The 57,671-nt window shown below is 53.3% G+C and carries 45 protein-coding genes and 2 pseudogenes (1 of these 47 running past the window's edge); 23 read left to right on the top strand and 24 right to left on the bottom strand.

All coding sequences use genetic code 11. The features are described 5' to 3' along the window. Together ACW9JE_RS02125 and ACW9JE_RS02120 are read left to right on the top strand one after the other, a co-directional pair. On the top strand, positions 1-5 hold the final stretch of the coding sequence (locus ACW9JE_RS02125; RefSeq protein ID WP_457431727.1) for a TIGR04141 family sporadically distributed protein. It extends 1,546 nt beyond the left edge of the window; the window shows 5 of its 1,551 coding nt (coding positions 1,547-1,551); its start codon lies off the left edge, out of view; its stop codon occupies positions 3-5. 329 nt (positions 6-334) lie between these two features. Beyond that, positions 335-553 (top strand): hypothetical protein, encoded by a 219-nt coding sequence (locus ACW9JE_RS02120; RefSeq protein ID WP_457431726.1) that lies wholly within the window; start codon positions 335-337, stop codon positions 551-553. Between the two features lie 88 nt (positions 554-641). Here ACW9JE_RS02120 and ACW9JE_RS02115 read toward each other — a convergent pair whose 3' ends face one another. Further along, a complete protein-coding gene (locus tag ACW9JE_RS02115; RefSeq protein WP_457431725.1) occupies positions 642-896 on the bottom strand; it encodes a hypothetical protein in 255 nt (84 codons plus the stop codon). Positions 897-911: 15 nt separating this feature from the next. Continuing rightward, a complete protein-coding gene (locus ACW9JE_RS02110; protein ID WP_457431724.1) occupies positions 912-1,784 on the bottom strand; it encodes a WYL domain-containing protein in 873 nt (290 codons plus the stop codon). A gap of 116 nt (positions 1,785-1,900) precedes the next feature. Between ACW9JE_RS02110 and ACW9JE_RS02105 the strand changes: the two genes are divergently transcribed. Further along, positions 1,901-2,158, top strand: a complete 258-nt coding sequence (locus ACW9JE_RS02105) for a hypothetical protein (RefSeq protein WP_457431723.1) — start codon at positions 1,901-1,903, stop codon at positions 2,156-2,158. Between the two features lie 538 nt (positions 2,159-2,696). Further along, entirely contained in the window at positions 2,697-3,701 is a 1,005-nt protein-coding gene (locus ACW9JE_RS02100) for a hypothetical protein (protein ID WP_457431722.1), read from the top strand. 314 nt (positions 3,702-4,015) lie between these two features. On the opposite strand, the gene ACW9JE_RS02095 is transcribed toward ACW9JE_RS02100, so the two are convergent. Both ACW9JE_RS02095 and ACW9JE_RS02090 read right to left on the bottom strand, forming a co-directional pair. After that, positions 4,016-5,077, bottom strand: a complete 1,062-nt coding sequence (locus ACW9JE_RS02095) for a hypothetical protein (RefSeq protein ID WP_457431721.1) — start codon at positions 5,075-5,077, stop codon at positions 4,016-4,018. A 3-nt stretch (positions 5,078-5,080) separates the two neighbouring features. Then, positions 5,081-6,742, bottom strand: coding sequence for a hypothetical protein (locus ACW9JE_RS02090; RefSeq protein WP_457431720.1), 1,662 nt, complete (start codon positions 6,740-6,742; stop codon positions 5,081-5,083). Positions 6,743-7,124: 382 nt separating this feature from the next. On the opposite strand from ACW9JE_RS02090, the gene ACW9JE_RS02085 reads away from it, so the two are divergent. Then, positions 7,125-7,529, top strand: coding sequence for a helix-turn-helix domain-containing protein (locus ACW9JE_RS02085; protein WP_457431719.1), 405 nt, complete (start codon positions 7,125-7,127; stop codon positions 7,527-7,529). 315 nt (positions 7,530-7,844) lie between these two features. Here the strand turns inward: ACW9JE_RS02085 and ACW9JE_RS02080 are convergent, their stop codons facing one another. The 3 genes from ACW9JE_RS02080 to ACW9JE_RS02070 are packed head-to-tail and all read right to left on the bottom strand — an operon-like array spanning position 7,845 to position 13,772. Beyond that, on the bottom strand, positions 7,845-10,085 hold the full coding sequence (locus tag ACW9JE_RS02080) for a DEAD/DEAH box helicase (RefSeq protein WP_457431718.1): 2,241 nt from the start codon (positions 10,083-10,085) through the stop codon (positions 7,845-7,847). Continuing rightward, complete coding sequence (locus ACW9JE_RS02075) at positions 10,060-11,355, bottom strand: ATP-binding protein (RefSeq protein ID WP_457431717.1); 1,296 nt, start codon at positions 11,353-11,355, stop codon at positions 10,060-10,062. Before ACW9JE_RS02075 ends, ACW9JE_RS02080 begins: the two co-directional genes overlap by 26 nt. Beyond that, complete coding sequence (locus ACW9JE_RS02070; RefSeq protein ID WP_457431716.1) at positions 11,352-13,772, bottom strand: tellurite resistance TerB family protein; 2,421 nt, start codon at positions 13,770-13,772, stop codon at positions 11,352-11,354. The genes ACW9JE_RS02075 and ACW9JE_RS02070 overlap by 4 nt, the downstream gene beginning before the upstream one ends. A gap of 982 nt (positions 13,773-14,754) precedes the next feature. Here ACW9JE_RS02070 and ACW9JE_RS02065 point away from each other — a divergent pair. After that, the gene (locus ACW9JE_RS02065) at positions 14,755-15,102 is read left to right on the top strand and encodes a hypothetical protein (RefSeq protein ID WP_457431715.1); all 348 of its coding nucleotides are present in this window, start codon (positions 14,755-14,757) and stop codon (positions 15,100-15,102) included. Positions 15,103-15,436: 334 nt separating this feature from the next. Here ACW9JE_RS02065 and ACW9JE_RS02060 read toward each other — a convergent pair whose 3' ends face one another. The 4 genes from ACW9JE_RS02060 to ACW9JE_RS02045 are packed head-to-tail and all read right to left on the bottom strand — an operon-like array spanning position 15,437 to position 18,727. Continuing rightward, positions 15,437-16,264: a hypothetical protein gene (locus tag ACW9JE_RS02060; RefSeq protein WP_457431714.1), complete on the bottom strand. Its 828-nt coding sequence runs from the start codon at positions 16,262-16,264 to the stop codon at positions 15,437-15,439. Positions 16,265-16,317: 53 nt separating this feature from the next. Continuing rightward, positions 16,318-16,758, bottom strand: coding sequence for a TIR domain-containing protein (locus ACW9JE_RS02055; RefSeq protein ID WP_457431713.1), 441 nt, complete (start codon positions 16,756-16,758; stop codon positions 16,318-16,320). Positions 16,759-16,769: 11 nt separating this feature from the next. Further along, complete coding sequence (locus tag ACW9JE_RS02050; protein ID WP_457431712.1) at positions 16,770-18,203, bottom strand: SIR2 family protein; 1,434 nt, start codon at positions 18,201-18,203, stop codon at positions 16,770-16,772. Positions 18,204-18,229: 26 nt separating this feature from the next. Beyond that, positions 18,230-18,727 carry a toll/interleukin-1 receptor domain-containing protein gene (locus tag ACW9JE_RS02045; protein ID WP_457431711.1) on the bottom strand — a complete coding sequence of 166 codons (498 nt, stop codon included), beginning with the start codon at positions 18,725-18,727 and terminating at the stop codon, positions 18,230-18,232. Positions 18,728-18,967: 240 nt separating this feature from the next. Here ACW9JE_RS02045 and ACW9JE_RS02040 point away from each other — a divergent pair. Then, positions 18,968-19,158 (top strand): annotated as a pseudogene (locus ACW9JE_RS02040) (IS5/IS1182 family transposase); the annotation flags it as partial. Positions 19,159-19,336: 178 nt separating this feature from the next. Here ACW9JE_RS02040 and ACW9JE_RS02035 read toward each other — a convergent pair. From ACW9JE_RS02035 to ACW9JE_RS02025, 3 genes are read right to left on the bottom strand one after another with little or no spacing between them, the layout of a single operon-like run. Further along, entirely contained in the window at positions 19,337-19,516 is a 180-nt protein-coding gene (locus ACW9JE_RS02035) for a hypothetical protein (protein WP_457431710.1), read from the bottom strand. Between the two features lie 30 nt (positions 19,517-19,546). Next, on the bottom strand, positions 19,547-19,738 hold the full coding sequence (locus ACW9JE_RS02030) for an antitoxin Xre/MbcA/ParS toxin-binding domain-containing protein (RefSeq protein ID WP_457431709.1): 192 nt from the start codon (positions 19,736-19,738) through the stop codon (positions 19,547-19,549). 38 nt (positions 19,739-19,776) lie between these two features. Then, positions 19,777-20,295, bottom strand: a complete 519-nt coding sequence (locus ACW9JE_RS02025) for a hypothetical protein (protein WP_457431708.1) — start codon at positions 20,293-20,295, stop codon at positions 19,777-19,779. Between the two features lie 121 nt (positions 20,296-20,416). Between ACW9JE_RS02025 and ACW9JE_RS02020 the strand changes: the two genes are divergently transcribed. Continuing rightward, on the top strand, positions 20,417-20,725 hold the full coding sequence (locus tag ACW9JE_RS02020; protein ID WP_457431707.1) for a helix-turn-helix domain-containing protein: 309 nt from the start codon (positions 20,417-20,419) through the stop codon (positions 20,723-20,725). A gap of 229 nt (positions 20,726-20,954) precedes the next feature. On the opposite strand, the gene ACW9JE_RS02015 is transcribed toward ACW9JE_RS02020, so the two are convergent. Genes ACW9JE_RS02015 through ACW9JE_RS02005 form a run of 3 tightly spaced genes read right to left on the bottom strand, consistent with a single transcriptional unit; the run spans position 20,955 to position 27,437 of the window. After that, entirely contained in the window at positions 20,955-23,354 is a 2,400-nt protein-coding gene (locus ACW9JE_RS02015; RefSeq protein ID WP_457431706.1) for an RNaseH domain-containing protein, read from the bottom strand. Then, a complete protein-coding gene (locus tag ACW9JE_RS02010; protein WP_457431705.1) occupies positions 23,351-26,416 on the bottom strand; it encodes a hypothetical protein in 3,066 nt (1,021 codons plus the stop codon). Before ACW9JE_RS02010 ends, ACW9JE_RS02015 begins: the two co-directional genes overlap by 4 nt. Beyond that, on the bottom strand, positions 26,400-27,437 hold the full coding sequence (locus tag ACW9JE_RS02005) for a restriction endonuclease-related protein (RefSeq protein ID WP_457431704.1): 1,038 nt from the start codon (positions 27,435-27,437) through the stop codon (positions 26,400-26,402). Before ACW9JE_RS02005 ends, ACW9JE_RS02010 begins: the two co-directional genes overlap by 17 nt. A 671-nt stretch (positions 27,438-28,108) precedes the next feature. On the opposite strand from ACW9JE_RS02005, the gene ACW9JE_RS02000 reads away from it, so the two are divergent. The 3 genes from ACW9JE_RS02000 (at position 28,109) to ACW9JE_RS01990 (ending at position 34,209) form a co-directional block, all read left to right on the top strand. Continuing rightward, a complete protein-coding gene (locus ACW9JE_RS02000) occupies positions 28,109-29,422 on the top strand; it encodes a DUF4384 domain-containing protein (RefSeq protein WP_457431703.1) in 1,314 nt (437 codons plus the stop codon). After that, positions 29,419-32,391, top strand: coding sequence for a CHAT domain-containing protein (locus ACW9JE_RS01995; RefSeq protein WP_457431702.1), 2,973 nt, complete (start codon positions 29,419-29,421; stop codon positions 32,389-32,391). The genes ACW9JE_RS02000 and ACW9JE_RS01995 overlap by 4 nt, the downstream gene beginning before the upstream one ends. Before the next feature lie 279 nt (positions 32,392-32,670). Continuing rightward, positions 32,671-34,209 carry an RES family NAD+ phosphorylase gene (locus ACW9JE_RS01990; protein ID WP_457431701.1) on the top strand — a complete coding sequence of 513 codons (1,539 nt, stop codon included), beginning with the start codon at positions 32,671-32,673 and terminating at the stop codon, positions 34,207-34,209. 206 nt (positions 34,210-34,415) lie between these two features. On the opposite strand, the gene ACW9JE_RS01985 is transcribed toward ACW9JE_RS01990, so the two are convergent. Then, on the bottom strand, positions 34,416-34,775 hold the full coding sequence (locus ACW9JE_RS01985; RefSeq protein ID WP_457431700.1) for a helix-turn-helix domain-containing protein: 360 nt from the start codon (positions 34,773-34,775) through the stop codon (positions 34,416-34,418). A gap of 451 nt (positions 34,776-35,226) precedes the next feature. Here ACW9JE_RS01985 and ACW9JE_RS01980 point away from each other — a divergent pair, with 451 nt between their 5' ends. Together ACW9JE_RS01980 and ACW9JE_RS01975 are read left to right on the top strand one after the other, a co-directional pair. Beyond that, complete coding sequence (locus tag ACW9JE_RS01980; protein ID WP_457431699.1) at positions 35,227-36,285, top strand: AbiJ-NTD4 domain-containing protein; 1,059 nt, start codon at positions 35,227-35,229, stop codon at positions 36,283-36,285. Positions 36,286-37,196: 911 nt separating this feature from the next. Further along, positions 37,197-38,144 (top strand): GlxA family transcriptional regulator, encoded by a 948-nt coding sequence (locus ACW9JE_RS01975; RefSeq protein WP_457431698.1) that lies wholly within the window; start codon positions 37,197-37,199, stop codon positions 38,142-38,144. 812 nt (positions 38,145-38,956) lie between these two features. Here the strand turns inward: ACW9JE_RS01975 and ACW9JE_RS01970 are convergent. Continuing rightward, a complete protein-coding gene (locus ACW9JE_RS01970; RefSeq protein WP_457431697.1) occupies positions 38,957-39,343 on the bottom strand; it encodes a nuclear transport factor 2 family protein in 387 nt (128 codons plus the stop codon). A 775-nt stretch (positions 39,344-40,118) separates the two neighbouring features. Between ACW9JE_RS01970 and ACW9JE_RS01965 the strand changes: the two genes are divergently transcribed. From ACW9JE_RS01965 to ACW9JE_RS01950, 4 genes are read left to right on the top strand one after another with little or no spacing between them, the layout of a single operon-like run. After that, on the top strand, positions 40,119-41,555 hold the full coding sequence (locus ACW9JE_RS01965) for a hypothetical protein (RefSeq protein ID WP_457431696.1): 1,437 nt from the start codon (positions 40,119-40,121) through the stop codon (positions 41,553-41,555). 12 nt (positions 41,556-41,567) lie between these two features. After that, entirely contained in the window at positions 41,568-42,377 is an 810-nt protein-coding gene (locus tag ACW9JE_RS01960) for a hypothetical protein (RefSeq protein ID WP_457431695.1), read from the top strand. Beyond that, positions 42,378-43,925, top strand: a complete 1,548-nt coding sequence (locus ACW9JE_RS01955; RefSeq protein WP_457431694.1) for a hypothetical protein — start codon at positions 42,378-42,380, stop codon at positions 43,923-43,925. After that, positions 43,925-44,974 carry a hypothetical protein gene (locus ACW9JE_RS01950; RefSeq protein WP_457431693.1) on the top strand — a complete coding sequence of 350 codons (1,050 nt, stop codon included), beginning with the start codon at positions 43,925-43,927 and terminating at the stop codon, positions 44,972-44,974. Before ACW9JE_RS01955 ends, ACW9JE_RS01950 begins: the two co-directional genes overlap by 1 nt. A gap of 247 nt (positions 44,975-45,221) precedes the next feature. On the opposite strand, the gene ACW9JE_RS01945 is transcribed toward ACW9JE_RS01950, so the two are convergent. The 5 genes from ACW9JE_RS01945 to ACW9JE_RS01925 are packed head-to-tail and all read right to left on the bottom strand — an operon-like array spanning position 45,222 to position 52,869. Then, the gene (locus tag ACW9JE_RS01945) at positions 45,222-46,445 is read right to left on the bottom strand and encodes a hypothetical protein (RefSeq protein ID WP_457431692.1); all 1,224 of its coding nucleotides are present in this window, start codon (positions 46,443-46,445) and stop codon (positions 45,222-45,224) included. A 58-nt stretch (positions 46,446-46,503) separates the two neighbouring features. Beyond that, on the bottom strand, positions 46,504-47,484 hold the full coding sequence (locus ACW9JE_RS01940; protein WP_457431691.1) for a hypothetical protein: 981 nt from the start codon (positions 47,482-47,484) through the stop codon (positions 46,504-46,506). Next, positions 47,481-49,769: a tyrosine-type recombinase/integrase gene (locus ACW9JE_RS01935; protein ID WP_457431690.1), complete on the bottom strand. Its 2,289-nt coding sequence runs from the start codon at positions 49,767-49,769 to the stop codon at positions 47,481-47,483. Before ACW9JE_RS01935 ends, ACW9JE_RS01940 begins: the two co-directional genes overlap by 4 nt. Then, a complete protein-coding gene (locus ACW9JE_RS01930) occupies positions 49,766-51,970 on the bottom strand; it encodes a hypothetical protein (protein ID WP_457431689.1) in 2,205 nt (734 codons plus the stop codon). Before ACW9JE_RS01930 ends, ACW9JE_RS01935 begins: the two co-directional genes overlap by 4 nt. 8 nt (positions 51,971-51,978) lie before the next feature. After that, positions 51,979-52,869 carry a deoxynucleotide monophosphate kinase family protein gene (locus ACW9JE_RS01925; RefSeq protein ID WP_457431688.1) on the bottom strand — a complete coding sequence of 297 codons (891 nt, stop codon included), beginning with the start codon at positions 52,867-52,869 and terminating at the stop codon, positions 51,979-51,981. A 120-nt stretch (positions 52,870-52,989) separates the two neighbouring features. On the opposite strand from ACW9JE_RS01925, the pseudogene ACW9JE_RS01920 reads away from it, so the two are divergent. The 6 genes and pseudogenes from ACW9JE_RS01920 to ACW9JE_RS01895 form a co-directional block, all read left to right on the top strand. Next, positions 52,990-53,328: pseudogene (locus ACW9JE_RS01920) on the top strand (dTMP kinase); the annotation flags it as partial. After that, entirely contained in the window at positions 53,321-54,307 is a 987-nt protein-coding gene (locus ACW9JE_RS01915) for a DNA polymerase III subunit delta' (RefSeq protein ID WP_457431687.1), read from the top strand. The pseudogene ACW9JE_RS01920 and the gene ACW9JE_RS01915, both read left to right, overlap by 8 nt. 42 nt (positions 54,308-54,349) lie before the next feature. Beyond that, positions 54,350-54,706, top strand: coding sequence for a PilZ domain-containing protein (locus ACW9JE_RS01910; RefSeq protein WP_224539642.1), 357 nt, complete (start codon positions 54,350-54,352; stop codon positions 54,704-54,706). A 14-nt stretch (positions 54,707-54,720) separates the two neighbouring features. After that, entirely contained in the window at positions 54,721-55,506 is a 786-nt protein-coding gene (locus ACW9JE_RS01905; protein ID WP_457431686.1) for a TatD family hydrolase, read from the top strand. 342 nt (positions 55,507-55,848) lie between these two features. Then, the gene (locus ACW9JE_RS01900; RefSeq protein ID WP_175376089.1) at positions 55,849-56,487 is read left to right on the top strand and encodes a TetR/AcrR family transcriptional regulator; all 639 of its coding nucleotides are present in this window, start codon (positions 55,849-55,851) and stop codon (positions 56,485-56,487) included. Positions 56,488-56,625: 138 nt separating this feature from the next. Then, positions 56,626-57,594, top strand: coding sequence for a GTP 3',8-cyclase MoaA (locus ACW9JE_RS01895; RefSeq protein WP_457431685.1), 969 nt, complete (start codon positions 56,626-56,628; stop codon positions 57,592-57,594). Positions 57,595-57,671 lie beyond the last annotated feature (77 nt).

The following is a 57,671-nucleotide window of genomic DNA, read 5'->3' as shown; positions in this document are numbered from 1 at the left end:
ATTGACCCAACGGGCCACGGTCAATCAGACCGACCAGCACATCTCAATTGGTTAACAGTGATGCCCTGCGCCGAAAATTCAGATTCTCGACACACACTTAGGGTCTCAGCGCATGTGGCACACGGATCGATCAGTCATCCCTGGTAGTTCTCCACGGCTGCCAGAAGCGACCAATCCAAACGATGGAATCCCACAGGTGGCCGTCCACTGTCGCGACTGCTATGGGGGGCCAAGTCCCGGCGTTTTTCTAGTGGTTGACGGAGCAAGAGCCTTGGCTTCATATCGCAGGGAGTTCAGCTAGTCTTCCCGTATCAATTACTCAGGGACGATCCCCATGCCAGATAGCTCTGAAGCCAATATAACCACAGCGGACGCCCTCACACTGCTCCTGCACAACCAACATGCATTAGCTGCGGCCATTGAAGAAGTTACCAGATGGCTTTCCGAGAATGGAGTAAGGAGTGTCTCCGCTAATGCAGTAGCTGCCATGGACACGCTGGATAAAAACTCCAAATGCCTTACAGACGCCATCATGCAGCTACGTCAATTGTAGGCTTCCTCCATTCCACGAGGGAGGCATGACCTACGACTGCTTCAGCATTCAGCGTTACCAAGCCTAGGTCAATCTCAGCTAACTAGGCCTAGCGCGACAGGAAGCCCTGTATCGACGGCGCAAGCCACTGCCGGTTTGCCAGGAAGCATTCACTCGGTTTTTTTGCCTCCTCCCGCTGTTTTTTGGGGACATCTGTTTTGTCGATAAACGACAGCACTTCTTTCAAGACAAGTGGCAGATCCAGCAAGGTTTTGGTCACCAATCCGGATACCTGTCCATCCATGGATATTGATGTGGTTTGTAGCAGATGACCGTGCCTCTGTTCATGTGATGCGATGGCCACTCTCCATTCGTTTATCTACTCATAAAGCCAAGGCTTCAGCGCCTCCAGGTTCCTCACCACAATTTGTTGTGCCGACGCCTTGGGCTCAAGTTTCTTTGGATCGATCTGGTACCGCTGCAACACATAACCCACCAGCGCGCACCGCGTGGGTATGACCAGCTGACCGTCCTCCATCCCAAAGTCGACCTCAATGATTGCCTTCTGCTCCGGTTTCAAGCGCGAGTCTGGCTCGATGATCACATCGACAAGGGTGTTCCATTCCTCATCCTCGCTGATCAGGTTCTCGCTCATCCGCTCGAACTCCGGCTCTCCTCGGAACCTGCTCAACACAAAATCCCGATACTTGCGATTCTTCTCGCAATACGCCCGAACATGCCATCGCATGCCCGTGTAGATCAAAGTATGAGGTGATATCAGCCGTGTCTCCGGTACGGGGTTTGCCAGCGACACGTACTCGATGGCGATCACCTCGGCATTACGGCAAGCCTTAAGCAGTGGACGTAGTACTTGCGGACGAATCGTGCGGTCAGGTACTTCCAGTACTTTGGTATGCGCATAAGCCAGCGCCAGTCCTTCCACATGCGGCGCCCGCGAATGGGTTTGGTTCAGTAGCTGTAGATAGGCATTAGCACTGTCATCAATGAACAATGGCTTGAAGTGCTTGCTCGGTACATAACCCTTGAGTTGCTTGTCATATGTAAGGTTTTTAGGCGCATGCTCAGTGATGTAGGTGTTGATGTCCTTGGACGCTTGCTGGCGGCTAATGCCGAAGCTCTGCATCAGGTGGCCCGTGGTGAGGCGACCTTCCCACCAGGCCACGGTTTCGATCAAACGATAGCGAAGTGCCAAATCCCAACGGACTTGGTTGATCTCGTGTGCGCGTTTCATGGGTCGTCCATATGCGTGATTTGTTTACCTGTACAAGTCTACAATCTATACGTGTAAAGGATCACTACATATTCTTTGGCTGTCTTCGAAAAAATGACCTAGCGAAAGGATTAAACATGACCACGACGGATATGGTTTCGGCAGCAGCCTTGGTAATGATGATGGTGATTACCGTGCTGCTGTTGGCCCATTACTTGAAGTTGCAAAGGGTGTGGGACACGATCGCCAATTGCCGTACGACTTTGCGCTGGGCGCGTATTCATGAATCGGAGAACAAGGAGCTTCGTTCGGCACTGCGTGCTGAGAGAGCGCATGTGAACCAGTTGCAGAGGAAGGTAACTTTGTTGGAGGAGCTGCTGCCCGAAGACAAATGAATGCTACGAATCTTACACGCGATCACGGCACCCTAATCCGTCAGTCGAGCTGAGCAGAAGAGGCAAAGGGTGCAAACCGAGATACTGCGGAATCGATATGAATATGCTTCTGCTTTTGAGGGGGGAGTATCAGGTGTAGCTAAGGGCTATCGAGACCCAGTTGGCAAAATCACCTTGAGATCGTGATCAAAACTACGTCGAACCGGATTCAGTAGAGAACCCACGAATCACACTCTCTGAAGAAGCATAAGCTTTGATATTGGTGGAGCCATAACGTAGTCGAAGCGCGCTGCGTTGAATGGTGCCATAGGAGGCGAACGCTGCTCCGTAACCTTTGCGAGGCTGGTTGTGTCCACACTCAGGCCAACCCCGTATCGAACACATACACCTGTCAATGCTTATTGAGTCGTGCCCATCTTTGTTTTTGTCCCTGAACGACGCACACTTGCACAACCTCACGGCCAGCGAGCCATGGTACCTGTGACCCTCCTAGGTGACCGGGAAACAGGGATATGAATCCAAAAACAATAGGGACAACATGTTCAAGCGCTCGATAGGTCTTCTCAGTTTGCTTTTGCTGGCGGGATGTCAAACCGCACAGTACTCGCAATACGTTGCATCCTGCCCCCAAATGGATATCCCCCTTAGCTGCAGCATCAACTATCACAGCCGTGGGTGTGAAACGGCTGATCAAGCGGTTGAGAGTTGCGCCCGGTTTGTCGATCAAAACGTCAAGGCTGAAGAGATACGCCAGGCTCAAGCCAAGGGTTTCAACGTTATCCGATATGAGAATGAGGGGGCTCAAAAAATACTGCTGGGTTTCGACCGTGCGGGCAATTCGAGCCGAGCAGTGTATGTGGATGCCTCCAATCTAAATGCGTACGTGCGCTCTGTAGATGCGGCCAAGAGTCTTATGGCATCCAAAGTCAGCCAGTACCAGGCGGCAATGAGCGCGTACACGAGCAAGCGGGCAGCTGGCCAGAGTGCAGACGTTGAGTCGGTAAAAGAGGCGTACGAGCAGCTCCAAAAGATGGTCGGGCCACTGATGATGGCAAGCGAGCAAGGGGCTCCGATATCACGTTTCTATGAAACCATGCCGGCCTTCGACTATGAGCTTACTGCCATACACTTCACCTCCCAGTTTGGAAATCGAAACCAAGTCCTCACCCAGGGTTGGCGGCGTGCTAACAGACAACACAGAGCGACCCAAACCTTTCCAGCCGAGGTTTTAGCAGTAGTTTCAGTCGCACAGTTTCAAGGTATGGCTTCCGACATCAGCACACGTTGGGCTCGAACCTATGCCAACGACAGAGCCGGTGCAGATCGGGCCGCTGCAGAGCACCAACGGGTTAAAGCCAGAGCGACAGCTGCGCAAGAGCGGCAGCGAAAGTATCACCAGACCTATCAAGCCCCGAGCAAGCCCAGAAAGTCGACAGGCTATAGTGACGGCAGTTGCTCATGCCGTGGAGGCAATGTCTGCTACGGGCCTCGTGGCGGCCGTTACTGCATCACGTCTGGTGGTAATAAACGCTATGGGATTTAGCCGCATGGCGTTCAAGCCATATACAACGCCGAGTGTGAGTTGCGCTTAATGAAACATCGCTCCTGGTAATCTTTTCGAAGCCGCGATCTGGTTTGGGCGTGGAATTGCTGAAGTCTGCTTAAGCCCGATTCGGCTGAAAAGATGAGTTTTCAGCTCGCTGAGATTGGGCACGATCAACACCGGATAATGGCCACACCTCGTACTTGATGAACAAGGTGCGGCGGCAGGTCTTTCTTACGGTTGGAGGCCGGGACCAAATTGGAGTAGCTGGTCTGTTCACGATCCGACTCGAGCCGTGAATGAGAACACGCAGCTCAAGACGCTGGTGTTTGAGCTTGGTGGGTTTCGACCGGGGCCAAAACAGGCTTGGATGTGCTCCAGAAGACGAGCCCGGAGAGGGCGGCGGCGCACACCAAGACCAGGCCGCACAGCCCGGCCATGAGGCGACGTTGTGCGCGGCGAAGGCTATGCAGCTCGGCTTGATGCTCGGCCCGCTCCTGCTGCCGCTCGCTGCATTCGTTGCGCAACGCCTGGTCGTGTTCGGCCAACACTTCACGTAGCTCCGAGAGCTGGCGGTCCAGGTCTTGGTGCATCTCGCCCCGCTGCTGCGCTTGGAAGACCAAGTCGGCATTTATGCGTTCTGTTTGGCCGGCGGCTTCGCTGCGCTGCTCGTCGAGCGCTGCGACCAGGCTTTGTTTGACAGCCACGAGACGTTGTTCCTGAGTTGAATCGATTGCCTGCTGCAACTGTGTGAGGCGCCGCTCCAAGGTACTCGCCTGTTCGTCGAGGACTTCCCGGAGCAACTGCTGCTGTTCGTTCAGAGCACCCTGCACCTGCTGCATGCGATTGTCGAAGTCAGCCAGAAGGCGGTCGCGGGTTTCCATCACTTCCTTGGCGATGCTAATCAGCATTTCGCCGTGTTCGTCGGTCAGTCCTTGGACCTTCAACAGGTCGGTAACGTAGGTGCGAAGGTTGGTCGCCTGATGTTTGATCACTGCTTGGTGCTGCTCGATGCGGATGTTCTGCCGGTGCAATTCCTCGGCCTTGGCGTCCAGCATTCCCTGCTGCTCGCCGAGCTGCTTCTGCTGCTCGGTCAGTTGCTGCGCCTGTAACGAACTAATTACCATCAACTGGGCGAGGGTCTTGGAAAATTCCGCCTGGACTTCCTGAGCGTCGAGCTGAGCGTTTTTCAGTTCGCCGCGATTGAACAGCCGACCCAGAAAGCTGCGCTGTTCGTGCTCGTCGCGCACCCGTTTGAAGTCATCAAGGCGCTTGAAAGTGGTGTGGAATTTGGCGTAGACCTCAGCGATGTCGATCTGGGCGAGCAAGTCGTCGCTTGGGACGGTGCTGGCGAGTTGGGCAATGACATTTGACATCCCTTATGTTTCCTTCCTGAACTGCTGAAGCAATGAACTGAGGCGTTCGTTGAGTTGTTTCTTGCCATCGATGGCCTGGGATAGCGCCGCGATGGTCGCTGCCTGTTCTCCCGCGGTGCCCTGTGCGTGTTGCACCGACGCTTGCGCGGCCTCGGTGGCCTCATCGAATCGCGTAGCGATGCGATCGTTGAGTTGGGCCATCATCCGATAGCGGGCCGACAGGCGAAATTGCTGCTCCACCCGTTCGATCATGCGCTGGCCCAACTCAGCGGTTGCTTCCAGGTTTTCGATCTGCGCGTTGATGAAATCGGTACCCTTGTCCAGCATCCAGTCGATCAGCGAATCGATGGCGTACATCAACAGGGCGTTGGCCAGGCCGGTCATCAGGCCGGAGAGGACGGGCGCGATCATTCCGGCCAGTGGCGCGAGCACCGGTATGCCTACGATGAACGAGTTGATCGACTGCTCCCAAAGCATGCCGGCGCCTAGAGTGAACAAGCCGGCTACGCTTTTGCTGATCGCTCGCATGACCTCGACGCCAGACAGGTGCTCGGGTGGCCAGAGCAGTAGCTTCAGAGCCTTCAGCAGCTCCTGCATGCCTTCGCGGATGATGGTCACCACTTTGGCCGAGGTGGTGATGAGGTTGTTGATGAGAAAGGTCAGCAGGTTGCTGACAAGGCCCTGCAGGCCACCGGCAAAGAAGGCCTCAAAGGCCGCCTTGAACTTACCCTGTACGCGCTTGAGCACCCGCTCCACTGCGGCCATCACGCGATCAAGCAGGGGGCGTTCGTCATCGCGCTGGCTGACCACCTTGTGCACCTCGACGAAGCTGCCATTGACCACTTCGAACAGCAACACGCCCATGGCCCTGCGCAGGCCCGTCTTACCAAATTCCTTCGCACCGGTGATGCCCAGCTCCTTGCCATGGTAGAGCAAGCGATCTTTGGTGTCGGGCTGATGCTTGTCGACTGCGGCGCGGGCTTTATCGATCAGCGGCTTGGTGACAGCTTCGTCATAGCAGTTCTCGGCGCTGAGGGCGGTTTCAGCAGCGGTATCGCTCTTTTTCCGATTGTTCTCATGAGTGGTGAAGTGCAGGTTGTCCCCCTCTGATGCCAGCGCTTTGCGTTGTTCCGGAGTCAGCATCCAGCCGCCTTCCTTGTGTGCCTGCTTCAGGGGAATGGTGTGATCCAACTCGGCGTTCATCACCAGCTTGCCGTTGGATTTGGCAGTGCGCTTGGTCGGTGCCTCTTCTTTGGTGTAGGCGTCGACGAAGGTCTGAGAGTTCATCGTCCCGTCCTCCACCGCATCTTTCATCTTCTGTTTTTTCGCGGCCGAATAGTCGTAGTCGGCTTCTCGATCGTAGTGCTCGGAGTCCTTGGCGAAGATGTCCTTGTTGGCATTGTGCTGGGTGGTGACATTGCCGCCGTCGATGTCCGAAAACATCGCCGGTGTCAGGCCGAAGGGGCCGACAACCTGCTGCAGGGCTTCTTCGCGGCAGCGACTGAGCAGCTCCTGCAAGCGCTGTTGCTTGAGCGATTCGCGCTCGGAACGAGGGCTGTTGGAGACCTGCAACTGACGTTGGTCGGCATCGACCACGGAACTGAGCAGGGCATCGAGGTTGACGGTGAGCAGCGGATCGACTTGCAGGGTCGGCCGGGAGGTCATGGAGCTATCCTTGTCAGAAGAATCCTGCGCAGCAGGGAAATGTGACTAAGATACCATTAGGCCACTATGTATCACCCGGGAACAAGCAACAGACCTCGGCGCGGCAGGTTGGAGGACATTTGAAACTGTCGTTCATACCCACTCCCATACCCACGTTGATTCTGTAGCTGCCATGCCCGAAGACAGGCTCTGACGTTCGACAGAATCGGCCAAGCGAAACCACTGGTGATCAACAAGTTCCGGCGCGTTTGGATTACGAGCCACTGAGACGGGCACTCATATCCGCGACTGCCCTATGGCAACCCTTTTGGGCCCGAATGTTTATGGTTATCCTGATCTTTGAGGATGACTAAGCCAGCGCTTCGGGATTCAGGAAACCTTTATGTCAGTCAAAAATGCTGTAGCAGTCGTACTCAAGACGATGCGAAAGACTCGAGGGCTGTCTCAGAAAAATCTGGCAGAGGTCAGCAGTCGGACTTACGTATCAAAACTGGAGCGGGGTCAAAGCAGCCCTACATTGGAAATGATGGCGACTTTGAGCTCCCCGCTTGGCTTGAGCCCACTTGGACTGGTTGCCCTCACCTTGGCTACAGAGACAGGACAATCCATCAAGTCATTGCTCAATCACGCTGAGAGGGAGGTTGAGGCGCTGGCGCAAGCAGGTGTGCTCAAAGAGCTTCAGATTCCAACCGATGAGCCCTCGCCGCAGGGGCCAGTCAGAAACTCGCGGAAAAGTCGTCCTCCCGCGAGATCGCTTGGACAAACTGAATTTTGTTTCGCTGATTGAGACTTGTAACTTGTCCCGCTCCCGCCAGGCTGGACCCTTCGGTTGCCGGTAAGGGCCCATGCCCGATGGTAGCTATCGGCTAACAGCTTCCTGCTCGGCCTGGCTCAATTCGCTCAAATTTACCGGACACTGCAACCTTTGTTACGCACGTGTTGTTGGCGGATTGGATGAGCATCAATTGGCAACTACCGATTTACTGAGTGGCAGTTTAATCTCACCTCAAGCGCCATTTCCATGAACCTGCGAATCGTCTCTGTTGCGGCCACTATTGTCCTCACAGCGATCATGGCAACTCCTTCTGACCTTGGAACGAAGTCAGCATTGCGACTGTTTCTGCGCGAATCTGATGGCCGTGTGGATATCCAGCGAGATCGAAGCGAATGACTTCGTCAGCAATGGTGCCGGTAGTGCCCAGTCCCACTTCTCGCGCAGCATGTTTTCAACATCCGAAAGAATCGAATCGAGATTATTGGCGTCAAGCTGGCCCACCTCGATCAGCGCTGTGCGTGTTTGGGCGATGCCCGCCTCAATCTCAATAGCCAGTCCTGCGTTATCGCAAGAAAGTCCTACGTGATTTAGAAGCAGGCGCAGCGCGTCGTTGGCGTAGTCTCCCAACCAGCTAATCAAATAGCATTTCCCACCTGACTCAACGAGACATCGATTACCCAAGCCCAGCGAGTTGAAGGTCTTTCTGGCTTCTTCGAGCAACGCTTGAGCGCCGGCATCAATAAACGGACATGGCGTCGGGTCTGCCAGGACGGCGCGCATTTCTTCGCGCACGTTGTCATGCACCATGGCACCCAACCCATCGAACTGAGGGGGCGCACCTCCCCGGGCGGGAGAAACCACAATGACCTTGGCTTGTAGATCGACATCGCGCACCTGCCATCTGCGGCCTGCGAAAATGATGCGCTGATCCTTGGTCAACGGACGGCTCACAGGCACTGAGCCGAGTGCCTTGCCGTCACAGACCAAGCGAAACTCTTCATCGCTGGTAAATGCGCTGTAAAAGTCGTAGTGGTTGATCAGTCGCTCCCCCACGGTTCCGGGAAGCAACAGACCTGAACTGTCCTGAACAATGAGCTCATGTCCGCCCAGAGATTTGAGCAGTCCGACAAAGTCGGGTTTCTGTATCTCTGGAAATGCGCCTTCTTTGACCAGGTTCTTCCAGAGATCCGCGGCCGAAGCACCGCCACATTGAGCAATCACGGATAGACATTGTTGAACCAGTGTCGACGCGTGAATGCCTTGAGCTCGGGGCGGTTCAAACCAGCCTCTGGCGAGCAGCCGAACCATGGCGATGGTCTGAACCAAACCTTGGCGTAGTTGATCCGACAGGCTTGATCCGTCTTTGAGCGGCGATTCTTTGCAATAGGCACGAAGCGTTGCTTTCTCTCCTGAACGTCTGCCTGAACGACCCAACCGCTGTCGAAGACTTGCCACCGATGGAGGGGGGCCAATCTGAACCACGGTCTTGATACTTCCAATGTCGATTCCCAGTTCGAGGGTCGTGGTACAGATGGCCGATGCTGCCTGGTTACCTGCCTTGAGAGCATGCTCAGCCTGTTCCCGCAGATCCTTGGAAAGGCTGCCGTGATGAGGCCAGAATTCGTTGGCGACGCCATCTTTTTCGCATCGGCGGCGGAGTTGATCGGCGTACCATTCCACCTGCTGTCGACTGTTTGGAAAAATCAGGTTATTGCTGCCGCGTAGCACCTTATAGAGGTGATCCGCGATGGCGAAATCAGGGCTTGATTCGTCATCGGATTCTTCATCCTCCATGTCATGTTCTAAACGCTCAAGAGTCGGTTTTTTAGGCGCGCTCATCGGTGGCTGGAGATAACCGCGAACCTGCACCTGCAGAGTCTGGTTCGAGTTTTTCGATTCAATGACCGTCACGCGGTCAGCTTCTCCAGGGCGTAGAAATTGCGAAGCCAACTTCATATCACCCAGTGTGGCCGATAGGCCGACCCGGGGGAGAGGGCGTCCTGCGACCCGTTCTACTCGCTGCATCAGCGACTGAAGCTGCTTGCCTCGTTCACTGCCAATGAAAGCGTGAAGTTCGTCCACGACGATGTAGCGCAGATTCTGGAACACCCCACCAAGGCTCGACCCACGGTTGACGAACAGCGCTTCAAGGGATTCCGGCGTAATCAGAAGCACCCCTTCGGAGGACTTCAGGAAGCGGTGTTTCTTGCTTGAGGAGATGTCCCCATGCCAAGCCACAACGGGAATTTCAAGCTGTTCACACAGACGGCTTAATCTGTCCCATTGATCATTGATCAAGGCCTTGAGGGGGCTGATGTACAGCACAGAGCCGGGGGGATCATTACGGTTAAGCAAATTGGTGAGGATGGGGAGGAAGGCGGCCTCCGTTTTCCCGGCTGCTGTAGCGGCAGCGATGATGACATCCTGGTCGGCGCCCACCAGCACAGGCACCGCCCATTCCTGTGCATCGCGCAAGGATGTCCAGCCTTCGGCCCATATCCACCGTTGGATTCGGGATTCCAGCAGCTCGAATCCCGACGAATCAGAGTGTGAAGGTGGCAAGTTCATCGTCCGCGTCGACCTTTGTATCTTCCTCGCCCCCCATGTCCTTGGTCACCTCAACCGCACCCAGCAACGTGCGCCAGTCGGCGCCAGGGTTTTGCTCAAGAATGGCCAACAGGTTGATGAAGGCTGTGATCGTGGTTCGGGGGGTGCGGAAGTAGGCTTCGCCCAGGCGTTGATTACAATGCGCCATGAACAACGGCAGCGCCTCATCGGGCAGTAGATATTTTTCTGCCTCACCACCTGCGTAGACGTGACGAAGCTTCTGAAGCAGCACGTAGAAGTCCTCTGGTGTCAGGCTGGTCAGGCGAATGACAGGGCCAGAAAGATCTACCAATCCCGATTTGGCAAAAGAATTTTCGGCCAGCCGCGATTGAAGGGCAGGGTAGCTGAACAGTCCGCGGCGAGTGTCCATCAAAAACTCGGGGGTGCCTCCCAAGACGAATCCTAGCCCCTCGGACGAGCCCTGCAACGAATCGTTCAAAATGCGCAAAATCTGTTCGTAATTAGCATTACGTGCCTGCGTATTCGCCAACTTGTAGAGATTAACGAGCTCATCGAGGCAGATCATCAGGCCACCGAATCCCGCGAGTCTGACAAATCTCGACAACAGCTTAAGCTGATCGTACACGGACGCATCATCGATGATGGTTCGTACACCCAGGGCCGCTCGGGCATCGGTCTTAGTGGTGAACTCACCACGCAACCAGCGAATCGCGTCAGCCTTCAGTTGTTCGTTGCCCTCTTCGAAGCCCCGGCAATAGGCTGCGATCACTTCTGCGAAGTCATACCCGTTGACCATCTCAGTCAACTCAGCCAGGTGCGAGCGGATTACAGATTCGCTATCAGTGCCCGACGCCTTGGCTTCGGTTTTGGCCTGAGAGATAAATTTCTCAACAATGCCTTGCATGGCCCCGCCGTCTGGCTTGGTGCGCGTCGACATGTTCTTGGCCAGCTCGGAATAAAGCGATCGGGCTTGCCCTCCAGTGGCGTGCAATCTGCGATCCGGATTCAGGTCGGCATGCATGGTCACAAGTTTGCGTTCCATGGCGATGGCTCGAACGAGGTTTAGAAAGAACGTCTTGCCCGCGCCGTATTCGCCGATGACCACTCGAAATGCCGACCCGCTTTCGGCCAGACGATTGACGTCCTTGATCAACGCATCGAGTTCGCCTACGCGACCAACCTGAATCAAGTGCTGGCCAACGCGAGGCACGACTCCAGCGCGCAACGATTGGATGACCGCGTCGCGATCCTTGGCTCTGATAGTGCTCATAGGGCTAACTCTTCCAGAATGTCTGTATTGATTTCGATAGGGTCGTCACCTTCGGTGACGGGCATGTCGAAGCGTTCAAAAGCCATATCGTTGATTTGTTCAAGGGCACCATCGAGCATCAGTTCCATGTCGCTGGCCGCGGCTTCAAGTTCGGATCGACTCCATTCAGCTCGCGAGACTAACAAGCGCAAGAACGCAGAATGTTCCAGATCCAGGCCAGCCACATCAGCGCGCGTTTCGCTTGTTGATTCCAGTGCCTCGACGAGCGGCTCCGGTTCCTCGGCCTGCTCCTCGGTGAATACCTGGGCAAGGAGGGCAGAGACTTCAGCTGTTTCACGTTGCAGTTCTGCGATTCGCTCATGATCAAGCACGAAGCCTTGCTTCGTGCTGACAGCTGTCGGAGTTTCAGAACCGGATAGAGGAGCGCTGGCCGTCGACTTAACCGGAGCCAAACTTGCCCCGGCGGCTGCGCCATGGAGGTCGCTGTAGAGCAGCGAACTATCCAGTTGAAGCGTCTTGTAAACGCGCTCCAGCAGCTTTACTTCCGATGGACTGACAACGCCATCTGCTTGAGCCAAATGCGCCAGGAAGCTGGCAATCGTACGCTTGGCTTCGATCGTTAATGGGTCGAGTTTTTTCTTCAGGCTGGCGAGTGTTGGTGGTTGCTGAATCTGGATTCTCAAGTGGGCCTTGAGACGTTTGCGATGGGCAACACTCAGATGACTCCAGGAGTCGATGTGCTGAGCGAGTAACGTGACCTCCTCATTGGAGGTATCACCATCGGCGCCGGCTACGGCACTCGCCAGATCTAGTGTGACCGAGGCGGCGTTGTAGGCGGCAGAGGCACGCAGCGACCCATCTTCAGGCTGTGTAACGAACAGCGCGATTCGATCATCTGTCTTCGGTGTCTTGCTGCCCGCCAGCACGTCAGGCTCCAGGCCGATGTGAAGCGATTCCAGTGCCCGGGCTAGCGCGAGTACCTTGTCGCGAGACAATGCTCCCGCGCTTTTGAACCGACCTGCGAGCTCGCCAAAGCTCATGGTAATCAAATCATCGCCGATTCTGGATTGAAGCTCATCCAACTCCGTACGGGCAGCTGCGGGCCAGAGTGGAACCGGAAGCTGAAGCAAGCCTTCCAGGGCTTCTGCACTTTCAGGATTTCGCCCCAGGTATCGGCTGTAGGGCTCAAGCTCAGTGGTGCATTGCTCAACCAGCAACTGCAGGATTTTACGCGTTCCCGAGGTGGCCATGACGTCGGGAAGATCACCCAAGCTGAGCGCAGGGGGCATCAGGATAGCCGAGGCTGGCCGATAGCTGGCCTTAAGCTTGGTTTTGTTCTGTGCCAGCATAAGACCCGTGGGATGTGCGCTGATGTAGGTGAGCTTGAACAGCCTGGAAAAGACATCCTTGCAACGTATCACCGGCGTACGCTTGCTGATGTTGGGGTCAGCGAGTGCCCATGCCAACGCCCAATCGGCATCAAGTGGTCGCTTGTTGAAGGCGTGTTGCCCGAGGCCTATGCGAAGTGGCAAGGGCATCTCGTAGCTGTAGGCCGCAACGCTGGGAGGTGGGCCAAGATAAAAGTCTGGATTGATCGTAGTGTTACTTAGGTAATCGAGAAAACCTTCCGCGTACCCCCTGAACGACCTGTTTTCCCCATAAATATTCAGCAGACGTTGGACTTCACCAATGATCGAAGGAATCTCAGTCTTCACTGTGTGATCGTTTATCGCATCAACGAGAACCCGACGCTCCAACCCGTAGAAAAACAAAAAGACGTAACCGGTATCCGCCTGCGGATCACTGCGTCCAGCCTCCAGCCACTGGAGATAGCCTCGTCTTGCCTCTGGTGAGATGGAATGAAAGCTTGGCCAATAAGACATCAACCGCTCTTCAATATCGACAGGTGCCTTGGCGATACGAAGTTTTGGGTTAATCAGCGAGGGTTCCTGTGCATCGTTTCGGCCCCCCAGCGAACTTCCGACATAAAGCATGCCGCGAGGAAGCGAAAAGCCCGAAACGTTGACGATTTCACCTTCGGGTACCCAACGGGCATCCGACTTTTGTGAGCTTGAATCCGGAATCTTAAAGGTGCGGGAGGAGGTGGAGCCGAGCTCGACCGTGTAAAACTCCGCGTTGTCGTCAGCGTCCATATGACTTTTCGATACCCCGCGAACAGAGAGGGTTACGCCAGCACCTTGCTGTTCCTGGCGGCGAGTGGATTCCAAGGACGTCGAGAGTTGCCTGCTCTGTCGCTTTACTCGACTGACTAGCCACCAAAATACAGCTACGACACATGCAATGACGCCGATGGCAATCCACGCATTTCTCGGGACTGACGCAATAGCGCCCAAGGCCAGGGCGCAAACAAAGATGATTCCGGTTCCGCCTGAATTTTTTGTTTTCTTCCTTGCCATGAGTCATTTCAACCTTGAAGGATAAGTGCTGGCGATATAGCAGTATCTGACAATTACTTCCCGAGCGCCAAGGCCCTATAAGGGTTGTTGATCGGAAAACAGAGCCATTGTTTTTGTCTTCCAGCATCTTGCTAAAAGCTCTTGATTCATGTGCTTTCTCTTCATAAAACACAGGGGACGGCATGCCCGTAGCGTTTCATTCAAGATGGTGGAGCTAAGGGAAAACAAACATCACGATCGGGAGGTGAACGACCCTTTCGTGTCATGTCTTCACGAGAACATCTCCAAGTTCGTCAAATGGCGATCACGCCCGCATGACCGATCTCACCTTGGTTTCATTCAAAGGCTGTTCGGAAATCGCATGGTTACCGACAGCACTCGATTGACACACCCATCTCGAAAGAGTGCGTACGTGCGGGCTGAACGAATGGAGAACAAGACCTGAGTTCTAGTTGAGGCGGTTAATCATGTATGCCCAGTCCACAACCCATGCACTGAGGTCGTCCAGGCGCAGCAGATCCACGATAAATGAGCTTGTTCAATGAGCTGACAAGGCTCAGGGAACGTCGATAGCTAAGGTGTTAGCGGTTCAAGGTTTTTTCAAATTCTTGCTGTTTTAAAAATATATTTATTTTTGCCCCTTGAAAAATTTTTTTTGCGACGGATCTCTATATTTGAGAGCAAACGAAAAGCAAAGATCTCATGGCACCCGCTTTACGGGGTCAGAATCCGAAAAAACATTCGTGTTTTTGCTTTTGTAGGTAGCTGTGTTTTTTATCTGTTACAGCGGTTTTGCTGAATGATGCTGTGTTGCTGCTCCCCTGGTTGTGTAGGAAAATCGATCCCTTTGCGGCTGAAAGCCGCTGCTTTCACGTTTGAATTCAAATAATTCACCCGAAAATTTAAAAAAACTGAAAAAACACAAGATATAGTGTTATTGGTTGTTTGGTTTTCAATATATTGTGTTTTTCGGTGCGATTGCATGGATAGTGAGCTTGAGTCTCAAGTTTGGCAAATGGTGCAAACGACTTGTGATAAATCTGCATTCGTCATGCTCATTGAGGCGGGCTTCGACAGCTACCGGCGGGCACCCGGACTGGATGCTTCAGTACGATTACACGCCTCGGTGATAGGCGTAACGGGCATTGAAGTGCTACGCAGTGTGATGCTGGCTCGAGGTTTAAATCACGCTGGGTCTGAAAGCTACCTCCAGGTGAGGGCTAGCTTGAAAACACACTTGAACTACCGTCTCCAGCAATACCTCTTGAACAGCGGGCATGCCATCGACGCCATGAAGGAGGATCAGTTGGGCTGGGATCTTGGTCTATGATCCTGTGTTGAACCAAGCTGCTTGGCACTTCTGAAAACTGTGCCTGCCAGTAGGCGCAGGCTTATAGGGAATACACAAAATCCATGAGCGGCCTTACCCTCATCTACGGTCAATACGGAAGCTACTGATAGCCCGTATGTTGGGGTGATGACTTCTGGGGCTGAGCCTGGCTTCCCGCACTGCCGTAGGATCGCCGATTCTTCGTTGGCCGGAGAGCGTCCCTTGGTGATGTGCGGGATAACCGTGTGCGTCGTGTAAATCAATTGCCCCAGCGCTTCGCTGTTACAAAACAGCGTCGTAGCAGGCTGGAGTTCCGCGCCGCAAGGGCTCGCGGTTAAATCTTCAGTGATTCCCTGCGTCGGCGGTATTCTCCCGGCAAGTCGAATCGGCTGTAGAGCAAATCCAGCAACCCATTGCCTTGAATGCTTGCCGGCAGTTCAACGAGCCAGTCACGCAAGCTGTTGCCACGGACAGGTGGCAAGTGATCGTTGAACGCTCTGAACGCCATGAGATGTTGCATGTTCTCAAGACTCATGTTGTTGAATCCTTTGACGTCGTCCAGGGTCGCACCCTGCATTCTTTCTCGAATTCGCTTGGGAGTGGCGTGCTGTACCTGGAAGCTGAACTGCAGTTCCGAGTAGAGCCAAGGCGACAAGGTTCTCGCTTTGTTGCCAAAACTCAAAGGAACCGACTTTTCGGAACGTAAAAATACGAATGTTTCAGCTCTGGCGATCGTGCGGTGCAGGGCACCTGCCAGCATCATGTGAACATCGGCATGGATGCGATTGACGTGTTCATCTTTCGTTTCTCCATCGAGTGGGCTCGTCTGGGCGATGATCTTGCGCACAAGGTCTCCATAAAACCCCCAAACAGTCGAGTCTACGAATACCTTCAGGCCACGCTTATCCAGAGCGAGCGCGAAGTCGACAGCATTACGTTGATCGGCATGAGAGTGAGAAAGAAAAACGTCGTAACGCGTTTCAGGAAAAATGGTTGCTGCCAATGCTTCGGCATCCAATACGTTGCGCTGGTTGTAAGTGCCGATGAGGAACCGTGCGAGGTCGTCAATTCGAGTCTCAGCGTCCTCTACATAGCGGTCGATACGAAAATCAAAGAAGTCATTCGTCGGTTCGTAGTGTTCGATTTCAAAGCCTAGGTACATCAGACAATCCTTGTTCTTTTAAAGGACGGCGCCTTGCGGCGCCTCGTATTGAGTTATGGCTTGCCCGCAGCTGTTGCTGCGGCCTCGATCCATTTGCCGAGGTCTTCACGACCGTTGTTCTTCCAGAGGTAATGAGGGGCTCCGGGCACGCGAAGGGCACAACACGTGGACGTGTTGCCCTTGAAATCCGAGATGCTGCTGATATCGAGGGTCAGGATGCCATTGCCTCGCTCGATGCTTTGCTCAATCTCATATTTCACCCATTTGCTTTTGTCCGTCGTTGCCCCAACCAGTACCACGGTGACGCTCGTGCCATACAGCTGATCATTGATCCATTTCTTGATGGCTGCATCACCCTTGCGCTCGACTTCTTCGAACTCGGCCTTGTCGATGAAGCCCACCTTGTCGTCGGAAGCGATGACGTTGCTGTTGCGTACGTTCATCGCGCGCTGCACGTCTTCGTATTGGAAGCTGAAAAAAACCTTTCTTGCCATGATGATCGTCCTTAAATGAGGGGCAGCAGTTGGAGGATGATGTCGTGGGCGCGCGCGAGGTCTGTGCCTTCAGCGCCCAGTTCGTGGAGCAGGGGAGTGATTTTTTTTCCGTGCTCATGCTTCGTCTCGTCATAGCTCTGAACAACCTCTTTCCAGAGGTCTGCCGAGATCGATCCGGTAATCCCTACCGGGATGACAAAAACGCCGTTGGCCAATGCGATATCGAACTCCTCGCGCATGCCATTCGACGGCACAACCTCACCGTCCTTGTCGAGTTTGTTGCCAAAGAGAAACAGAGCGATGCCGGCGTGAGCGAGCATGTCGCGGCGATATTCCGTCCATAGGTCTTTCAAAGGGCGCTCGCCGGATTGGCTTTGCGGAAACGGCCGCAAGATGAGTTGATCGCTGTCCAGGCGATGCCCGTTCATGATGGTCTGTTCAACGACACCGGTAATGACGGCGCTGCCAATGCCCAAGCCGAACCCGGAGATCACCCGATACTGCTCTTTGCTGATGGCCTTGCTGAGCTTGTAGACGAACTGTTCTGATTCAGTCTCTGTCCAGGGGCTATAGTCGTGGGCCGCACCTGAAATGAAGATGGTCTTGCGCTTATGACGATGCTCAATCTCGCGCAGGATTTCCGTGATCTGGGGGAAATCGTCGACGTAGACTGCCTTGATACCGAAACGCAGCAGTTCCTGCCGGAATAGCTCTTCCTTGCGCTCGCGATACTCGAAGTTGGCCTGATCCTCGTCCTTTTCCTGGCTGACCTTTCTTAGGATGCAGTAGTGCTGACGCTGGTGTTTCGCGTACTGGATACGCACTCGGCTTAAGATGTAGTCAAGGTTGGGATCGGTAAAGCTGAAGCCAAGAAACAGGAATGTCTTGGCGATCAAGTCACCACTGAGCGCCGTGATGAATGGCTGCATTTTCACGTGGTAGCGTTCGTAGTCATCACGGATGAGCACCGCCTCGGACGCGTGCTCGACGTCTCCGTGCATCTTGTACACCACCGCATCACGTTTTGGCTTGGTCGTGGCCAGTTGCTTGACGGTGTACTTGACGTCAGCAACCTTCTCGTTGTCCTCAAGGGCAGTTTCAATCAGCCTGTCATAGTTCGTTGTCCAGTAGGTCTGGATCGGCAGGCGCGCAAGGATTTTGTGATTTTCCGTCGTTTTAACTTTTGTCGAAAATTCGGTCACCAGCATCTGGTCGAGCTTTGAGCGGTTCGTGCCATTCGCGTTGGCATGGTATTGCGCGAGCGCAACCAAATCTGTCTCCTTGTCGATATCAAGGTCCAGTTCTTCCGCGATTGGCTTCAACAGCGTCTTCCAGTTCACAAAGCCTGCACCTTGTGAAAACCCAGCGCCTGCGAAAATGGCGAGGTTTCCTTCCGCCAGCTCGTTGGACAGGGTGTCAATGAGCCGTAAATGTTCCCTTTTCATTCTCTTGCACTACCGTTGAGGTGGAGTTAAAGGTTGCGTACCCAAGTACCATTGCCCCGCGTATCGAACAGGGCCAAACCAACCCCGGTGCTGGGCACGTCGATCTTGTTGTATAGGCCCAAGTATTCGTTGCCGTAAAAGCGGCCCTGGCTGTCTGAGGTTGGGACAATCGCGATGCGGTCGTGAGCTTTTTTGCCGTCAGCAAAGCCGATTTCCCAAGGGCACCACCGGGATGCCATCGAGTTTTGAGTGGCGAGAAAGAGGAACCAGTCTGCTTTGACAATCGCGACCTTGATATTAAAAGCGGTCTCAACGTCCGGTGTCGCAGGCATCGTCTGATCCTGCCAGTCGATGTAGACGTCCCATCCTTGCCTTCTGAGCATTTCCTGTAGACCCAAGGCGAGGAGTGCGTCCTGGTGACTATGGCTCAGGAACGCGACAGGTTGACCTGAGCGCGGGCCGATTTGGCGCGCAGTTGAACGGTTGAAGCTTGTACTGAGCAAATCTGTTTGGCGAATCGGCATTTGAGCTTCTCTAGCATTTAGTGGACAACGAGGCGTCTTTCCAAATGCTGCTCAAACCCAATCCCAAGGAGGGAATGGGGGCTGAGCGAGCGATGTATCCATGCTATGAGCTTCTAGCAGCGGGCAATTATGCTGGCCGAACTGTCCCGGCATCTTCCAAAATTGTGCTTTTTCTTGAGTTCAGCTGTTCGCCGGGAGCCTGAGAGCGTATTTCTGAGGCGCTATCTGTCGGTCAATTGAAGCGATCCGGTCGTGAGTACCCTTACCGTACATGAGTACCTCGAAGCACATGACGAGGAGGCACTGGCCGAGGCGCTACTGAAGCGCCTGTCGCTGACCGACTACAAACCCACTGGCGCGCGGCTCCAGAGGGATCAGCGTTATACGCTTATTCGACGAACTACTTGATGGATACCTGGCACAGTACGATTCCTAGACGGAACGCTTGCCGACCAAGGCTACTCTGGTGCGATCGGCAACAGTGTCGGTCGCTCCGATTCTAAGGCAATCAACGAAGACTGAAGCGAGGGGGAAAGTCCCTGAGTGAGCTTAGGCTCAACCTGCTCACTAAGGCTTTCACTGTGGCGGTCTGAATCAGCGTGGAGGGAATCAATCCGTACCCGCTTGAGTATTCGAATCCTCAAGATGTGAAATGAGCGCATTTTTCAGCTCACGTAATGCGTCGCGTAAGCGGGCATCCTCACGAGGATCCTTTGACCTTGGCATGAACTCCTCAGCATGACGAAGGAGTGCTTCGCTGTCGTTCCTGTTGAGATCAAAGTTAATCATGCCAAGTCCGGGTTATGAGAGAGGCGTGTGTTAACACGCATATCCATGGCTGATTTTCTCGAGTTCAGCCTTTACGAGTTTGTACCCGTTTCTGCTCTGAGCGGCTTGCAGGGGTGTGATACCTCCGAAGGCTTCCTTCGATCGATTCAACCAGGCGTTTGCCTTGTCTTTGCTACCGAAGACGCTCTCGGCTTGACGATGAATTGACTCGACGTAATTCATGGCTGTCTCTTTGAAAGTCTGCCCGTGTCCAGCCCGCATCAATCTGCAATAGAGGTCGGCGCTGGAGCCTTGGCACAGTATTCGCGGAATGCCTTGATCCCTCGCGTGATGATCAATATTGGCTTAACCATGTAGCGGTAGCAGATAAATAAATTGAGCGCCAACCAGCCCAATTGATAGGCCGATCCATGGAAGCTTCGGTGGTTGGCGCTGTTCTCCCAGAAACCGTAGGCAACGAAGATGGTAAAAATGGCGACTGTAAGAGGCAGTATGCCGAGTCGGCCTATTGAAACTGCGAGGAAGGGAATGGAGACAACCGAACGGACAGGCTCATTATCCAGCTGAATAGCCCAGATCCGATTGACGTTGTCTTTGCCTAACTGGGAAGTCGCACGTACCTGGTTACCTGCCTTTACGTGAGCATCGAGATCATCCGGAATTTCGATTTTTTCGAGCTTCCTGCCGTCAATTTTCCAATAGTGGTAGCTCACCATTTCTGCGCCAAAGCCTCGGGATTTCTCGTCGAGCCGTCCATCTACGATTTGCATTTCCTTCATGGTGAGTCCTTGTCTTCGCGTGGTGGTGTGATGGCAAAAGGATATTTTTCCAAATACTAAGGAATACTTAGTATGTCGTCAAAGCCAATCTAAGAATCTCTAGCCTTTTACGGCAAGAGAAATGACGACTTTTAGCAGGCGTTTGAAAGAGGCGCGCAAGGCGAGGGGACTTTCGCAGGAGCGATTGGGCATCGAGGCTGGAATTGAACCCGCGTCGGCGTCCGCGCGAATGAATCAATATGAGAAAGGCGTTCATCAGCCAGGGGAAGGTGTCGTGCAACAAATCGCGGCGGTACTGGATCTACCTATGGCGTACTTTTATTGCGAGGACGATGACACTGCACACTTGGTGCAATGCTTCCATTTCTTGAAAGGGAAGGATCGTAAGGATTTGCTTGATCTGGCTGAGCAGCTCGCGCTGCGTCGATGAGCGTTCGTGTGCCCGGCTGGAAAGTCTCGCTGAGAAGCAAATTGGCAATACGTTGACTTATGGGTGTAGTAATCCAAATCCGGTTGCCAGTCTGACAAATTCGGCCGCTCAGAATTCACGCCAGGATCAGAGTCGGGTGTCAACCTCGATCGATTAACACACGTTGACATGACCTGGCGCTTTTTCTTTGGCCCTGATTTGTACCGACGCAACAGCCGAAATCTGCAGGTCACGAGATGACTAGATCCTCTGCCTCTCGATTGGCGTCGCTTTTTCTCCGTAATTCCATGATGGGATGGTCACCTGCTATCTGAGCGGCCAAATGCATGGGGCTAGGACGGCGAAGGTGACCATCCCACATCGGCGCATTTCGGCAAAGGATCGCTATTTGTTCTGCAATCGCAGTATTGCCTGCGAACGAGCTCGGCCGGATGAGCGTGATTTCTGTCACCCCTAGCAGGTGCCAAGGCTCCTTCAAGGTTGGACTGGCGATATCGTAGCGAGAGTTGTACCGATGTGAGCGAGACGCCATGAACACTTTCGAAGGCGAAATGAAATAGTAGACAGAGTCACTCGCCATCGACTGGAAGAGACCCAGTTTGCGCCCGATGTAATAAGGCCCCTCAGGATGACTAACGTGGTCACCCGTCACTTGGGCGACATCTCTGTCTGCCCTCACACGAACGATTGCAGCACCAGTCGGGACGGGTGGAAGTCCAGAGCCAGGGCTGTCCTTCAAGCCGCCATACAGGCTTCTCAGCAAGCTGTGGAGACACACAATCAAGGGGCTACTGGCGCTGGGTGTGGATGTCAGCATGGACTGGTCAATGAGCCGTGTGGTCTGGCTCTTGTCCAACAGTCCGGGCCATGCATGCATTGCACACACGCCTTCAGTAAAAGGGAACCAACGCCCTTGCTGCGACTGAGGGTGATCAAACCAGAAAATGTCGGTTTTCGTTCCGCCGGCGATCACACGGGTGATAACGGGGAGAAACTTTTCCGCGCCAGCCTCTGTGATCCTGTCGAGAAAGACCGACTGTACAGTGGTGCCCTCAGGGACATTCTTCGAGCGAGGGAACAGGGTAGGAAAATAGCCGAAAAGCCTGATGGCTTCGGTGACTGCATTCAATGCCTTGAAGTCACGATTATCTTCCTCCTCATCCTTCGGCGATTGAACTTCAGCGCTGGGTGGCAAGCGCATGATGAATTGGGTACCGATTCCCTGCTCGGCAAGAATTCTGCGAATGAAATGTTTAGGGTCGTTGTCCGCTTTGGCCGCAGCCTCGACACTGGTTTCAACGATGGCCACCGAAAGCCCTGATTGTTTGAGGGCGGGAATGATGTGTTGGAGAAGCCAGCGTTTTAACTCATCAAGGCCATGATCTCCATGAAGCATGGTCTGACTGTCGGGTGCTTCGATTCGATGCAGGGCGATGGCAGGGGGAGCAATTTTCTTGAAGAAAGGCATGCTCCCGAGAGTCTTGCTCGCTTCAGTTAGCCTGAGCAGTGTTTGAGTGTGCGCCGACAAGACCGCCACTCGAATTTCGGCGACTGCATTTTGGCTATTGGGTGGAGGTGACTTCAGGCTCGAGACCGCTTTTTTGACCTTTAATTGAGCAGAGCCAGGCAAACACGCGAGCAGATGGAAGCTCGCCATATCGAAGAACAATGAACCGGGGCCTGATCCTATTTTGGGGTTCGAAGGCATGACCGCATGGTAAGGCCGGAACGGGCTATCCACGCCAATGCTTCCTTCAGTCAGCGTTGGTAGATGATTTGAACCCGGTAAAAACTTGAGCAAGTCATCTGATGGGAACTCGTAGATATTTCGGAAGCCACCGTCCTTGGGAATGGACTTCACACCTGCATGCACGATGACGCCACCAGCATCGACCCACGCATGCCGTTTCTTTCCAATCCAGCTTGGCATTAGGTGGCTCATGTGAACTCGTAGCTGAATGAAAGGCTCCTCTCGGTCGCGAAGCAATACGAGCTTTGGCTCGATGACATGCAAGGAACTGCAGAGGTACTCGCCCGCTTTGGACGTGGCAATCACGGGGTCATCCCATGTCACCAGCGAGCTGTCAGACGTGAGGTGCAGGCGCACATCCCGTTTCGCCCCAGCAACTTCTGTGGCGGTAGCAGGCCTTTGCACTTGAAGGGGCGTATTACGCATCTCCAGTGCAATGCGCCACGGGATAGTGGGGTAAGCCAGTGGAGAGATCTTCCCCAGGTTCAAAAGCGATTGCGCCGACAGTGGCACAACGTCGGTCACGATGAGTTTGCTCTCCAGTCCTTCTGCAGCAGCATCATGTCTTCGCATGATTTCCATTGCCCAGAGCTGGAGAACCTGGTTGATCAATTCAACCGGTAGCGGGAACAGCATGAGGATTGCAGCATTGCCGCTATCAAAATACGGTTTGTATGCAACTTTTACGGGGCCTTTGGAGAGAGCCGAGAGCATTTCTTCGAGCGCGTTGGTGGGCAGATTCGAATACGTTTTCTTGCTTAAGCTTTGAAGGACATTCCAAGCTGACAGATAGTCTGGACCGATCTGCACGCGATAGGCGGGTGCCAACTGGCTGGGATCAAAGCTGAAAAGGCTGGTTCGCAATTCTTGGTCTTTCATGAGGCTTCCTGCACAGAGCGACGAATATATTGTTCAACAGCTGTTGCGATGCCGTTGTGATGGTTTGCGAATTGGGGCCAGACCCCTTCGTCCTTTAAGCGCCTCACACTCGTATCTAGCAGTGAGTACCATTTCACGCGGCCAAGTCTGAAAGCCCCATCAGCGAAGTAGCAGGTCACTGGTGTGCCACCTCGTCGCCCGCGGCCAATCAGTTGAGTGAGGGAAACCAGGATGTTCATCACGGTGTAGTGGCGAACATTCGCAGGTTGTTGGTTGAATGCTGGCGGTGAACTGCGAATTCTGTGGAGAATCGAGTTTGCCATTCCACGTTCTTTTCTGAGTATTGCACCCAGGCTTGACGAGGGAGCGATGGTGTTCCACGTCTCATAACAGAGATGGGCCAAATTGTTTTTGGGGTCATCAGAGGATGGCAACGGACGTACACAAACAATGACTGCGCCTATGGCCGATAAGCCATTGTCATTCACGATATTGTGCCCCCGAGCCATTGGCTGCAGTGCACTGACAAGGATGGTTTTGTCTTTGTGCTTGCCTGAGGTGAATTCAGTCAAGTCGTCATAGATGAGGGTGTCGTTGGCGTTGAGTGCGGTGGCTCTTGCCTCGCTGGCGCGTCCTCTTACCCAGCCCACGATCGGGGTGGGTGCCAACCGCGACAGCGTAATGGCCAGAAGCTCGGCGTCGGCATCACTGTTTGCCACCAAAAGCAATCTGGCCCGATCCTTTGTTTCTGTCGTGCTGGACAGCTGAATCAAAAGTTTCTCCAACCTCGGCCAGATCTCTTGTGCCAGATCCTTGATTCGCTGTGGTCGTTCATGAAACGGCGCCCCCGAAACAACCGTTTGCAGCGCAATGTCTTCGAAAGTGACTTGCCCCTCGGCGTCGGGGACATCAATGAAGTCACGAGCTTTGAGATCGTAGGCACTCGCACCCGGGAAATAGGCTGTGGCGGAGAATCCTAGAAACGCTCTTTTCACGCCGGCATAACCCAAGGCGCTGATGTCTGGAAGAGCCAACAGCATGCTGTGTGGATCCCCGCGCATGGCCACCACATTCAACACCGATTCATTGAGGGCGATCTGCCTGCGTTTGAAACCATAAACAGTTCTGTGCAGAGGGCCAAACGGGCTTAAGGACAGGGGTTCCCTGCCTTTGAGATCTCGCTGCAGATCATAGGCAAACGGCACCTCTGCCCCGACAAAGGAGGGTAATTCGCTTTGCAGGTCACGTAGCGAAGCTTCGGTGAGATCCAAAAGTCGGCGCAGGATAAGTGCTGCTTTTAGGCGCTTCAAACGCTCTTGTCCAAGCCGTGCAGGAAGCAAACCTTGAGCAGACAGCGAGGCAGTTATCCTGCCTATCTCCATAGCGTGGTGCTCAGGGTGTGGAGCATTCTGACCGCTCACCAGGATCAAATTCCTGCGCAGATCTTTGAGGTGGTCAGGAACATCAGCTTCTTCAGGGCTGCACAGATTCTGCAGTGTGTCGAAACTGATGCCGAGAGATCTCATGATCAGACCATCTTCGGCCGATGCCCAAGTGGTCTCTTTTTTGGGCCACTCGAAAAAACGACGTTGCTGCAGGTACATCAATTGATCGACGCCATTGGCACAGTAATTCAGTGGCCATTTGATCCGCAGGAGACTGCTGCGATCAATACCCGAAATCCTGGATGCCCCTACCAGGGTCGAGTTAAGCTTTTTCAGTGGGCTACTGTCATTCGCATTGCCTAACTCAAGATCGAATGCGCTGCCATCGATGGCGGATTTGAGTAGGCCGTCGATTTCATCCACCAGGAAAACCGACGCATGCCGAAGAAGCAGTTCAATAAAGCTGCGGGGGCCTGGGTATTTGTCTGAGTCCTCGAATGGAATCCGCGTCGAACCTGAGAGTACCGCGTGATGGTTGACGACGATGATGTCGGCCTTGAGCGCTTCCTCCAACATTGAGGTCATCCCACAGGTGAATAGAAATGGACAATGCCGAAGCTTTTTGCTGCTTTCTTCTCCTTGGGCGTTCTTGTCTGTCAACTGCAGTCTGAAGCATGGCTCCTGACCCACAGGCATGTCTTCATGTTCTGTACTGAAGGTGTTTAACAGGCAGGAGTAGTCGTAAGGATGATCACGTTTCTCCTGCACAAAATGGAGGCTGGCTTGTTCCGCAATACGTTTGAAGGAATGCAGTGGCGCGACCTTCAACGTGGTTGAGGTTGCCTGTGTGGATCGACGCAAGCTTTGAACGGTGTTGGCTACATCAACCAAGCTGGGTACCGCAACGACCGTCTTATGGCCGCGTGCAGCGGCATTGATCGCCATCAGGAGCATCACAACCGATTTCCCGGTGCCGGTGGCGGCGTTGATGCGATAAAAGTTTCCCGCATCCACTGTCTTCTCTGACTCTTTTCTCCAGAGGTTTTTCAGCGAGCTGACGTGGCTATTGTGCAGTCCCGTCGTACTGTCCAGTTGCAACGCCAGGTCGTGCAGATCACGGTAATGCCAAGTGACTTGGGGAGTGGCAGGTGAGCTCGTTACCGATATCACCTTGCTCTGCGAGGGAAGGAGAGTGCGTTCGCTTTCCTTGATATTGAACAACCTCGTTCGGCTTGCGGATACCGACTTCAGAAGGATATCGCCACCCTCGGGTAAAGCTACGGCGCGGCCGGTTTGACGCCAGTTGCGAAGCGCTTCGTAGTGTTCTGTGATAATGACTTCAAGGCTCAAACCGGCTTTGACGTCATAGGTATCTGATTCGCTGAGGGGATGGCCTCGTCGATCAGGATCGCACAACTGAAACAGGCTGAATTCTTCAGCAAATACCGAATACGCCTCCTTTAAAAAATAACTTGGTTGGGCCAAGGGCATAGGTCGCAGCCTGAGGCCCACCGCGATCTGTGTTTGCTCTTCAAGTGAGAGGCTAGGCCACACTGTCCACTTCTGTGTCCTGCCTGCAATAAGAGCCGCCGCGTCTGCGAGTTCCGGTTTCCCATTGGCGTATCGTGCTGCCAGGGCCAGAAAGAGTGTTGTGGTGATTTCAGAAAGTGTTCGCAAGACGCCTCAGCTCCTTGATGCATTCACGCTCGGTATAGACGCTGATGGACGAGGCAATCAGCTCTCTTAACAGAGGGATGTGCATCGATTGATAGTCGGGTATCACGATCCATTGCGCGGTGGGTCTATTGAGTGAGTTGGCGTGATAGGCCAGTTGATGCGGTGACGACCACACCTTCGCGTCGATGTCCACGTCCTGAGTACCGATGCGAACGCGAAGATCTGCCCGATCAACCTCGGGCCATAACGTTACAGCCAAGCCCAATGCAGCGACCTCCCGGGCAAGTGACAACTCCAGAAGACCGGGGAGTAATGTGAACTTCCAGAAGGGAGCCATCAGCATTTTCTTGCCCGCGGTGGGCTCACCATCAAGAGCGACGCCATTCACGCGATTGCGAAGTTTTTTGCCATCTCTGTAGTACAGGCTCTGCTTTTCACGACACCAGGCAGAAATGCACTCGACGTCCTGCTTCAATGGGTGCATCGGCCAGCGGCATTCAGGGCATCGGTAAATTTTTCCCTCGATCTGAAGGTGAGGCGGAATATCTTCGTAAAATTCATCCACCTGAAGCGACAAGGGGATGAAAACGGGCGCAACCTGCATGGGCGTGATGACAGGTTCTTCAATAAGCAGTCGCCTGAATCGCCGATATTGCTCATCACCATGCTGCTTCAGGCGGCAACGATCCCGGACGTCCTTGACCTTTGATTGAATGCGATTCCATATCTGTTTGGCCTCCATCTCCACCGCTACTTCGTGACAAGTGACTGTGGGAAGTCCTGCGGCCAAAAACGCACCCTCGTAGTCGCCTCGAACGAACTCTGGTAACCACTCAGTTGCCGGACGGGAAAGCAGATCCTCCAAAGCCATAGGCCTAAGGGGAGGTTGATCGGGGTTGACCCTCCAGAGGAGTGCAGATGCTTCTCGGAGTAATGGCAAAGCCGCTGCACGATTGTTGTGGCAACACGTAGCGGCGTGCGCCAAAAGCAGAAGCAGGCGTTGAGAGAGCTGGGTATCCATACGATGACCCTCGAGTTGCGAGCGATTATGCTGACCGAACGTACCCGGCATCTTCCAAAACTTTGCTATTTCTAAAGATGCTTCTGCTTACCGAGAACCCACCACAAGTAAGCTACAACAATGATCGACGTAACATCTGAATAGCCTTAAACGCACAGGTGCAGTTCGGCTTGAATTGATATCGATGCGTTAACAACGTGAAATGTTTTCTGCAGGAGCTGACAAGCTTAGCTGCCTCGAAGCGCGAAGTTGACCGACCCACGCATTTTTTGGAGCAGAGGCTTACTTGTAACGCTAGTAGAGCGTATCGAGGAAGGGTCTGCCTTTATTCGACAGTCCACAACCGCAAGTCGACAGAGGGAAATTGTCGAAGTCGGTATGTGTCCCTTGTGCTCTATATCAAAAAGTGGCGGGGGAGAAGATGTCTTCTCGCGTGGGTAAGCTCGATTCATAAGCTTCACTCAAGGATGCTCCAACTCCTCTACCGCATCGGCGACCAGGCGGTTAAACGTCGCAAAGTGAGCTCGAGGGACAGTTAATTTCTGATCGCCCTGTCAGGTCGATGTGGAGTGCTTCCATTCCCTTGCTTGCAGTTGAGGTTGAACTATCTATGCTCCCTAAAATGACGCTCAACGCCATCATCACCCAGGTCGGGGAGGGGAGGGAGCACCGTGAGAACGCTACTGATGCTGTGGGTACTTGCGTTCAGCCTCCTAGGTTGTGGTGAAGAGGCTTCAACGCCATCTGCCTCCTACTGGATCAAGCAATCTGGTGAGCGACCTAAAACGGTTGTGGTGTTTATACATGGGGTTCTTGGCGACTCGAGAACCACATGGGCAAGCCAAGAAGGAAAGCCTGGCTGGCCAGAAATCGTGTTGAGCGACCCTCTGATGCCAAGGTCTGACGTGCTTGCAGTTGGTTTTCGCTCTGGCCCCGTCCAGGAAGCCTCCAATATTGAAGAAATCGCAGTCCGGACATTGGGCTTCATTGAAGATGAAGGCGTGTTCAAGGACTATGACAACGTCATTTTTGTTGTGCACAGTTTGGGAGGGTTGGTCACCAAGAGAGCGCTGCGAATACTCCAGGCAAATCATCCAGCGGATTTACAGCGCGTCAAAGCAGTGCTGTTTTTTTCAACACCGGCACAGGGCTCGGATCTGGCTGCAATGGCTCAATGGGCCAGCAGCAATCCTCAGTTCGAGAACATGAAGCCTGCTGATTTCAATGCTTTTCTTCAAGTATTGGACAATGACTGGCAAAGCTTGAGACGAGCTCGAACCGCCGAGACGCCATTTCCTCGGGTGTTTTGTGCTTATGAGACGCTTTCCACCGCCACTTTCAAAATTGTTCCTCGGTCTGGGGCGGAGTCGGCGTGCGACAATACGCCGATTGCCTTCGATAGGGATCACATCAGCATCGTCAAGCCAATATCAGCCGACGATGAACTGCACAAGTACTTGCGCAAACGCATTGCTGAAAGCCTCGACCCGATGCTGTTGCAACAAAAAGTCTCGGTCAAATTTGTCAAATCCAATAATCAGTTGCTGGAAGAAGGTGGAAGTTTGCGCAGCGGTGAGCAGTACGCCATAGAGCTGGCGGCTCGCCGACCTGCCTGGTTCTATGTATTTGGCGTTGATAGCTCAGGGCAGGTCGATCGATATTTTCCCCATTCAATGGCGGCAGCAGAGCAAACCACTCCTATTACTTCCATTCGAATCCCCGATGATCCAAAGAAATATCTGACGCTGGACAGTACTACGGGCATCGAACGGGTCTACATTTTTGCCTTGGATAAACCGGATTCATCGCTCGCCATTGAAAGTGCGGCGGTGGGCGATCAAGCACGAGAAAAGTTAGACACGACGCTAAAAGTCTTTCGTGGTGCCTACGTCGCACCGCGCAAACCAGACAGTTCAGGTGAGACACATCTGTCAATCACCGGGCTTTCCGCAACAGACGTGTTGATGTTCGAGCACAAGCCATGAAGACCTGTTTGTGCTGGTGGCTGACGCTAGGCTTGGGGATATTCCTGGGATCGGCGAATGCAGAATCGTTTGTTCCTTCAACACCCGAGCAGGATGAAATTAACGCGTTCGGGAAATTGATACAGCCTGGTGAGCGGATAAGCACCATCCAAGTCATCACGATGCAAATATTTGCTGCCCGTTACCTGGCCTCAGGTCGCCATGAAGATGCCATGCGTGTTTGCACAGCCATTTCCAAGGGTAATGACACAGAAGGTGCTCGTGACTTCGCAACCATGTGCCTATCCAACAGCCACGTGATGGCTGGCCGTTTTGATGAGGCTGAGGCCATCATACTTAGGGCTCTGGCGGGTTCGGCTTCCTTGCACGGCGTGGCACGAAGCAAGCATGCGGGTCACCTGATACTCTTGGCCAATTACTACCGAGCCAGAGGTTTTTTCCTGCTAGCGGACAAGGCGCTGGAGCAAGCACAGAGCATCCTGGAAAAAGATGTTATCCCCTCTATTCCTGATGACGTTGCCCATGGCGAAAAGGTGAAACGTCTGAATGCGGAAGATCAGGCTCAGCTACAGGTTCTCCAGGGTGAACTGGCCGATCTGAATTCGAGAAAGACTGGCTTATCGAGCGCCTCTGGTACGGATTATCCTCCCAAGGATCAGGTCGTTCAAAAGCAGCTCGCTGACATTGATAAGCTGCTGGAGCAGACGCTCAAAAAGCACAAAGAAGTAACCTCCAGATTTCTTGATAGGGTGCAGATGTACAGCACCCTGTCGCTTCATCTACATGTTCTTCGCACGCGTTGGGAATTGACCCAGATACTTGGACAAGACGCTCAGGGCTTTACACTTCTGGAGCGTATTGCAACGTTAGCCGCTCAGTACGATGGTCAGCGATTGCAGCCTAAAGAAGCTCTTTCAGGTTATCGCTACCTCAAACAAAAAGGGGATCTGACGCAGGCTCGTGTCTATCTGGCCGCTGCCAAGTCTCAGGCAAGGGCCGATATTGGCTACCCTTCTTCACCTCTCGAGCCGTTACCGACCGTTTTCAATAATCCAGGTGCCACATCGCTATTTGGCGGTATCGACCGCAGCGCAATAGTCGCAGGAGCCTTGGTAGCGATGGGGAACGTTTACATTGAAGAAGGTAATCTCGTTCAAGCACGTCGCTTTTTGATTGCAGCGCTGCCGGGTACTGAATTTGCGTCTGGAAAGGACAGCGACAATGTCGCCGCGCTTCAGTATGACTTGGCTCGTGTGGATCGAGGAGAAGGATCACCTGGGAAAGCATTGGAGCGGTTACGCAACGCGTTTCAAATCGTTTTGATGAACGATGAGGAATCAGCGCTTTTGCCAGGAGGTCGAGCTGTTGAGCTGATGCAGACTCGTGAAAAGGTTGCGTTGGAACTCATCGACTTGCTACACGAGTCGCCAGGTTTGGTGTCCAATGACGAGCTGAACAAGATCGTATTTGCAGCGTTTCAATCTTTGCATCGCCAATCCACTGAGGCGTCCATTTCGGCTGCAAGCATGCGCCAAGCTCAGACGGATATCGCTAAAAGTCAGCTCATTGAGGCGTACCTCACCACGGGCAGGCAGTTGGCGACTACTCGCAAAACCTATGCCCAGTTAAGTGCCGGAGAAGTTAAGGCAATCGACGCACAGGAAACGGGATCGCGGCTTGCGTCAGAGCTGGAAATACAGAAAGCCAAATTCGCCGAACAGAAGATTCAGCTCGCCGCTGCGGGAGTTCTGGATGCTGCTGATGCAAGTCAAAAGCACGAGCTTGGTGATGTGCAACGGGTTTTGTCAAAACGAGAAGTGCTACTTCAGTTCGCATTCAGTTCGGATCGGGGGTACGTGCTCGCCACCACCCGAGATGAGCAGCGTTTGGTGCCTATCAAAAGAATTCGCTCGGAATTTCGAGCTGATGTAGAGACGTTGGTGCGCGAGCTTGCTCCGAACCGCGCGGACGCCCAAGCGGCAACCAAGAGCTTTTCACTCGATATTGCGCACAGGCTCTTTCAGGAGTCCCTGTCCACTGTGCTGGAGGCGTTTCCTGAAACTGAGCGATTGTTGTTAGTCGCTGATGGTGTGTGGGAAGGATTGCCGCTCAGTGTTCTGGTTGAAAAATCTCCTGGATCGTCAGTTGATGTAGCGGAGTACGACAAGGTTGACTGGCTCTTTCGTCGATATGAGCTCGCCTATCTTCCGTCTCCTGCAACGCTAAGCAAGCTCAGGGGGTTGCGTCCTACCTTGGCACGCAATGACGTTCTGGGAGTGGGGAGTCCTGATTCTCCTCTCGCGAGCTCGCCAGTACGCGGCAGTTATGTGGCTTTGCTGTTGCCACAACGCCCCGCGGATAATGCGTCTTCGATTGTTGCGGCAGGAGAGCTCGAACGTATTGGTGTCCTACTGGACGCCCATCGAACGAAAATGCTGATTGGCCCTCAAGCGACCAAATCCAACTTGATCAGTGCTGGGCCCGAAAACTATCGGGTATTGGTCTTCGCCACCCACGGTTTCCTTGCCTCTGAAATGTTGGAGCAATCCGAGCCCGCCTTGTTGATGACTGCCGCATCTGGAGAACCTGAGCCTGCATTTCTAACGTCCAGTGACGTTGCTGCCTTGCGCCTTGACGCGAATCTGATTCTGCTTAATGCCTGTAGCACGGGTGGAAGCGATGGACTGCTCGGTTCAGAAGCGCTGACAGGGCTGGCAAGTTCTTTTTTCTTTGCCGGGGCGCGATCGGTAATCGCCTCACTCTGGCCGGTGGTCGATTCCACGGCGACTAGTCTCGGTGTCGAGATGTTTGATCTCGCCGTAAAAGATCCCGAGGAGGGAGGGGCATCGTTACTTCAGCAAGCCATGCTCAAATCACTGCAGTCCGGACGTGGAATAGCTAAACACCCCGCCTACTGGGCGCCCTATGTGATGGTGGGTGACCCTGGGGTAACGCTCATTAGCCATTAGATGGACTCCGAACCTGTAGGTGAGAAGGACGAATGATGGGCTCTCCAGTTGATGGCCGGCTATAACACTCATATCCCGCCTGAATGCAGGGCGAGATGGGAATCTTCGAAAGAGCCGGCGCACAACAACGTTGAGATTTGGCCTGCATCAGGATATCGGTAGTCCATCACGGGTACCTCGACACTCGCTAAAGTACCGAGTTTGAAATGTACTCCGGGTATTTCAAGGTGTGGTATCTCGCCCTGACAGATTGGGTTTGGGCTATCAAAAGCTCAGGTGATGACCTCACCCCAACGTCCAGGTGCTTTTCAAAAAGAGCCCACGCATGCTGAAGACATTACGATGATTATCTCGAAGCGAATTTGTTGTGACTGTGTAAGGGAGACGTATCTATCCCTTGATATTTTCTCGACGGGGCCGACGACTGTTTGCGATTACTGCTCATCGAGTTTAGAAACTATCTCGCTTGAGGAACTCAGCGACCGGGTAGAGTCTGCGTTTTCTGATCACTACGTGCGCACCAGGAATGTACCAGAGGACTATGAGCAGGCATTGATGGCCGATGATGAGTCCGAGTATTTTTGGGAGCGGGAAGGCACCCATGTTCTTTATGCCATTCAAGACGCTGTAGGGTGCTCGGAAAATGCAGCCCAGGATCTGCTTGCGATCCTGTCGGAGCGCCATACCAGCTACAGCCCTGATGATATTGGAGAAGAACAGGAATTTGACCCTGGCTCGTACTACCAGGAAACCTTGCAAACAGGTTCGAAGTGGGATGTGGAATGGCGGGACTTCGAGCAAACACTTAAGACGCAGGCACGTTTCTTCAATCAAGGTGCAACACAGTTTCTCGATGAGCTATTTCAGGGATTGGATAAGCTGACTTCGCGAAGCAGCGCGTTTGGCTTCCTCCGTAAGCGCACACGAAAACCCCCTCCGATAATCGTTAGTGTGGGGCCGCGGAATCGAATAAAACACTTCTACCGAGCCCGAACCTTCCATTGCGTAGATCTGCTTAAAAAACCATTGGCGCGGCCAGATCTTGAGCTTGGCCCACCTCCAAATAATGTGGTCGTCGCCGGACGGATGAGTGCTCCAGGTATCTCGGTGTTCTATGGTGCGAGCAATCACAAAACGGCAATTGCTGAAGTCAGGCCGCCGGTGGGGAGCTGGGTGGTTGTTGCTAAGTTCAACGTAACCCGCCCGCTTCGACTGCTCGATCTTAATGCATTGGATGCGGTTCATGATCAGGGCAGCATTTTTGATCCTACCTGGAAGGAAAGACTGGAGCGTGTGGCCTTCTTGCGCCGTTTGGGATTTTTAATGACGCGCCCCGTCATGCCGGGGGACGAAGTTACCAGCTATCTTCCCACTCAGGTCGTTGCCGACTACTTGGCAAACGCATGCTCGCCTAAGTTCGACGGAATACTCTTCAAATCTGTGCAGGTCAAAAATGGCCTTAACGTGGTGTTGTTTCGGCATGCGTGCAGGTTAGCGCCCCTTGAGCTTAGAGACAGCACAAACGTCGATGTGGATTTGTTCACCATGACGGAGGAGGGAGCAGAGCCTGACTTTTGTGTGACAGCGGCCGCTATGGATGCAACGGAGCATGAACTCTTGCCGGAAATCTTTCCGGATATCTTCGGTGAGGACACGCCGACGTTCCCCTCAGCAAGCGGCGACCAGGATGGGCGTGAGCCGGCGCTAAAGGTGGATGTAGAGTCCATGCAAGTTCATGAAATCAATTGGGTGGGATTCACCTCAAGAGCACATCGGGTTCAGCGTCGATATCGGCATCACTACGGTAGTAACTTTTGAAGAGCCGCAGAGTCCTTTCAGTAAAGTTTCTCCTGGAAACAGTCTCGCAGCAGTTAGGATTGCGTGCGCTTCTGGAGGCTGATTTGCTCAAGAGTGAATAGCTTTATCTGAGGCTCTGCGCTTTTTCAGTTTGGGTATTCATCCAGCGGAAAATTTCTCCCGATGCCTATTCGCTTCTCTTTCTCGGCTGGCACGTAGGCAGGTGGCTAACGCACCTTAATCCGTATGCTTGAAGAGGGGAGGGGAATGGCAAAGTTGGCCTTGTTTTTCAGTGCGGTTGCAGCGTTGAGATCTACCGGATTCAGGTGAGCCAGGCTGATCGTGAGACCGAACTTCTTGAATACAGCTTCCAGGGTCGCGAGAGTCGGATTACCGCGATCGACCTCAAGCTGTGATAGAGCCCGCTTTGAAATTTTGCAAGCCATCGCGAATCGCTCTTGGTTCAGGCCCAGTATGTTTTCACGAAGACGTTTAACGGCGCCGCCGAGCGTCAGCTTCCCCTGAGCGACCTCATCGGCCACTGCTTGAATGTAGGCTTTGCGCTCTTCTAGGGTCATCTCTTTCATATCAATCCCTAAGCTTCAGCCGAGTCCAGATTGTGGAACGAATGCCCTTCGCGTTGCGAACACAATCCGGCCGGATCAGGAATACATCGAGTAGAGCAAGGAAGTGCTCAGTATCGCAATGTGTAACTGCACATATTTGCCCACCCATTTGTACTCAACCTGACTGGTCATTTGCATCGGATTTTGCCGTCACACTGCGTGGTCGTGAACGTTAGAGACGGGCCAATCGCAGCCACTCCAGTGTTGGATGTCGCACTATAAAAGCTAGGATCAATCAGTGTGGAAGGATCGTCTAGATTGTCGCGGCGACCCACCATGATGGACGGGCATCTTTGTGTAGAGATGTGAATGCAGGAAGATGTATAAATGGTTCAGATCAACACTTTGCTCACTCGGAGCTGGTAGATCGGGCGCTCTAACCAACATCAGCTTACGGAGCCATGATAACAGTATGCTTACGGACATCTTTGCTCAGCGCTATGTAGATAAGCCCATTTGGACAGCATACTCAGAGCTTGAGCAACGCCTTCTTAACCAAGCGTTCGGTATCGTCAAGGATGCACTGCCGTACTACGACTATAAGGGCAATAAGATAGAATCCCAGATACCGAAGTGGAAGACACTCCATGACCGGCTCGCGAGGGAGCTAGGGGTCGACGAGCTGTCCAAAAGATATTATTCGTATACCCAAAGAAACACTCTTGGTCACGACATTCCGGTCTCTGGTTGGTTTTCGTGGGATTACGTTTGTGGCAATTTCGTGAATGCTGCCTATGGCAGTCACACTGATCCTGACCGTTTCATAAAAGAGAGAATCAGCTTCGTAGAACTAGCGCTGCGGTTGCGGGGAGAAGAGATCGCGCTGGCAAATGAACACCTCCCTCAAACAATGGCAAGCGCAAGGTTGCGCGATAGGTCTGCGCGTAACAGGCTTCAACTGCCGGGAAGCTCAGCCGATGCTGTGAAAACTTGGAACGCTCGGATAAATTCTGAATTTGATAACCAGGTCAATGAGTTAAACGAACGGTTCCGTCGCGCGAAAACACCGCTGACCTACCATAATGGATTCGTCCAACTCGCGTTGGACGAAACGATAGAGCGGGTTATCGCAAAGCCCTTCTGGCTACTTGTCGCTGACCCTATTTTCAAAAATGTAGACATTGATATGAAGGAGGCTTTGGATCGTCGAGACTCTAATGACAAAGATCCAGCCATCTTTGCGGCAAAAGCACTAGAGAGTGCCATCAAGATCGTTTCTGACACCAAAGGATGGACTCGCGGGAATGAGTCAGGAGCTGCTCAGTACATCGACAACCTTATAAGCAAGGCCAATGGGAGTTACTTGGCCACTTGGGAGGGGGAGATGCTGAAGGACTATTTTCGCAAGGTTCGCAACTCGGTGATCCATGGGCCTGGATCCGAGCCGATGCCTGAGCTGACCCTGACCCAAACAGATTGGGCGATAGAGACTGCGATGTCTTGGGTCCGCACGCTGGTGAGGCGAATGTAAAAAGTGCGGCAATTTTCCTAAACCGCAACGGAGCAAAGTGATGAAACTGGCCAGCCAACCTCTCATCTCATTCGAGACACTCAACCCGCTCACTTTGTTCGTTGAGATTTGCTAGAACCAACCCCTAAAATTAATCCTTAGGTTTTCATGAAAATAGGAAGGTAGATATGACCGTTGTTATCAAATACACCCAAGGATCTGGCCCAACGTCGATCACCCTACGTGGGTGCGCTTCCGAAGCCGATGGCATAGCTCAGTTTTGGGCCATGTCACATATAAAAAACAATTCGAAAACGGCAATTGTCAGTGTTAGCTCGTACTGATTATTTGCCATACGTCATGCAAAGCTTTTCACGCCCAAGCCTCAGCAAACGGCCAAACAACCGGTCTGATGCTGTGGCTCTGCCGCAGATCAACTCAAGCGATAGGTCTAACGGAAACTATCACTTCTGGTAACTTTGGTTCGGGAACGTCCACGGTTGCTACCGCTCTCGAACGGCCGCTCGTGGCCGTTCTTTTCTGATCATGGCTGCAAAGCGTGGTGATCAATCCTGATGCAGTCGATGGTCAGAACAAATGCAAATGGCTGTTAAGTTCGAACGTGCTCGGGGGCGAGTGGAGTGCAATTTGCAACGCATGGCATCGAAATACACCTCTCTGGATATCCTACCTGCCAAGAAATCGCATGCTCGCCTCTCGATCCGACATCAGCGCAATAAAACGCACTAGCTCATAACTAATGAAGGGTGGTAGTGCATCAAAATGCGCTGCTCGAATGCATCATTGTCGCGGTGTTTGTAAAAAGCCATGAAAGGTTCCGGTGCTGATGGATTGACGGCGCGCCCGTCAACCGTGGCGTTGAACCACGGCTCCCGTTAATCTGAGTCTCAAAAAGCTGGAGCTGAGCTGCCATGTATCGCGTTGGTTTTTTTGTTTGCCCGGGTCACGATGCCTTGGATCTTGCAGGGCCACTATCAGCATTCAATCTGGTAGCAAAAGCTGTTGGGCATAAACCGTACGAGCTCCATGTCGTTTCGCGTGCTGGGGGAGCAGTGATAGGCAACTCCGGTTTACCAGTCCAGACCACTCCGGTTGGCAAGGAGATCTTTGACACGGTAGTTTTTGTAGGTGGCGAAATCGACCCCATGCAGACAGCGGACAACATCGCCGCTGCCAAGCAATTGGCTTCAAAAGCCTCCCGAGTTGCAAGCGTATGTACAGGTGCATTCTTGCTCGCAGAAATCGGTTTGTTGAATGATCGACGTGCCACCACGCACTGGTACCACGCCGAGGAACTGCAATCGCGTTTTCCTCGCATCAAGGTGGAGGGGGACAATATCTTCATCGAGGACGGTCATGTCTGGACGTCGGCGGGCATAGCCTCTGGAATCGACCTGGCGCTCGCCATCATTGAGAAAGACATGGGGACGGCGGTCACGAAAGATGTCTCCAGATTGCTGGTCGTTCCTTATCGCCGGCCCGGAGGCCAATCGCAATTCTCCGCGATGTCGCAAATGGAGCCAGAATCAGATCGCATTCGTTTAGCGCTGAAGTTCGCCAGAGAGCATTTGGCCGAGTCGTTGCCTATTGAGAGGCTCGCCGATGCGGCAAGGTTGAGTCTGCGACAATTCAGCCGGGCATTCCGCCGCGAAACAGGTGAAACACCGGCTAAAGCGGTAGAGCGCTTGCGCGTCGAAGCAGCGTGTTTGCGTCTGCAAGAAGGTAGTGAGCCAATCGAGCAAATCGCTCAGGCAGTGGGCTTCACCGACCCAGAACGGATGCGCAGAGCTTTCGTTCGTCTGCATGGATATTCGCCACAATATGCCCGCCGTGAAAATCGAATGAATGGCGAACACTGATAGCTCAATCTTCGACTGGATGCCGGCATGATGCCATTCGCTGAGGGCTGCTTCATTGCGGCGAAGCGACGAGTCGGTGCAGTACCATCAAGCAGCCTGACGGTCGGAGAAGAGTCAACCCCGCATCACATGGGCAAAACTTGCCTCTCGATCCCTTGTAGATAAGATGAGCAAATAAGACTTGTCGAAGTGTTTGCCGATGGCCTGACGACGAAAGTTCTTAGCAAACCGTCCAGCGTGAAAGTGCGATAGATCACAGGCTTCCGATCCATCGTCTCGATCGCATACATCATGCCGATTTGTTGACTGTGCAGTCTGAGGATCGGCTCCTGCAATCAGTCGGAGTAGGGGCTTCCCTTCCATCCACACGCCATGCCTGAGTCAGGCGCATGCCGAAATGCATTGAGAGGGCGCAGTAGTCATCGAACGCAATGCCGCTGCGATCGGCCTCCAATCGCAGGCGGTCGTAATCGCTTTGATGCACTGATATCTGTAGTCGTACCTTCAAACGTTTCTGCATGTGGGGCACCGATTTTCTGACTTTGGTCGGTTTGCCGACAATAAGAGACTGCAGGTAAACACCCTCAAGCTTTTTAGCCTCGACACAGTGCGGGAAGAATCCTGCAATTGACCCAGTTTGGCTAAAAGGAGAGTACGACGCGCAGCATGCTTCAAGCACAGCGCGACTACTCCCTCAAGTTGCCAGCCTTTTCCAGTGGATTAGGATCTTCCTACCTAAGACACGGAGCTGGCTGACGTCTTGAGCCGGATGGAAGATGCAATCAATTCACTCACGCTACGCCGTCGCCTAGTCAGGCGTATCTTTGGAATATCTTCGAGATGATTTTCCACTGGCCATCAATTTTGAGCAGCGAAAGAAAGTCGTGGAAGCTCGCGCCCATGACGTCATTCTCCATGTCCACGCGGACAACAGCAGCCGTAGGGGCGATTGCCAAGATATCCAGACGACTGCGGGTGTCCGGTGAGGCACCCAGGGCGTTGAAGAAGCTCGCGAATACCGGAATAGCTGGGCCTTGAAGCAACTCATCGCCGCTGTAGCCCCACATTATCGCATCTTGATGAAAGGCCTTTTCAATTCCAGTGATGTCCCCTGAGCGATAGCCATCTATATAGGCTTGTGCTGCCTGTATCACAGCATCGTACTCAGCGGTTGCGATTGGTTTTACATGCGAAGTCATGATGGATCCTCGAAAGTCGTTTAGTGCGAGTGCAAACTTATGGGCTAGCAGAGCCAAGTACTGCGATCACGACAATGGTTGCTGTAACGGATGTTCGCCCCTAAGCGAAGGATTGATGCATCCTTACCAAGCGGTTCAGATTCCAATCTTCGATGCTCCCGAGCCATCCTGCTCAAGCCATTGCTGATTCGTCGTGCTCTACTGCGCCGACTACGAACGTATCCGGGCAAGCATTGCAGCCTTCGCTCATGTCGTTCGTGTCACCAACTTTACGTATGAGTCTGGGAAACGAAAACGACGTTTATCCCTCGTTTTAGGCCTCTGAAACGTCTTTTTTAGTCAACGAGGTACGCCACAAGGGCGGGGATGTTTGGAACGAAAGATGGGGACATTGCCGACTGTCATCACCGGCAATGCAAATCAATGGCGATGACCAATGCAACTGAACGGTCAAGTGGAGTGAGATTGCGCACGTTTTTGTAAATTGTTTTTGTAACGGTAAAATCTCGGTGCACCAACTTGCTTTTCCGTAAGTCCCAAGAAGACACGGCTAGTCTGTCCGTTAGTCTGCAAACCTCACTTTCCCGCTTGCCATGACGCTATAGCGCAGTCATGATTTCGCCACCTTGATGGCAGTTTGACACGCTTGTTGTTTACAGGCGGCGGCCTTCCTGAGCACCCTCAAAACGATAAAAACGGCAATTTATGCTGCGCAGCTCGCTCGCGCGTAAAAATGTCACGAGTCGTCGATGACCAACGAAAATGGATGTTTTCGATGCAATTTTTTAAAAGACTTTTTGCTTTTCTTGCTTCCCTTTTTTCAAGCCAGGAAACGGAGGGCAGCGAACCGCTCATTCCGAAAATCGACCCTGAAAAGCTCAAGAAAAAGCTCGATCTTAGAAAAATTGCCAGAGAGAACGGCGCAAAGGGCATTCCGCGAGCCGCGGATACTCAACTCACTGCGGCTGAGCATGCCGTGCGTGGGGAACTGGGTCGCATGCGTGAGCAAACGGTGAAATACGGAGAGCAACGTATCAAGCAGATTCAAAATCGCTTGGACTCGATCGATATTTCGCTGGAAATGAACCGGGCGATCGAGTTGGGAAACGAGTTCGTACGCGCCTCCGATCATCACCTTACGCGCGAGGACGGACGCCTGAAGGATTTTGCCGCTGACACGAAAACGAAGCTTCAGCTTCTCAACGATTTCCGTAGCGAAAATCGCCTCCCCAATATTCCTGCGAAATCCCCTAGCGGTGGCAGCAAGTTCTTTAAAGTGATGGTGGTGCTTGGCTGCTGTGTATTGGAGGGTGGACTCAACGCGACGTTTTTCGGCTCCGGCTTGGAGGGTGGTCTGCTGAGCGGCTTTTCGATGGCGTTCATGTTGTCGTTTTTTAACGTGTTCATCTGCTTCTTGGCGGGGCTGAGTTTCAGGAATAAAAACCATGTCAACGGTTCACGACGCATCTTGGGTTGGGCCTCGTTCGCTCTGGCATTGACCGTCATGCTGGGGCTGGGAGTGCTGATTTCCTATTTCCGCTATGTACTCACCATGTACGAGGACGGGAGTCATAACGCCTTTCCTCTGGTTTCGCAGAGCTTTCTCGCAGGTGTGTTCCCCATTCAGGATTTCGAGTCCTTGATTCTGTTCTTCGGGACAGTTTTGTTTGGATGTGTGGGGGTTTGGGAGGGTTACCGCTTCACAGATCGCTACCCAGGGTACGCCCCGGTATGGAGCCAATATGCTGAATCTCACCGCAACTACATCGAAGTGATTGAAGGCTTGCGAGATCGCCTGGAAATCGAGAAGGCCGAAATCCTGCAAAAAATCGACAGCGGCGTGCAGGACGCTGAAAAGGCGATCAAGGCCTTCAAGTTCAACATGAATCAGAAGTCGATCGTGAAAAAGCAGGTCACGGAGACGCTGGTCATGGCCGATGAAACCCTACAAAGCCTGACGCGGTATTACCAAAACGAGAACATGATGGCGCGTCCTGACGATGCTCCACCGCCAGAGTACTTTGATCATCCTGTGACATTTAGCCCTCTGGAGATGCCGGACTTCAGCGTGCAAAAGGATGAACTGCGATTGGACGCTCAGGAAAAGCAATTGCGCGAATTGGTAGCCAAGGTCGAGCCGATTCGGGCGATGGTCCAATCGTCCTTCAATCAACAATACAACCAGCTTCAGCCGTTACAGGACTTGGTGTAAGGGAGATCAGTGATGTCGGTTTATGCCAAGCGTGAAAGCAATGTGGGGAAATGGCTGCTAGGGGGGCTGATTGGTGTAGGTGTGGCCGCGGTGTTGGGTGGAATTCTCTACTACAAGATGAATCACGACACATTGGACAAGGAGACGCTTTGTCCGAGTAAGGGGCCTAAGGGCCAATATGTCGTGTTGATTGATAACACGTCGCCTTTTCCTTTTACTCAAAGGGCTGCGTTGTCCCAGCGCCTCCAGACGATGGTGTTGAACGACATACCTGAAGGACATTTGTTGTCCGTGTTTCTGCTGGGGGAAAGTTTTCAAAAAAACGAAAAACCCATTTTCGAGCGCTGCAACCCAGGCCAATGGCGCGACCGCAATCAGATCACCGCAACGAAGAAATTTGTTGATAGGGATTTCAACGACAAGTTTTCCAAGCCGCTCGATGCCGTTGTGCGTCAGATCTCGCTCGACGAACACAGCAAGCTGTCACCCATTTTCCAAATGCTCCAGTTGGTAGGGATCAACGGCTTTGATCATGCCAACGTACAAGGTGAGCGCAAGCTGGTCATTTACTCGGACATGTTGGCCAACATGCCTGACTTCTCAATGTACAAGAGCAAGCGACACAGCTACGCGGATTTTGCCAAGTCTCCTTATGGGCGCAACGCGCAGGCGCCAGGGTTAAGCGGAGCCATCGTGACCATTAATTTGTTGGCAAACGAGCAGAACGCTCCTCAAACCAATGAGCTTGCCAATTTCTGGGCTCAGTATTTCGAAGCCAACGGTGCGTCGGTTGAACAGATTGCCTCCATGGAGGGCTTGTAAATGGAACCCAACAATTTCGCGCATCGAGTAAAAACCTATTTTTTCGCTGCCTTGGTGATCAAGGCCGCGCTGGCCTACGCGAGCCTGGAACTGAAGGATCCCAAGTGGCTGGGCTTTGTGCTTCCGTTGTTGGTCATGGGTGGTTACTGGGTAGTTGGCTACCGCGTGAGACAGAAGTGGAACGCGCAACTCACGCTCGCTAAGTTTGCAGACTCTGTTTACTACTTGGGCTTCTTGTTCACTGTATTCAGCATCATCGTTTGCCTGATCGACATAAAATCCATCGGTGACGATCTCAATGGCATGGCGGCCCGTTTCGGCGTAGCGATGGTCAGTACTGCCATCGGTATGGCGGCGAGAGTTTTCCACACGGGCTTCAGGGTAGACACCAATGACGCCGTCAAAGGCGTCGAAGAACGTGCCGTCCAGTCGGCGGAAAGCCTGGCCATGTCTTTTGATGCCGCTAGCCAGCAACTTGAGGTTTTCCGGGATCAGGTAATGGCAGCTTCCAAAGAAGCTGTGCAAAGCGTTCACGAACAAATCACCGCTATCTCGCAACACAGCACCAATGCGATGGAAGCTTTTTTTGCCAACGCGACTCAGCAAAGCAACCATGCTTTTGAGCGCATTCTCAAGCAAGCCAACGATGCGAGCAGCGAACTGCTCATCACCATTAACGGTCTTCGTGAGAAGAGCGAACACACACTCGATCGCATGGAGACTCACGCTCTCGATTTCGGTAAAAAAGCTCAGGAGAGGCTCGATCAGACCTTGTTCCCGGACAACCTGTTCGCGCAGAAACTCAACCCTGCCATTGATACGCTCTCAGGAACCACCGATAGCCTCAACGAGGGCGTCACGACATTGGCTCTCGACGTCAAGACTGCCGCACGGATGGTGGGAACTGCGATTCGTAGTTTGAACACCAAAACTGAATCGATAGGACAGGCTGTGATGGCCGTGGGGTCGATCGTTGAAAGCCAGGAACGCCTGGTGGAGTCGATGAAGTCGCAGGGTTCTGACGTCATGGATCGAGTGGAACGCATCCAGAAGGACTACCTGGACTCGCTGGATGATCAGAGAGAAGACTTCCTGGAGGACATCAAGGCTAACCAACAGGTGTTCGCCAAGATTGTCGAAAAGCTTGAAGAGCTGCGAACAGTGGTCAGAGATGAGAGCGCTGTCGAGCGGATGACGCAAGAAGTAACAGGCGCGCTGACGACCATCAATCGTGCAGGCATCAAGAGTAACGAGGCCTTTGCCGACAACCTGCGCTCGACGCTGGTGCCGTTGGTGGAGGCGGTCGCTGCCAGTAATGACGCGCATAAGTCTCTGGTCGCCAGTGTTGAGTCGAGTCACCGCAGCATCGAAACGGCTAACTCTCATTTAATGAATGAGCTGATGGGCAAGATCGATCTCATCAGCACATCTCAAGAGCGTTCGTTGGCAGCCTACGAAGAGGTTTCTGGCTCATCACTTGAATCAATGCCTGATGCGACCTTGGTGGTTGACAGCAGCGTGACTACGACCGATGTGAGAACCGCCTGATGAGCTCGAAAAGTGATCAGGTGTTCCAGCTGTCGCTCACCGAAATCTGGATCATTCTGTGTTTCATTTTGCTGCTGTTGATGGGCTACAAGGTGTGGCAGCTCACCCATAAGAATAACGAGATGGAGAGCAGAATCTCGGCCTATCAAAATTTCGATGAGCGTGAACAGGCCATCAAGCATGCGAGCGATGAGCTCAAGACACGCTTGACGTCCCTGCGAGTGAAAAATCCGGACGAGATCATTTCGAAGCTCGTCGACGCATCGAAAGCCAAAGAGGAAGCTGGCCGTCTCAAGGTGCTGCTGACGCAGAAAGATGAGCAGCTTACAGCGCTGGCAGCGATCGATAAGGCTCTGCAGGAAGCCGGAAGTAACAACAAGGGTGAGGACGCCAAGCGCCTGATCCTTGAAACGATGATGTCCTTTGACCAGCTCAAGAAACTGGTGGTCAAGCCTGAGGAAGAAAAGGACGCTCAGCCCACGGACGTTATCAAGCGAATAGGCGCTCTCCAGGCAACCGAGCAGTTGTTGAAGACGGCATTGGGACAAGAGGGCATCCCGACATCGGAACAGGTTTCAGACATCGTGAAGAATGCTGAAGCTTATGCTCAGGCTGAGAAGCAGGGAGCAAATCCTGCAACGTTGCAGAAGACCAATAGTGATTTGAAAGGACAGGTTCAATTTCTGCAGAACAAGCTGAACAAAGGTAAGGGGGGAGATCTCCCACCTTGCTGGGCGAATGAGGCAGGTAAGGCCGAAATGTTTCTCACGGTCTACTTGAAGGACGACTCGCTGAGCTTCGAGCCAGCGTGGCCACCGTCCCGTCAAGCAGATGCCGAAGCGCTTCCCAATTTCTCCGCGCTAATGGCGAACACCACTCGATCATATGAAGATTTTCTTCAAGCTGCTCGCCCCATTTCCGACTTGGCGAACCAGCGTGAATGCAAATTCTATGTACGGTTGGCAAGTCAGATTCAGGGGGCGGTCATGTCCGACCGACGTCGCTTGATGATAGAAACGTTGTTCTACAAGGTTGAAGTCAGGCGTTAATCACGTCATGACATCAACAGCTTTGGCGCTCGCAGATAAGCCCGATGAGTCCCTGAGCGTGAGCCGGCGGTGATCGATTTTGCCGGCTACCGTGAGGAAGTTGAGTGAACGATGCTGCGGGTCTATACGACATGGATTTGCCAAACAATCGGTTGAGGTTTCGAGCGGTCAGCGTTTGGCAGGCGTCAGGATGTAACTGCAGGTGGCGACGCTACAACGATGTATCGTCGCCTGAAAAGCTCATGCCTCACCCAAACTCCTGGATTTGAGTGTGAATATTGAAGTCTTCGCTGATCATTTCAAAAACATACCCCTGTTTGGACATGATTAAAACCCTCGCCACATTCAGATAGTGTTTGTAGGTCGTGGTAATCTTCGAGTGCCCCATTTGATTCATGATCGCTTGACCAAGGGCACGATCGAGAACGTCTGCGGCTTCGGTGAGCAGCTTGTCTCCGTGATGTTGAATCACCATCATTGTTGGCCACCAATGTCGAGCTTGGTAGAAATCATTGAGCATTGAAAAATTCGGATTCTTGGCGTACGCCAGTTTTTTCGCATAGGTAGTAGCGTCGGAGATTTTTTTGGGTGTTACCGGTTCTCCATCAGCGGTAAGAAACAGGATGGAAGGTGGACAAGCTTTACCAAATTTTTCTTTGTACTTTTTTCGGCGTTGGGGGTATTCATTTTTCGTATAACTTTGCTCAATGTCATCTAACGCGTAAGCGGGAATAATCACATTGCGTAGCTTGTTACCTTTACCGATGGCTTGATAAGCAAATTTTTTCTCGTCCTTCGGCATCTGTGAGCGCGGCAGGATATGTTTGTTTTTGCCTTTTCCCAGATATGGAAAATTGCAGAGCTCAATGGGGCGCAAGGCAGTGGCAAGTCCTAGGCAGAACAGCGTTGCGTAAACACTGTCTGGGTAAGACTCCAGCAGCAGTTTTATCTCCCAGTCGGTTATGAGCGGGTTTTGAGTATGCTGACGTGATTCGCGATCAAGAACTCGAATGGCGTCACTGTTGATGCGAACGCCAGCTTTTCTCTTGATGTAGTTGAGCATCCTGTCGCTCTTTACGTTCAGAACCCACGTTTCTTTCTTGATATTGACATTGCACGTGAAGGGGGACTCGACAACCCATGCAAAGAAATTTCGAACGATCAATGCATCGTCAAAAATCGTTGCTGAGGAAGGACTTGGGGATTGTTTTCTCACCCGCTCTGTATGCCGCGCGACCTGCCACTGTTTGATGTGAAGATTGCGAACAATGGTGTGATAATCTCCAGGTGCCAAGGACTTGAAGACTTTTTGAGTCCCTAGAAATCGGTAGAACTTGGAGATGACTGTGGCATAGCGTTTTGATGTTTGTATCGATGAGCGAGTCTTTTCATAAAGATACAGATTTGGGACGGAAAGCAGAATGTTCTGTTTTTTGTAGTCAGCAATCAGAATGTAATGTTGCACGGGCATTTCTAGAGTCGTGCTGTGGTAAGACAAGCTTTTGCATTGGATATTCGACATCTCAACCTCAGCGCACGCGGTAGATATGAACTTCGTCAAAACCCCAGGTTATCTGAGGGGTGGAAGCCTTGTCAGCATCGGTAAACTCCTCCAGAGGAACGCCGCGGAACATGAATTTACGGTTTGCCGCCGCGATGGCTTCTGATTGCACATAAGGAACATGAATGGAAATGCGCGATACTGTCTTCAGGTCGTTAAGCAGAAGTCCAATGTCTGTTTTCTCGAACATGGGCAAGCGCATCGAAATCACGAGCTTATCAAACTTCGCACTTAGCGAATGGGTAAAGTCCTCGAAGGATGAAATATAACGCTCCTGAAACAAATGCATCTCTATGCTTTCATGATCAGGAAGCTTTTTTATTGTGTTTACGATGTTTTGGATTTCGGCTTCTTTGTTGTCTTCAAACGTGTCGAAGTCCTGAGTTTTCTGATATTCGGTCTGCGCTTTGGTAAGATCCAAAGGGAATACAAGGAAATTTTTTTGACTCTTGACAGATCTCTGTTCATGGGTAAGTTCGGATGAAGCGTCCACAATATGACCGCGGGCTACTTTAAGCTCCATCTGTGTCAGTTGACGCTTGAGCATCTCATTATGCTGGCTCTGTTTTACGAGTAATGTGCTGACCTCGTTAGCCTCAAATGCGAAGATGTCATTACACATCAAGGAGGTGACGTGCTTGTTGACCGCCTGCTCAATATCTTTTTGATGTTGAATCTTCAGCAGCCGAATTTCTTCGCGGAGCTCATCAACCTCACTTTCGCGCTTCGCAATGAAATCCTTGGCTGTCGTCGGGTTATCGGCAAGCAGTTGCGCTATCGATTGTCCCTGACAGTAAGGTTTTAGGTCGCTGTAATAGCGGTTAAAAGCTTGGCGTGTGATGCCCGCTCGCATCGAGAGTTCAGCGATTCCAAGCTTGATCAAGCCATTTTCCAGTTGGTGTTGCTTGAGCAACTCAACGAGTAGGCTGCGAGTATCTGGCGGGCTCATGCGACGACCTTCGATGGAATGATATGTACCCCGGTACGCTCAAGGTTTTCCAGGTGCTTGGCGTTGCCCGCTATCTTTTGCCGAATCATTTTCTTGGCCCGTTCACTCAACGTGTCAGCCGACTGTTCCAGCAGGTTGGTGTAGAACGTTTTGTTGTCCTGCAAAGCTGATTTGGCACTCTCTACCAGAATGATATGTGGGCATTGGTTGTCGCAGTGTCTGTGGTTGGGCAGGGCATTGCTCACCGGGCCTGGCAGATGCGACAGGCAGGGAGGCAGATCTGGAGACGAATAGGTCTGGGTGCTGACGCAGAATGTACCCATGGCTGTCCGATGGATGAACAGTGGCTCTCCGGACGACAAAAGATGGGACACATATTCGAAAACGGTGACCTTCAGCTGCTTACCTGTAAACGCATTCGGCCGCGCTTGGATACGCTCTATCAACCGTTCGGCAACTGGGCCTGAGGATGTTCCTTTCTGTACGGCTCTGACGATCTCCGAAAACTCGACGGTAAAATTTTGCTCAATCGCAAGCGCAACACTTCGCACCAAAAATGGATTGCGACCAATATATTTGAGCGTCATCGCATAACTTTTGTGGCCAAAAAGATGACGGATGAGATCGATATTTCGCTCGCTCCTATTGATTAAAATCTCTGCAATGGTTTTGCGGAAGCGGTGGCAGTGAATACGGTCGACACCTGTGGCCTCGCTCAGCTCTCTGTTGATGGCTTGCAACACTTTAGTGCCGGGCTTGTTGAGTGCCTTACGGCTTTTATTCGATTGGAAAATAAAGTCTTGGGCCTTGAGCGTGTAAACCGAACGAAGGTGCTTGAGCTCATCAACTTTCTGACCGATGAACTGCGGGATGGGCAAGTACGCTACTTCGCCTGCGTTGGGGTCAGCAGCAGTTTTGTAGCGAATCGCCCGCAACGTATAGTTTCCATCACCATCCATGATGAGATTGCTGAATTTCAAGTCGCGCAATTCGCTGGCGCGAAGACCGGTGATCAAGGCAAGCAGCACGTAAACTGCGTTTCTTACATGGTCGACACTTACCGCATAAGACTGAAGCCAGCTGTAGACGTATTGTTCGTTCGTGCCGTATTGGTATTCATAGAATTTCTTCGATACAGACAGTACATTCACACCGTCCAGCTCGATGTTCAGGGCGTCCTCCAGCTCCAGGTCTGCCTCGTACCTGACCACCGCACACTTGCTTGTGACATCCAGTTTTTTCCGCTTAACGTAGTCGACTACCTGGAGAAGTCGTGGTAACGCTTTCTCCGTCCAGAACAAAGCGTACTTGACCAGTTTTCCAAGATCTTCCTCCGAGAATGGCTTCCAGGTGCCCATGTGGCCTGTGAAATGGGCAATAACGTCCTTGCGGCGCTCGACAGTGTCTATCTTCAACATGTTTAGCTGGAGCTCAAGACCTGCGGGCATCAAGCCCTGAGTGCTGAGAGAGTTCCAAAAGCGCAGCATGTAGAACAGTGAATGGTAATGGCGTGGACTGCCCTCGGTGTTTTTTGCCTCATCCAGCGCCTTGTTGACCATGCGGTGATTGATCAGCTGAATTGACTCAGGAGAGCCATCCAGAAAGTTCGGCTTCATCAAGTATCGATCAAGAATGGTGAACATACTTGAGTGAGAATACGTCGTGCCGTAGCTACGGACTCCCCCAAACGGCGCAAACTCGGGGATCTGGTGGAAGGAGATGGCCTTCCTGAGCGCCATCATCGGTGCGGGCATGTCCTCGAAGTTGATTCGACGCGCTGAGCCGTATTGGTTGACGAACAACGTCCATTCGTTGTCGCCGTATGTCGAATAGGGCGAGACCGGAAAATTGCCTTCCGGGAACAGCTTCAGCTTCTTACCGAGCGTGCTCAACGTTTGCTTGAGTTCGCCTCCGGTTTCTTCTAAAAGAGCCGCAAGCTCTTCTTCAGCGACCTCCTCAATTGCGCTCTTGAGTTCGCTTTCGAGCTCATCCTCAAGCTCGTCTTCCATTTCGTCTTCTTCGTCGATGTTGTCACTGTCGAGATCATCATTTCCATTCTCTTCCTTGGTGGAGCGCCCCCGTTTCGCTTTAGGCTTGCGTGCTTTCTCTGTCTCAATCTCTGTCGTGTGTCCTGACTCCGATTGAGCTTGCTCCAGACGCTCTTGGCATGCCTGAGCGAGAGCCTCAGCCATCAGATCGGCTTCAGTCTGGGCGCAGTGGAAAGGCTCGACAGACTGATCAGTCTGGCAGGTCGGGTCAGGCTGAGGCTTCTTATTGTTTTTCATTCCATGTCCTCTTCTTCAAAGATGAGTTGCAGAAAATCCAGGTCGTGCGGGAGGAGGGGGGCATTGCGACGCTGGTATCGGGACGCTGCTTTCAAGGCGTCTGGGTCTTCCCAGTTGTCCAGAATGGATTCGATGATGCCTAGCTCGGTATCCAGGGAGTCGCTGTACTCGGATTCGCCTTGAGGGCGATCCTCAATGAGTTCTTGCACATGGATTCTGCGTTGCATCAGGTATGGCAAGGAGTCGTCGTACAGATTGCATTGCTGGCAATACATGCAGTGACGGATCGAGTAACAGCGTTCGCCTTGTTTGACATGGCTCCGCGCCCCATACCACGTCGGCTTCAATTGATTGCTGCAGGACCACATTGGTCGCTCTTGACCGGGAATGTGAAAAATCTTCATAGGCAAATCAATGGGCTGCTCAATGTGCTTGCCCACCAAACCTTGATACTGACCAGTGAGTAGGAGCTGGGTGATCGCCTCCAGCTCCGATCGCAGTCGTTCCTCACGCTCAGCAATGGCTTCGGACGAGTTCAGGTAGTGAACGTCCGTGACGATGGTATCGGCGTGCGACAGCTGCATCGCAATCAGGCCGAGCCCCGCGCTAACGGCCTTCTTCTTATGCATGGCCCACGTGGGACGTAAGCGTTTGGTGATCTCCTTGGCCGAGGCAAGTGGTGCACCCTTCTCAATGATTGGATAGCGCTTGAAGAAGTCTTTCACTCCTCGCAAAAAAGCCTTGTTATTGGTGGCCGAGGAATGGCGTCCTCCTTTGCTCGCCCAGGAACCGTAAAAGCGCAAGCAAAGAAACAGGGGGCTGTAGATAAGATGCTCTTGACCCAGTGGGATCACGTCAAATGCATAGCCTTTCAACGGTTCAGACAGTGCGTCTGCAAGCTTAATCAGGTTATAGCTTGAGTAGCAGTCATCCTTGTTACTGATCGCCGGTATGGTCTTGGGTGCGTAATAGGGTTTGCCATGTCCTTGCGCGCGGTTCTTTTCTGACTGGATAATCACTTGGCTTTCGGACATGGCTCCGGTGAGGGGGTGCTCAAAGTTGTCCGCATCAGTCGCAAGTACAGTCTCCTTGTTCCAGTTACTTTGAAGCATGATGAACATGATGATGACTGACATATCCATCATTGATGGAAAGTACAGCTCAAGCATGTCGTCCCATGGTTTCACGGGATGACGGATCAGTTCCTTGGCGCCCAGCCGGTTCCAGCGGAACAACATCAATTGGACGATATTGACGCAATCAGTTCTCGAGAGAAGGTAAGTGGACGAATACGTAGACGATAACGCTTCAAGCGGCACGTCCATCGGGTAGCCGTTGACCAGCATCGTTTTCAGAGCGCGGGCATCGTCGGGATTCCAGTGCCACAGGCTCTTGTCGAAGGGATCTCTGGCTTGCGCAAAGTGATAACAAGTGGGTCGGTTATTGAAAATGTCCTTGAAGCGCGCGAGGCGATTCGGGTCTTCAGCGAGCGCTCGAAGCTCCGGGTCCGTAGAATGCTTCAGCTTGAATGTCACATTCCTCGTAGTTAGCTTCTGTTTGCGATCGACCCGGTCCTGAGCCCAGAGAAAAATGTACTCGCGCGAATAAGGTGCGCAGTACTCGTCGAGGACTTCTTCCATCGTATACGGCTTGGCGTCCTCAACAATTTTGCGAAACTCAAGCTTGGCGTACAGCTTGTCGATATGTGCTTTCAGCGCATCTGATAATTGTAGGTAGGTGTTGCCGACAATAGGCTCGGTCGGTTTCTTTGGCGTGCGTCGGGACATCTCCGGCAACATCAAGTCATGAATCAGATCCGATCGCTTTGCGACGTAGGCAATGGCTGACTTGAGCGTTGCTGCAATATCTCGGGGTTTATTAATTTGCCGAAGAAAACTATCGAATTGGTTGAATACCTCACCGGAAATATCAGTCAAGTATTTAAGGTGCAGTGGTTCGGGGTTTCGGGCGTTATGCACGACAGCGAAATCAAAGAACAGGGTGATTGATTGCCGCACGCCATAGGCAGAGATCCGCCGATGTTCTTCAGCATATTTTACGAAAACCAAATGCAATGCAGCGCAAAGCGCAGATTTATCATCCCAGAATGCATGGCCTTGGTAATCACAGGGTACGGGTTGGGAGTCCGTAGTGGGAGCCAGCGGGTAGGGGCTCTCAGTGACAGGGACAAAAATTGGCACAGTAACTCCTAGCTTCTAGAGCCTTTATTGTTGTTTTGTGAGTCGATCTTTCGGATCAATTTGTCCCAGGCACTTTCGACCGAGTGTTTGTACTCGGCGAGAGATCCATTATTTTCGATGACGATATCGTCCTCGGCTATTTCGATGCCCGCTTCAGAAGAGTGTTGTTTTACTTGTTCTAGGTTATGGCGAACGACGTGCCAGATTTCACCGTTGAGATTGCGAATGTATTCAGCCTCGTTCTCGAAGCGAATATCCTTGATGATGATGACTTCTTTGTTCTCAAGATCCAGCTTGGGTGCACTGATGTTCTTGCCCTGTTGGATCTTCTCTTGATCCGCTTTACCTTGTTGTTTCTTGCTGATTTCTACGTGGCCGGTTCTCTGTGCCTCGAAGTGAGGAAAGTCGCGCAAAGTCAGTTTCTTGACCAGCTCAATCATCGCGCCGACGGACATGCTCCAGAAGGCGTCCTCTACATCTCTTTGAGCAATGTCCCATACTTGGCTGTCGGACAAGCCAAAGAACGCTTGAGCTGCCTGGATGAAGGGGGCCTCAGGGTCTGTGGCCTGTTGAACGGACAGAGGGGAGGGAGGGAGCACATCTCCATTGATCTCGCGATCGGCACGCTTAAGCCAATGCAACGAATCATGAGCTCGCATCCATTCAGTACCGACGAGCTGGAAGAATTCGCGCGGCGAAAGACCCCATGCGGTTAGCGTTTTCTCTTTTGCTGTATCATCCCAAGTCTGTTCGGGTGTCAGAGCGAACAAGGCTTTGCAGCCAGCCTTCAGAGGATCAGCCAGCGCGTAGGCAGCGACTTGTGGATGTGCGAGGAGTATGGCGGCTGCCGTGTCCTTGCCGGAGCGAGCCTTTGCTGCTAGACCAAGGATTTTTTTCATCGGGCCATACCTCCTCTAACCGGTCTGAGAACCGGGGATTTGCTGGGTTTTTGGGGGTTTACATTTCTAATCATTCCGAACTATACCATGACGTTTACATTCTGTGATGTTCCGAAACAAGATTCCACGTACGCCTATCAGGGTGGCGGTCGCGGCCTGTCTCTGGAGCGCATCGCCTCGCTGGAATCCTTCGTCCAGGGCGATCTGCGCCCGGGCGTGACACTGATTTTCGATCTGCCAGTGGAAGTGGGGATGGCCCGCGCCAGTGCCCGCGGACGCCTGGATCGATTCGAACTTGAAGGCCGGACCTTTTTCGATGCCGTGCGCAGTGCGTTCCTCAAGCGCGCTGAAGCCGATCCGGCGCGTTATGTGCTGATCGATGCCGCGCAGCCGCTGGCGCAGGTTCAGCAGTCGCTGGATGCCTTGTTGCCGCGTCTGCTGGAGTTGGCCCGTGGCTGAAGCCTATCCTTGGCAGGACAGCCTCTGGCAGCAATTTGCCGGACGTACGCAGCATGCCCATGCCTATCTGCTGCATGGTCCGGCCGGGATCGGCAAGCGTACGCTGGCCGAACGCCTGATGGCCAGCCTGCTGTGTCAGCGCCCGACTGCGCAGGGCGCCTGTGGCGAATGCAAATCCTGCCTGCTGCTCAAGGCCGGCAGTCACCCCGATAATTACATTCTGGAACCGGAAGAGGCGGACAAGGCGATCAAGGTCGACCAGGTCCGGGATCTGGTCAGCTTCGTGGTGCAGACCGCGCAACTGGGCGGGCGCAAGGTGGTGCTCATCGAGCCGGTGGAGTCGATGAACATCAACGCCGCCAACGCCTTGCTCAAAAGCCTGGAAGAACCTTCCGGCGACACGGTGCTGCTGCTGGTCAGTCACCAGCCGAGCCGGCTGCTGCCGACCATCAAGAGCCGTTGCGTGCAGCAGGCCTGCCCGCTGCCGAGCGAAGCAGCGAGTCTGGCCTGGCTTGCCAATGCTCTGCCGGACTGCACGGAAGAAGAGCGCGGCGAATTGCTCACCCTGGCTGCGGGTTCGCCGCTGGCTGCCGCTAACCTCCATGCCCAGGGTGTGCGCGAACAGCGGGCACAGGTGGTCGATGGGGTGAAGAAGCTGCTCAAACAGCAACAGTCGCCGACGCAACTGGCCGAAGGCTGGAACGCGATCCCGCTGTTGCTGCTGTTCGACTGGTTCTGCGACTGGTCGAATCTGATCCTGCGCTATCAGCTGACCCAGGACGAAGAAGGACTGGGGCTGATGGACATGCGCAAGGTCGTGCAATACCTGGCGCAGAAAACCGCCCAGGACAAAGTCCTGAATATTCAGGACTGGATCCTCGCCCAGCGGCAGAAAGTCTTGAGCAAGGCCAACCTCAATCGGGTGTTGTTGCTGGAGGCGCTGCTGGTGCAATGGGCGTCGTTGCCTGGCCAGAGGTGAGTGTCTGCGCCTAGACTCTGAGTATCAGCAGTGGAGGTCAGCATGAATGAATCAGTCAGTCCGGGCCCGCGCAACGGCATTTTGTCCCTGAGCATCAAGGACAAGTCCGTGCTTTACGCGGCCTACATGCCGTTCATCAAGAATGGCGGCCTGTTTATCCCGACCAACAAGAGCTACAAGTTGGGCGATGAGGTATTCATGCTGCTGCACCTGTTCGACGAGCCGGAAAAGATCCCCGTGGCCGGAAAGGTCAGTTGGGTCACCCCGAAGGGCGCCCAAGGCAATCGCGCCGCCGGGGTCGGCGTACAGTTCAATGACGGCGACAACACCGCGCGCAGTCGAATCGAAACCCATCTGGCCGGAGCCCTGAAGTCCGACCGTCCCACTCATACGATGTAAGTTGCCGTCCCTTTATGCTTGTAGATTCCCATTGCCACCTCGATCGCCTCGACCTTGCCGCCCATGACGGCTCCCTGGATGCCGCACTCGATGCGGCCCGCCAGCGGGGCGTGGGGCACTTCCTGTGCATTGGTGTCAGCGCGGACAACGCCGCCGACGTCAAGGCCCTGGCCGAGCGCTACGACGATGTCGATTGTTCGGTCGGCGTGCACCCGCTGGACGTGCAGCCGGGCGCGGCGCCCGCGCTGGACTGGTTGCTGCACGAGCTCAATCACCCGCGTGTGGTCGCCATTGGCGAAACCGGCCTGGACTATCACTACGAGCCGGAAGCGGCCGAATTGCAGCAGCAATCGTTCAGGCTGCACCTGCAGGCCGCGCAGCAGACCGGCAAGCCGGTGATCATCCACACCCGTGGCGCCCGCGAAGATACCTTGAACCTGTTGCGTGAAGCGGCGCTGCCCCAGGCGGGCGTGCTGCACTGCTTCACCGAAGACTGGGAGATGGCCAGGGAAGCGTTGGACATGGGTTATTACATTTCCCTGTCGGGCATTGTCACATTCCGCAATGCCGACGCGCTGCGCGATGTAGCGAGCAAGGTCCCAGCAGATCGTTTGCTGGTGGAAACCGACTCGCCGTATCTGGCGCCGATCCCTCATCGGGGCAAGCCGAACCTGCCGCAGTACGTTCGGGAAGTAGCGGAATTTCTGGCAATGTTGCGAGGTGAGCCTTTCGAGCGATTTGCCGAGCAGACCACCGAGAATTTCAAGCGTCTTTTCCCGCTGGCCCACGTGAAAGGTTAAATCGCAGGCAAAAAAAACCCGGGTTCTGGGGGGTGAATCCGGGTTAAGACCATTAGGAGTAAAACAATGGTACGCGGTCCGTTGGTACCAATATCGGCGTGACACTTGGGGGAGATGTTCCGCCGACAGTTCAAGTATTGATCAGTATTTCAGTCAGTCCAGTTTGTCCGTCGCGGTTTTTAAACAAATTTGGAATACATGCGCTTCAGAAGAGTTCTCATCAACTGGAGGCCTTGCGCGAAATACTCGAGAAACACAGTTATGGTCGGATGATCCGTGCATTTTTGCGTAATTTAGGCATAATACGCGGCTTCGAATTTTGACCCCTACAGACCTTTTCTTATGCACAAAGAACCTCGTAAGGTCCGTGAGTTTCGTCGCCGCGAGCAAGAAATTCTCGATACCGCGCTCAAGCTGTTCCTCGAACAAGGTGAAGACAGTGTCACCGTCGAGATGATTGCTGATGCCGTCGGTATCGGCAAAGGCACGATCTACAAGCACTTCAAGTCCAAGGCCGAGATCTATCTGCGCCTGATGCTCGACTACGAGCGCGATTTGAACGAGCTGCTGCATTCGGCCGACGTCGACAAGGACAAGGAAGCCCTGTCCCGCGCCTATTTCGAATTCCGCATGCGCGATCCGCAGCGTTATCGCCTGTTCGATCGCCTGGAAGAGAAGGTGGTCAAGGGCAACCAGGTGCCGGAGATGATCGAGGAGCTGCACAAGATCCGCGCCTCGAACTTCGAACGCCTGACTCTGCTGATCAAGGGTCGGATCAGCGAAGGCAAGCTTGAAGACGTTCCGCCTTATTTCCACTACTGCGCATCCTGGGCGCTGGTGCACGGCGCCGTGGCGCTGTATCACTCGCCGTTCTGGAGCAACGTGCTGGAAGACCAGGAAGGCTTCTTCCAGTTCCTGATGGATATCGGCGTGCGCATGGGCAACAAGCGCAAGCGCGATACCGACACGTCGAGCAGCTAAGACATTCAGTTGCCTGATTGCGCCATGATTTTGCTATTTGGTGCAGTGCCGCGGGAATATACTCAGGCGTAGGACTTGCTAAAACTTGAATTGTGAGTCAAGTTTTGCCGGTCCGAATCTTCTTTCGCCGGAGTGACCATGATCGTTGACCGTCAAGGCAGGCGTTTTCGCAATTTGCGGGTCAGCCTGACCTCAGCCTGCAACTATGCCTGTACCTATTGCGTGCCCAACGGCAAGCGGCTGGTGGCTGCGCAGGATGAATTGTCGGCCGAGGCCATGGCACGCGGTGTCGCCTATCTGATCGAGGCCGCGGGCATCGAGCGTTTGCGCATCACCGGCGGCGAGCCGCTGGTCAGTCCCAAGCTCGAAACATTCATGACCGCAGTCGGGCAGATGGGGCTTGAAGACATCAGCCTGACCACCAACGGTCAACTGCTGGCGAAAAAGCTGCCGTTGCTGGTCAATGCCGGCATCCGCCGTATCAACGTTTCCCTCGATACCCTCGACCCTGGCGCGTTCCGTAGCATTGCCCGTGGCGGTGATCTGGCGACCGTGCTCGACGGCATGGAACAGGCCCGCGTGGCCGGCATGAAGATCAAGGTCAACATGGTTCCGCTGCGCGGCCAGAACCTCGATCAGGTGATGCCGTTGCTGGATTACTGCCTGGAGCGTGGTTACGAGCTGCGTTTCATCGAGCTGATGCGCATGGGCCATCTGGCCAGCGACTCCAACACCTTCCTGCAGCAGTTCGTCAGTCTTCAACAGCTGCTGAGCCTGATTGGCGAACGTTATGAGTATCTGCAGGCCAATGCGCCGGTGGATGCCACGGCGGTGCGTTATCAGATTCCGGGGTTGGGGCACTTTGGTGTGATCGCCAACGAAAGCGTGCCGTTCTGCCGTACCTGTTCACGGCTGCGACTGTCTTCCACGGGTTGGCTGCATGGCTGCCTGTCGTCGAGCAATCGCCACTATGTCGGCGATCTGCTGGACAAGCCACGTCATCAGGCATTGCCGGCCTTGCAGCGCCTGTTGGTCAAGGCCTTGGGTGACAAGCAGGAAGTGGCGTTTTCCGGTGGTGCGACCGTGATGAAAATCATCGGCGGCTGAACAGACCTCTTCGCGGGCAAGCCTCGCTCCTACAGGATTTGCATTCGCGGGCAAGCCTCGCTCCTACAGGATTTGTA

This window comes from Pseudomonas sp. SDO55104_S430, from assembly GCF_054070595.1.
This window is presented reverse-complemented; position numbering and strand designations above follow the sequence as displayed.

Excerpts from the sequence above, each read along its gene's own strand:
- ACW9JE_RS02120 (WP_457431726.1), top strand. The coding sequence starts at position 335 with ATGCCAGATAGCTCTGAAGCCAATATAACCACAGCGGACGCCCTCACA.
- ACW9JE_RS02110 (WP_457431724.1), bottom strand. The coding sequence starts at position 1,784 with ATGAAACGCGCACACGAGATCAACCAAGTCCGTTGGGATTTGGCACTT.
- ACW9JE_RS02105 (WP_457431723.1), top strand. The coding sequence starts at position 1,901 with ATGACCACGACGGATATGGTTTCGGCAGCAGCCTTGGTAATGATGATG.
- ACW9JE_RS02100 (WP_457431722.1), top strand. The coding sequence starts at position 2,697 with ATGTTCAAGCGCTCGATAGGTCTTCTCAGTTTGCTTTTGCTGGCGGGA.
- ACW9JE_RS02095 (WP_457431721.1), bottom strand. The coding sequence starts at position 5,077 with ATGTCAAATGTCATTGCCCAACTCGCCAGCACCGTCCCAAGCGACGAC.
- ACW9JE_RS02090 (WP_457431720.1), bottom strand. The coding sequence starts at position 6,742 with ATGACCTCCCGGCCGACCCTGCAAGTCGATCCGCTGCTCACCGTCAAC.
- ACW9JE_RS02085 (WP_457431719.1), top strand. The coding sequence starts at position 7,125 with ATGTCAGTCAAAAATGCTGTAGCAGTCGTACTCAAGACGATGCGAAAG.
- ACW9JE_RS02080 (WP_457431718.1), bottom strand. The coding sequence starts at position 10,085 with ATGAACTTGCCACCTTCACACTCTGATTCGTCGGGATTCGAGCTGCTG.
- ACW9JE_RS02075 (WP_457431717.1), bottom strand. The coding sequence starts at position 11,355 with ATGAGCACTATCAGAGCCAAGGATCGCGACGCGGTCATCCAATCGTTG.
- ACW9JE_RS02070 (WP_457431716.1), bottom strand. The coding sequence starts at position 13,772 with ATGGCAAGGAAGAAAACAAAAAATTCAGGCGGAACCGGAATCATCTTT.
- ACW9JE_RS02065 (WP_457431715.1), top strand. The coding sequence starts at position 14,755 with ATGGATAGTGAGCTTGAGTCTCAAGTTTGGCAAATGGTGCAAACGACT.
- ACW9JE_RS02060 (WP_457431714.1), bottom strand. The coding sequence starts at position 16,264 with ATGTACCTAGGCTTTGAAATCGAACACTACGAACCGACGAATGACTTC.
- ACW9JE_RS02055 (WP_457431713.1), bottom strand. The coding sequence starts at position 16,758 with ATGGCAAGAAAGGTTTTTTTCAGCTTCCAATACGAAGACGTGCAGCGC.
- ACW9JE_RS02050 (WP_457431712.1), bottom strand. The coding sequence starts at position 18,203 with ATGAAAAGGGAACATTTACGGCTCATTGACACCCTGTCCAACGAGCTG.
- ACW9JE_RS02045 (WP_457431711.1), bottom strand. The coding sequence starts at position 18,727 with ATGCCGATTCGCCAAACAGATTTGCTCAGTACAAGCTTCAACCGTTCA.
- ACW9JE_RS02035 (WP_457431710.1), bottom strand. The coding sequence starts at position 19,516 with ATGATTAACTTTGATCTCAACAGGAACGACAGCGAAGCACTCCTTCGT.
- ACW9JE_RS02030 (WP_457431709.1), bottom strand. The coding sequence starts at position 19,738 with ATGAATTACGTCGAGTCAATTCATCGTCAAGCCGAGAGCGTCTTCGGT.
- ACW9JE_RS02025 (WP_457431708.1), bottom strand. The coding sequence starts at position 20,295 with ATGAAGGAAATGCAAATCGTAGATGGACGGCTCGACGAGAAATCCCGA.
- ACW9JE_RS02020 (WP_457431707.1), top strand. The coding sequence starts at position 20,417 with ATGACGACTTTTAGCAGGCGTTTGAAAGAGGCGCGCAAGGCGAGGGGA.
- ACW9JE_RS02015 (WP_457431706.1), bottom strand. The coding sequence starts at position 23,354 with ATGAAAGACCAAGAATTGCGAACCAGCCTTTTCAGCTTTGATCCCAGC.
- ACW9JE_RS02005 (WP_457431704.1), bottom strand. The coding sequence starts at position 27,437 with ATGGATACCCAGCTCTCTCAACGCCTGCTTCTGCTTTTGGCGCACGCC.
- ACW9JE_RS01995 (WP_457431702.1), top strand. The coding sequence starts at position 29,419 with ATGAAGACCTGTTTGTGCTGGTGGCTGACGCTAGGCTTGGGGATATTC.
- ACW9JE_RS01990 (WP_457431701.1), top strand. The coding sequence starts at position 32,671 with ATGACCTCACCCCAACGTCCAGGTGCTTTTCAAAAAGAGCCCACGCAT.
- ACW9JE_RS01985 (WP_457431700.1), bottom strand. The coding sequence starts at position 34,775 with ATGAAAGAGATGACCCTAGAAGAGCGCAAAGCCTACATTCAAGCAGTG.
- ACW9JE_RS01980 (WP_457431699.1), top strand. The coding sequence starts at position 35,227 with ATGCTTACGGACATCTTTGCTCAGCGCTATGTAGATAAGCCCATTTGG.
- ACW9JE_RS01975 (WP_457431698.1), top strand. The coding sequence starts at position 37,197 with ATGTATCGCGTTGGTTTTTTTGTTTGCCCGGGTCACGATGCCTTGGAT.
- ACW9JE_RS01970 (WP_457431697.1), bottom strand. The coding sequence starts at position 39,343 with ATGACTTCGCATGTAAAACCAATCGCAACCGCTGAGTACGATGCTGTG.
- ACW9JE_RS01965 (WP_457431696.1), top strand. The coding sequence starts at position 40,119 with ATGCAATTTTTTAAAAGACTTTTTGCTTTTCTTGCTTCCCTTTTTTCA.
- ACW9JE_RS01960 (WP_457431695.1), top strand. The coding sequence starts at position 41,568 with ATGTCGGTTTATGCCAAGCGTGAAAGCAATGTGGGGAAATGGCTGCTA.
- ACW9JE_RS01955 (WP_457431694.1), top strand. The coding sequence starts at position 42,378 with ATGGAACCCAACAATTTCGCGCATCGAGTAAAAACCTATTTTTTCGCT.
- ACW9JE_RS01950 (WP_457431693.1), top strand. The coding sequence starts at position 43,925 with ATGAGCTCGAAAAGTGATCAGGTGTTCCAGCTGTCGCTCACCGAAATC.
- ACW9JE_RS01945 (WP_457431692.1), bottom strand. The coding sequence starts at position 46,445 with ATGCCCGTGCAACATTACATTCTGATTGCTGACTACAAAAAACAGAAC.
- ACW9JE_RS01940 (WP_457431691.1), bottom strand. The coding sequence starts at position 47,484 with ATGAGCCCGCCAGATACTCGCAGCCTACTCGTTGAGTTGCTCAAGCAA.
- ACW9JE_RS01935 (WP_457431690.1), bottom strand. The coding sequence starts at position 49,769 with ATGAAAAACAATAAGAAGCCTCAGCCTGACCCGACCTGCCAGACTGAT.
- ACW9JE_RS01925 (WP_457431688.1), bottom strand. The coding sequence starts at position 52,869 with ATGAAAAAAATCCTTGGTCTAGCAGCAAAGGCTCGCTCCGGCAAGGAC.
- ACW9JE_RS01910 (WP_224539642.1), top strand. The coding sequence starts at position 54,350 with ATGAATGAATCAGTCAGTCCGGGCCCGCGCAACGGCATTTTGTCCCTG.
- ACW9JE_RS01905 (WP_457431686.1), top strand. The coding sequence starts at position 54,721 with ATGCTTGTAGATTCCCATTGCCACCTCGATCGCCTCGACCTTGCCGCC.
- ACW9JE_RS01900 (WP_175376089.1), top strand. The coding sequence starts at position 55,849 with ATGCACAAAGAACCTCGTAAGGTCCGTGAGTTTCGTCGCCGCGAGCAA.
- ACW9JE_RS01895 (WP_457431685.1), top strand. The coding sequence starts at position 56,626 with ATGATCGTTGACCGTCAAGGCAGGCGTTTTCGCAATTTGCGGGTCAGC.